Origin of the sequence: Yersinia pekkanenii, from assembly GCF_001152565.1 — a bacterium.
Classification (GTDB): domain Bacteria; phylum Pseudomonadota; class Gammaproteobacteria; order Enterobacterales; family Enterobacteriaceae; genus Yersinia; species Yersinia pekkanenii.
The window spans coordinates 1-57,671 of record NZ_CQAZ01000018.1 but is presented as its reverse complement, the minus strand read 5'-3'; the positions used below and the strand labels follow the sequence as shown (position 1 = coordinate 57,671).

Sequence of the window (57,671 nt, the reverse complement as noted above, 5' to 3'; positions counted from 1 at the left end):
GTACCACCCAGCAGTACCGCGACTTTCTCAGCCATGATGTTCACCATCTTTTATCTGTGGTTGCAATTTAAGCTCAGCCAATTTACGTGCAATTTTACCAATGTTGCCAGCGCCCTGAACCAGAATCAGGTCATCGCCATTCAGCATTTGCGCCAACACCTCAGGTACGGTCTCACTGTCTGAAACCAAAATCGGGTCCAACTTGCCACGGTTACGGATGGTACGGCACAACGAGCGACTATCAGCACCTGGGATCGGCGGTTCACCGGCGGCATACACATCTAACATCAGTAACACATCAACCTGCGATAACACATTGGCAAAATCGTCATACAGATCGCGGGTACGGGTATAACGGTGCGGCTGGAAAACCATCACGATGCGCTTATCCGGCCAACCGGCACGCGCCGCTTTAACCGTGGCATCCACCTCTGTCGGGTGATGACCATAGTCATCAACCAGCATCACACTGCCTTCTTTCCCATTGACCGTGGCCAGCGGGAAGTTGCCGAGGAAATCAAAACGGCGCCCCGTTCCCTGGAACCCCGACAGCGCGCGCAGGATATCATCGTCTTCAATGCCTTCTTCGGTCGCTACAGCAACCGCCGCCGCCGCGTTCAGTGCGTTATGACGCCCCGGTGCATTCAGGATTACCGTCATCAACGGCTTATCCAGGCGTTTGAGCGTGAAGTGCCCCTGCGGACCTTCCTGGCGATAGCTGGCAATCTGCACATCAGCGTCATCACTGAAGCCGTAAGTGGTGATATGACGGCCAACACGCGGTAATAACTCACGCACCACCGGATCATCGATACACATCACCGCACGGCCATAGAATGGCAAGTTGTGCAAAAAGTTAATAAATGTCTGTTTTAAGTTCTCAAAGTCGCCCTGATAGGTATCCATATGGTCGGCTTCGATATTGGTGACAATCGCCACCATCGGTTGCAAATGCAAAAATGAGGCATCGCTTTCATCGGCTTCCGCAATCAGGTACCGGCTGGAACCCAAGCGAGCATGGGTTCCAGCCGCTTTCACCAATCCACCGTTAACAAAGGTTGGGTCCAGACCTGCTTCGGCATAAATACTGGAAACCATCGCTGTCGTGGTGGTTTTGCCGTGCGTGCCAGCAACCGCAATCCCATGGCGAAAGCGCATCAATTCAGCCAGCATCTCAGCGCGGCGGATCACCGGAATACGCGCCTCGCGAGCGGCAACAATCTCTGGATTATCCGCAGAGATTGCGGTTGAAACCACCACCACACTGGCATCCAGTACGTTTTCCGGACGGTGATGGAAATAAATCTGTGCGCCCAATGAAGCCAAATGCTGGGTTACCGGGTTGGGCGCTAAATCTGAACCACTAATCTGATAACCTTCGTTTGCCAACACTTCAGCGATACCACCCATGCCAGCACCACCAATGCCAACAAAGTGAATGTGCCGGACGCGGCGCATCTCGGGCACGATAGTTCGTAGTTTCGCCAGTTGTTGTGTATTCACGTTTCTCATCACTTTTTTGTCTGTTGCCTATTCACAGCTCGCATTAACCTAACTACTCACTGTTCATGATCTGTATTTATTTCACTTACTGGCGGCGACCACTTCGGCGGCCACACGCTCAGTGGCATCCGGGACAGCCACGGTTCTTGCCCGTTCAGCCATAGTCAATAATGTTGCGCGATCCCATTGCGCCAACAAGCCGCTAACCGTTTGCGCTGTAAATTGCGGTTGTTCGATAATTTTCGCTGCACCCGCTTTTTCCAACGGTAATGCATTCCAATATTGTTGCCGGTCTTTATGCTGGAATGGCACAAAAATCGCCGGTAACCCTGCGGCAGCCACTTCGCTTACCGTCAGCGCGCCTGAGCGACAAATCACCACATCAGCCCAGGCATAAGCGGCAGCCATATCGTCGATAAACTCGACAACCTGATGCTTATCACCCTGCCCGGCTTGCTGGTAGGCCTGTAACACCTCCGACAAAGCGCCTTTACCCACCTGATGCCAAACGGTTATCTGCTCACCCAGCGTCGCGGCAACCCGCGGCAGGGTTTGATTCAGCACCCGCGCACCTTGGCTACCACCAATAACTAACACGCGAATCGGCCCTTCACGGCCACTCAAACGTTCAGCCGGTAATGGCAGTGCCAGTACATCGGTACGAACCGGATTACCGACAACATCTGCATTGGGGAATGCGCCGGGGAATGCCTGTAAAACCTTTTTCGCGATCCTGGCCAACCAACGGTTGGTCAACCCCGCAATGCCGTTTTGCTCATGCAATACCACCGGAATGCCACACAGCCAGGCAGCCAAACCACCGGGGCCAGAGACATAACCGCCCATTCCCAGCACCACGTCCGGCTGGTAATCACGCATAATTTTCTTAGCCTGACGCACCGCGCGGTAAATTCGCAGCGGTGCGGTAAGCTGGGCCATCAGCCCCTTGCCGCGCAAACCAGAAATCTGGATGAAATCAATTTCAATGCCATGTTGGGGTACCAATGACGCTTCCATTCGGTCTGCGGTGCCTAACCAACGCACCTGCCAGCCTTGCGCCATCAGATGATGTGCTACGGCCAAGCCTGGGAAGACATGCCCCCCGGTCCCGCCGGCCATCACCATTAAACGCTTGGTCTTGCCACTCATCGGGCACTCCTTACAAACGCCTGGGCTTTGGCCAAACGTGTTTCAAAATCAATACGTAACAACAGCACTATCGCGGTTGACATAATAATCAGGCTCGAACCACCGTAACTTATCAGCGGTAAAGTCAAACCTTTGGTCGGCAACATTCCGGCAGCAGCCCCAACGTTAACCAGTGCCTGAAAGCTAAACCAGATGCCGATCGAACAGGCCAAAAAGCCAGAAAATCGCTGATCTATCTCTAAGGCACGACGCCCGATGGACATAGCACGAAAAGCGACGAAGAATACCATTAACAGTGCCAGAACCACACCGAAATACCCCAGTTCCTCGCCTAAAATCGAGAAAATGAAGTCAGTATGTGCTTCCGGTAAATACTCCAGTTTTTGCACTGAATTCCCTAAGCCCTGCCCCCAGAATTCGCCACGACCAAAAGCCATTAACGACTGGGTTAACTGGTAACCACTGCCGAACGGATCAGCCCACGGGTTCCAGAACGATGTCACGCGGCGCATACGGTAAGGTTCGGCAACAATCAGCAGACAAACCGCAAAGATACCCGAGCCGATGATAGCCAGGAACTGCCACATCTTCGCACCGGCCAAAAATAGCATTGCCAGCGTGGTGACAAACAGCACTACCACGGTACCTAAATCGGGCTGCGCTAGTAGTAATACCGCCAGAATAACCATGACACCCATCGGTTTACAGAAGCCCCAGAAGTTACTACGAACCTCTTCAACCTTGCGCACCAGATAGCTGGCCAGATAACAAAACAATGATAACTTGGATAACTCTGCTGGCTGAATACGTAGCGGCCCCAGTGAAATCCAGCGCGATGCCCCGTTTACCGAGCTACCCACAACCAATACCACTAATAGCATCGCTATGGAAATCAGCAACATAACATTACTGTAGCGTTGCCAAACTGCCATCGGGATACGCAGGGTCACCAGCGACATACCAAATGCCAGCGCCAGATACAACGCATCACGCTTGGCAAACAGGAATGGGTCACTGGCCAGACGCTGACCAATCGGCATTGAGGCTGATGTCACCATCACAAACCCAATAATCGCCAAACCGAATGTCAGCCACAGCAAGGTTCTGTCGTAGAGCACCATGCTGGTGGTGTCGCTCTCCCGCGATCCCATCACAAAATGCTTTGTGGTATTAAACAGCCCCAGCCCCGGCATGCGCATCAGCCCAGTTCCTCTGCCAAACGAGCAAACTCATCACCACGTTGCTCGAAACTGCGGAATTGGTCCAAACTGGCACAGGCAGGTGACAACAACACCATATCGCCCGGTTCCAGCTTGTTCGCCAACAGAATCATGGCCTGTTCCATCGTCTCGGTAAGCTGAGAGACATCAGGACGCAGTTCAGCCAACTGCGCACCGTCGCGGCCAAAACAATAAATCCGGATACGGTCGCGGTGCAAAAAGCGCGTCAGCCCAGAGAAATCGGCAGACTTGCCATCACCACCCAACAACAAATGTAAGGTGCCATCAACCTGTAAACCCTTTAACGCCGCTTCGGTGCTGCCCACGTTGGTGGCTTTAGAATCATTAATCCAGCGCACGCCATTGTGCTCAAATACCAATTGGAAGCGATGTGGTAAGCCGGTAAAGGTGGTCAATGCTTTCAGGCTAGACGTGCGCGGAACACCGACGGCATCCGCCAGCGCCAGTGCGGCCAGTGCATTGGTGTAGTTATGCCGCCCGGTCAATTTCATTTCACGGGTATTTAACACTTTCTCACCACCAGCCCGCAGCCAGATTTCGCCCTGCTGCTTATTCAGATGGTAATCACCGACATCCACCCCAAAGCTGATACAGCGGCTATCAGCACCACGCACCGGCATGGTGAGTGCGTCATCGGCATTCACAACACAAACTTTAGCATTTTCATACACTCGCAGCTTAGCTGCGCGATATTGCTGCAAACCGAACGGGTAACGATCGGTATGATCTTCCGTTACGTTCAGCAGGGTGGCAGCACTGGCGCGCAGGCTGGAGGTGGTTTCCAGTTGGAAGCTGGACAACTCTAATACCACTAATTGGCTTTCTTGTTTCAACAGCGTAAGAGCCGGAACGCCAATGTTGCCACCGACGCCAACCTGCCAGCCAGCCGCTTTCGCCATCTCACCCACCAGAGTGGTTACGGTACTTTTACCGTTAGAACCGGTAATCGCCACCACCGGCGCTAAGTTTTCACGGCAGAACAGCTCAATATCACCGACAATCTCGACACCCGCTTCAGCGGCTTCACTCAACGCCGGATGTGCCAGTGCAATACCGGGGCTGGCGACAATCAAATCAGCATCCAACAGCCACTGTTGATTCAGCTCACCCACATGGCAATCGACATTTTCAGGTAATTTATCCAAGCCCGATGGATTGATACGGGTATCCATAACCCGCGGCGTTACACCGCGCGCCATAAAGAAATCAACACAGGAAAGGCCGGTTAGCCCCAGCCCGATAATGACTACTTTTTTACCCTGATAATCAATCATAATTACCGCACCTTCAGCGTCGCCAGGCCAATCAGCACCAGCATCAGCGAAATAATCCAGAAGCGCACGATCACCCGTGGCTCTGGCCAACCTTTAAGTTCGTAGTGATGATGAATCGGGGCCATGCGGAAAATGCGCTGCCCACGTAATTTAAAGGAGCCAACCTGCAAGATTACCGACAGCGTTTCAACCACGAACACCCCGCCCATAATCACTAATAAGAATTCCTGCCGCAGTAATACCGCGATGGTGCCCAGTGCGCCGCCTAATGCTAACGAACCGACATCACCCATAAAGACCTGTGCCGGATAGGTGTTAAACCAGAGGAAACCCAGCCCGGCACCGACAATTGCGGTACAGACAATCACCAGTTCACCGGCATGGCGCAGATAAGGAATATGCAGGTATGCAGCAAAGTTCACGTTACCGGTCGCCCAGGCCACCAATGCAAAGCCACCTGCGACAAAAACAGTAGGCATAATAGCCAAGCCATCCAGCCCGTCAGTCAGATTGACCGCGTTACTGGTGCCGACAATCACGAAGTAAGCCAGCAGGATATAGAGCAGACCAAGCTGTGGCATGATGTCTTTAAAGAATGGCACCACCAGCTCGGTGGCCGGCGTGTCTTTACCAATACTGTACATAGTGAATGCTGCCGCCAGCGCAATCACCGACTGCCAGAAATATTTCCAGCGAGCAATCAAACCTTTGGTATCTTTACGCACCACTTTGCGGTAGTCGTCAATAAAACCGACGATGCCATAACCGATAAGAATGAACAGTACACACCAGACATACGGGTTAGACGGATAAGCCCACATCAGAACCGAAATGGTGATGGAGAATAGAATCATCAGGCCACCCATGGTTGGGGTGCCGCGCTTGCTAAAATGTGACTCTGGTCCGTCGTTACGCACTACCTGACCAATCTGCAATTTCTGCAAATAGGCAATCAGATGCGGCCCCATCCACAAAGAAATAAACAATGCCGTCAACAGACTGACAATGGCGCGGAACGTCAAATAGGAAAAGACGTTAAAGCCCGAGTAAAATTTTACTAAGTATTCAGCCAACCAAACTAACATGATGCTTTCTCCTGTAACGCACGCACGACATTTTCCATAGCGGCGCTACGTGAACCTTTAATTAAAACGGTGATAACCGGATGTTCGCTCAGCAGTTCGTTTACACGGGCCGTCAATGCGCTCTTATCCTGAAAATGTTCGCCGTTGCCACTCGCATCACTCAGCGCCTGGCTTAATGTGCCCACGCTCAGCACTTTGTCGACCCCCGCCTGTTTAGCGGCCTCACCGACCTGGCGATGACAATCAACCGCGGTGTCACCCAATTCCCCCATATCACCGACCACCATCACGCGGTAGCCAGGCATTTCAGCCAGCACTTGAGCGGCAGCGGTCATAGAACCGACGTTGGCGTTATAGGAATCATCCAGCAGCAATTTACCTACGGCTAATTGAATCGGGAATAAACGGCCCGGTACGGCTTGTAATTGTGCCAACCCTTGACGAACGGCGGATAAATCAGCCCCAACCGACATGGCTAATGCCGCAGCGGCTAACGCATTGGCAATGTTATGTCGCCCCGGCAGTGGCAATTTGATAGCCACCGTGCCAAATGGCGAATGCAGGGTGAAATGTGTCGACTGCGGCGTAATATGTACATCGCTGGCATAGAAATCGATATCTTCTGCCGCATAAGGCGAAAAACGCCAGACCCGTTTGTTATGCAGAGTTTCCTGCCAGTGTGGCCAATCATTGCTGTCAGCATTGATAATGGCGGTGCCATTCGCGGGCAGACCGGCGAAAATCTCGCCTTTGGCTTGCGCGACGCCAGCCAGTGAACCAAAGCCTTCCAGATGAGCAGCGGCCAAATTGTTAACCAGAGCACTTTCCGGGCGGCTTAAATCAGTGGTGTAGGCAATTTCACCGATATGATTGGCACCCAACTCGATGACCGCAAAATCATGCTCAGGCGTTAAGCGCAGTAAGGTCAGCGGTACACCGATATCATTATTGAAGTTACCGGCGGTATACAGCACCTTGCCGCATTGGCGCAAAATGGCGGCAACCATTTCTTTTACCGAGGTTTTACCCGATGAACCGGTTAACGCCACTACCCGAGCGGGGACTTGCTGACGGACCCAGGCAGCAAACTGCCCCAACGCCAGTCGGGTGTCTTTGACCACTAATTGCGCCCCCCCCACCAGTAAGCGTTTACTTACCAGTAAAGCTACGGCACCAGCGGCAACAGCATCTTCTGCAAAGTCATGCCCATCAAAACGTTCGCCTTTCAGTGCCACAAATAAGCACCCCGAAGTGACCTTACGGGTATCGATGGTCACTTCGGTTATTTCGACGTTATCGCCGCCTTTATCACTGGCAATAAGTTCAGCGTTAAGCAGCGTGGACAAAAAATGCAGTGAGATCTTAATCATGCCACCCCCCCCAACAAACGTGCGACGGTGACACGGTCTGAATAATCCAGGCGACGATTACCCACTAATTGGTAATCCTCATGGCCTTTACCGGCAATCAGGACTACATCGTCTTGTTTGGCTTGCATGATGGCACTGGTCACCGCTTCAGCACGACCATGAATAACCAGCGCATGCCCGGCATCCAGAAAACCGCTGAGGATATCAGCGACAATCGCCTGCGGCTCTTCACTGCGCGGGTTATCATCAGTAACGACGACACGGTCAGCCAGTTGTTCCGCGATACCGCCCATGAGTGGGCGCTTACCTTTGTCACGATCACCACCGCAACCAAACACACACCACAGCTTGCCTTTGCAGTGTAAACGGGCCGCCGCCAACGCTTTTTCCAGCGCATCCGGCGTGTGGGCATAATCCACCACTACCGTCGGTTTGCCCGGCGTGTTAAATACTTCCATCCGCCCACAAACGGGTTGCAGATGAGGTGCGACTGCTAATAATTGCGCTAACGGATAGCCCAGCGAGAGCAGCGTTGACAGTGCTACTAATAGGTTACTGACATTGAAAGCCCCCATCAGGCGGCTTTCTAACTGACCTTTGCCCCAGCTTGAATCAAAAACGATGCTGGCACCGTTATCGTGATACTGAACCGTGCTGGCAGATAACCACGGGCCATTCCATCCCGCAGGAACCTTGCCTTCCATACTGACGGCAACCGCTTGCGGCAACTGGCTTAACCAGCGGCGGCCGACTTCATCATCAGCATTAATAATTTTATGTTCGGATTGATGGGTAGAGAACAACAGCCATTTTGCCGCTTCGTAATTGGCCATATTACCGTGATAATCCAGATGATCGCGGCTTAAGTTAGTGAACACGGTGGCGGCAAACGGCAATGCGGCAACACGGTTTTGAATCAGACCATGAGAAGAAACTTCCATCGCCGCAAAGGTCGCGCCCTGGTCAACCAGATTGCGCAATAAATGTTGGATATCAACCGCTGAACCGGTGGTGTTTTCCGTCGGGATGACTTGCCCTAACAGGCCATTGCCAACCGTCCCCATCACCGCACTGGTTTCGCCCAGTGCCTGGCTCCATTGCGCCAATAACTGGGTGGTGGTGGTTTTGCCGTTGGTCCCCGTAACGCCAACCAAACGTAATGCAGCTCCGGGCTGGTGATAGAATTGCCCCGCCAACTGGGATAAGTGCTGATTCAAATTACGCAGATAAATAACAGGAACACCGTGCATCTCAGACACACTGGCATCCGGTGCCACGCCATCGGCTTCAGCCACCACCGCCGCCACACCTTGTGCAATGGCTTGCGGGATATAGCGACGCCCGTCCGCCTGGTGGCCGACAATGGCGACAAACAAATCCCCGGCAGCAGCAATGCGGCTGTCTAATGTCATTTCCCGTAGCGCACGCGCCGGGAGGTCTAGCCCCCAAGGAGCGAGTAAGTCGCGCAAGTTACGATCTGCCACCTGAACCCTCTTTTTTATTAATCACTAATTCGCTTTTATCACCGGTGGGTAACGCATCTGGCTCAATGTTCATGGTGCGCAACACGCCGCCCATGATGGCACCGAACACCGGTGCAGAAACCGCACCACCGTAATATTTCCCTGCCTGCGGGTCATTGATGACCACAACCAGAGCAAATCGAGGATTACTCGCGGGCGCAACGCCGGCGGTGTAAGCGAGGTATCGGTCCATATATTTGCCGTCCGGGCCGACTTTCTTGGCGGTACCGGTTTTAATCGCAATACGGTAGCCTTTGATGGCGGCTTTAGTGCCCCCGCCGCCAGGTAGTGCCACACTTTCCATCATATGAACCACGGTGCGTACCAGCGGTTCAGGGAAGATACGTTCACCCGCCACTGGCGGATCAACTTTGGTTATCGACAGTGGGCGATAAATCCCCATGCTGCCGATGGTTGCATAGACTCGCGCTAGTTGTAACGGTGTTACCATTAGCCCGTAGCCGAAAGAGAAGGTGGCCCTCTCTATGTCAGACCACCGTTGTTTTTTTGGATATAAGCCACTGCTTTCTCCGACCAACCCCAAATTGGTCGCTTTCCCAAACCCAAACCGTGAGTAAGTATCTACTAACGCTGAGGATGGCATCGCTAACGCCAGTTTAGAAACACCGACGTTACTCGACTTCTGCAAGATCCCGGTTACGGACAGCTCTGCGTAACGGGCCACATCTTTAATCTGGTGACCGTTAACAAAGTACGGCAAGGTGTTCAGCACGCTATTTTCTTTCACTACGCCATGCTGCAATGCCGTCATCACTACCATTGGCTTTACTGTCGAGCCGGGTTCAAAAATATCGGTTATTGCCCGGTTACGCATGGCATCTTTCGGCGTTCCGGTCAGGTTATTCGGGTTATAAGACGGGCTATTCGCCATCGCTAATACTTCGCCGGTAGTCACATCCACCAGCACTGCCGTACCGGACTCTGCTTTGTTGAATGCCACTGCATTGCTCAGCTCGCGATACACCAACGCCTGTAACCGCTCATCAACACTCAACACCAGGTTATGTGCCGCCTGGCTATCAACCGAGGAGATATCCTCAATGACACGACCAAAGCGGTCTTTACGTACCGTTCGCTCTCCGGGTTGCCCGGTGAGCCAGCGATCAAAACTTTTTTCTACGCCTTCAATACCTTGGCTATCAATGTTGGTCACACCGATAATGTGCGCCATCACCTGACCTGCCGGATAATAGCGGCGGGATTCCTGACGCAAATAGATGCCGGGTAATTTCAGCTTATGAATATAGTCGCCAATGGCGGGATTAACTTGGCGAGCCAGATAGACGAAGCGCCCTTTCGGGTTAGCATTAATACGGGCAGCTAATTGATCCAGCGGGATTTCCAGCGCATCAGATAGCGCTTTCCAGCGTGTATCCAGCGTAATGCCTCCGCGTTCGATCAGCGCTTTCGGATCGACCCACACCGCATTGACCGGGACACTGACTGCCAGAGGGCGGCCTGAGCGATCACTGATCATGCCACGGGCGGTAGGAACCTCCTGTACCCGCAATGAGCGCATATCACCTTCGCGCACCAGCTTGTCGGGGTTAATCACTTGCAAGTAGGCAGTACGCAACATCAACCCGACTAATGCCAACAAAATACAACCGCATAGCAACGCAAAACGCCAGCTTATAAAGCTGGCTTGTTCTTCCTGCCGTTTTAACTTCCCGGGGCGTACTGCTTTCATGCGTTACCTTGGCAACGTAGAGTCATGGTGGCGACTACTTCCTTTTATTTTTTGGAAAACTTATGGTTTAACCACAATATTTTCTTGTGATGGATCAACATGTTGCATTTTAAGCTTATCAATCGCGATACGTTCAACACGGCTGTGATCACCCAATGCATTCTCTTCCAGAATCAGATTGCGCCACTCAATATCCAGCGCATCCCGCTCCAGCACCAGTTGCTCACGTTCAGCGGTCAGTAAGCGTGTACGGTGGGCGGTGGTCACAACCAAAACAGCAGACACTAACACCGCGATCAGTAGAATTAACGGGATCTTCGCATTGCGGATTAAATCACCGCCGATGACCCCAACTAAACCGTGGCGTTCGTGGCCTATCACTCTTTGATCCTTTCAGCAAAACGTAATACCGAGCTACGTGCTCGTGGGTTTTCGGCCACTTCTGCATCCGGAGGCATCATCTTGCCGACGGATTTCAATGTGCGCCCACCCATGCTGCGTAACTGTGCTTCAGTCAATGGCAACCCCGCTGGAACCTGTGGCCCACGGCTGTGATGACGAATAAAATTTTTCACAATACGGTCTTCAAGCGAGTGGAAGCTAATGACTGATAAGCGGCCTTCAGGTGCCAGAACTTCAAGCGCCCCATCCAGTGCACGCTCAATCTCTTCGAGTTCACTGTTGATATAGATACGGATAGCCTGGAAACTGCGAGTCGCCGGATGCTTGTGTTTATCGCGGAATGGGCTGGCGTTGGCAATCAAATCAGCCAGCTCTTTAGTGCGAGTCATTGGCTGAGTGAGGTTACGCTCGACTATCGCCTTCGCCAGACGCTTGGCAAAACGTTCTTCACCAAAGGTTTTTAGCACCCAGGCGATATCGTCAGCACTGGCTTTCATCAACCACTCCGCCGCTGATAACCCACGGGTTGGGTCCATCCGCATATCTAACGGCCCGTCACGCATGAAAGAAAAACCGCGTTCAGCGTCATCCAGTTGCGGGGATGAAACCCCTAGATCCAGTAATACGCCGTTAATGCGACCGACCAAATCCAATTCCCTCACATAATGAGCCAAATCAGAAAAAGGACCGTGGACGATAGAGAAACGGGGATCGGTAATAGATTTCGCCGCTTCAATCGCCTGTGGATCGCGATCAATGGCTATCAAACGCCCCTCTGGCCCAAGTTGGGACAGAATCAGACGCGAATGGCCACCACGGCCAAAAGTTCCGTCAATATAGATGCCGTTATCACGGATGTTCAGGCCATTAACCGCCTCATCCAGCAATACGCTTGTGTGCTTGTAGTTGTTATCTACAGTTTTGTTGTTATCTACCATGCTTATAGCGATAAGTCCTGTAGCCGCTCAGACAAAGGTTCCTGAGTAGACTGTTCTGCGTCGATGTCATCCTTGACTTGTTGATACCAGGTCTGTTCATCCCACAGCTCAAATTTATTGAACTGCCCAACCAGCATCACTTCTTTGTTTAGCCCGGCATGCTGACGCAAGGTTCCTGCAATCAGTAAGCGCCCGGCACCGTCCATCTGACATTCACTGGCATGCCCTAACAACAAACGCTGAACTCGACGTTCGGCCGGATTCATGCTCGACAGACGAGATAATTTTTGTTCAATGATTTCCCATTCAGGGAGTGGATAAAGCAACAGACATGGTTGGTGAAGGTCTATGGTACAGACCATCTGGCCCTGCGATTCCTCGTTCAGTAAATCCCGATAACGGATAGGTACGGCAAGCCGCCCTTTACTGTCGAGGTTAACCATCGTTGCACCACGAAACATGACTGAGTTACCCCTTCATGACCCAATTCGCCACTTTACCCCACAAATCCCCACATTAAAGAGTTTACGGATGGTATGAAAACCTTGTCAAGCCAGAGCTGATGCGCTTTGACAATATTTATGGGCCGTTTTTGAGATATATCTCGTAGAAGGGGCGACTTTAGTGGTTGGAATAGAAATTAACGTCATGATAAACGGGCTATTTTTCCGCCAGTAATTCCGGCTACTTAGATAAATAATAAATTGTCGATTAATTGTCTCATTATTTCCTTCTGCAAGGAATGTCTCACTTTCAGTATAAAAATTGTACGGTCTGAAATTAAACAGTCTGAGCACAAAACCCGCAGCCGCTGGCGTCTTCTAAGGAAAAACAGCGGTAAACCTACGGCAACACAATAATACCCTTGATAACAACAAGTGTTACTGACGGGATATTTTACTTCAATTATCTGGCAGAGATTAATCTATTTTTAAATAAATTATTGGCGCATATTTTAGGGCATCACTGAAATATGAATGTCTTCATACAGATAAATCTTAAATTAGGAAAATGTCTTATATTAGTTTTTACTTATCGATGATTTGAAATTTGGCTTAGATTGCATAAGTGCTCCCCCCGCTGTTAGTGAAAAATCACAACCCTCTGTTTTTAAAAACAAAACACACGTCATACCATTTTATAAACCACCAAAAGTCTTATTCCTCACCGGATAAAGTATAAAAATCAGACAAATGTTAAAAATAAAAACTTTACGCTATTTATATTGCCACAGATAGCAATGTAAACTATAAAAAAGGCAAATTACCAATATAATAACCTGATATTAAAATAATTATCGATATATAAACCTTGCATTTATTTCATTAATTGGTGTTTTGGCAGATTTTTACCCCAAGCAGGAGTGAACGACAATGTTTTCAACTGGGTCCCGTCTGCGTAGTGCCGCAGCCGATACTTTTGCGCTCGTGGTGTATTGCTTCGTCATCGGCATGATAATTGAGATCGTGATTTCTGGAATGACATTCCAGCAGTCACTCTCTTCCAGATTGGTTTCGATACCGGTCAATGTTCTTATTGCCTGGCCCTATGGTGTGTATCGGGATGCATTCATCCGCTTTGCGCGTCACCATGCCGGTGAGCATTTTTGGGCGAGGAGTCTGGCCGACTTATTGGCCTATGTCAGTTTTCAATCACCGGTTTATGCCATGATTTTGTGGTCGGTTGGAGCTGATTTAGAACAAATCACCACTGCGGTTGCCAGTAATGCATTGGTTTCAATGGCGATGGGTGTGGCCTATGGCTACTTTTTGGAATATTGCCGCCGGTTGTTCCGCGTGGCAGGCTATGTCTAATAAACGAGGATTTATCCAAAAAAAACAATCAGGCCGCATTAAGCGCCCTCAGACTGTCGACAAAGTCAAATGAAGGGGAAACGCGCCGTTGGGGTCGTAGCCGCGTAAGCGACCGGAGCGCCCCTAGGTGCGGTCAACCCTTCACTCACTTTCTTTGCCATTAACCTCAGGCCGCACTAAGCGCCCTGATCCGTTATGAACAACGTGTTACTGGTTACTTGCGGCTTAAACTGCCACGGCGGAATAAGTTACGGCGGATCCGTGTCAGCCCCGGTTTCGGCTTATGAGGCTCATCCAGACTAGCCAATACCAACTCCAGCACGCGCTCGGCAACATCGCGGTGGCGCTGCGCGACCGCCAGCACCGGGCACTCAAGGAAATCCAACAGCTCGTTATCGCCAAAAGTGGCAATCGTCAGATTGCTGGGTAGACGGCCACTTTGTTTTAAAGTGACATCCATAACGCCCTGTAAGAGCTGGAATGAGGTAGTAAACAACGCCTGTGGCATTGGATGGGTCTTCAGCCACTGCGCAAACAGCACGCCAGCAGCGTTGCGCTCGTAGCTATCAGCATACAGGTAATCGACTTCACGTGGATCATCGTTCCACGCCTCACGGAATCCCGCCTCTCGCAGGAAGCTGACTGACAGCTCCGGTAACGCGCCCAGATACAACACCGACTCTGCCGGGAAAGAACGCAGTTCTTGCGCCAACATCTGTGCATCTTCTTGATCCGCACCCACCACGCTGATGAAGTGCTCGCGATCAAGCGCCCGATCCAGTGCAATTATTGGCAACGGATCATTTGCCCAGCGCTGATAAAAAGGGTGCTCTGGTGGTAAAGCGGTTGAAACAATGATGGCATCAACCTGGCGCTGTAACAGGTGTTCGATACAACGCATTTCATTATCTGGCTGGTCTTCAGAACAGGCGATCAGCAACTGATAACCGCGCTGACGGGCCTGACGCTCCAGATAATTTGCAATACGGGTATAGCTGGTATTCTCCAGATCTGGGATCACCAAACCAATGGAGCGGGTTCTGCCCGCGCGCAATCCTGCCGCAACAGCATTTGGGTGATAGTTATGTTCCCTGACAACCGCCATAACTTTGTCTACTGTTTTATCGCTGACCCGGTACTGTTTCGCTTTGCCATTAATGACATAACTGGCCGTGGTGCGCGAAACGCCCGCAAGACGCGCGATTTCATCCAGTTTCACATTAACCCCTTATAAACCCAGTAAAGTGATAAAAGGCAGGATTGTCTGCCAAACCCCAGAGCCTTATCAGTCTTACCTATAGACCTGAGGGTTATAGGCTAGATCTGGATACGTATAGACATAATTTAACTATGGATATAGCCCATGGTAGATCTAACCGCAGAACTCACTATTGAGCAACCGCTTTAACCGCCATATAACTGCATCTAGGTTAAAAAATAAGAAAAAAAAAGCTCAGCACATGAGCTGAGCCTGATTATTAGAGATTAGTCAGTATTAATCACGGTCATTAACGCATGATCTTGTCGCCACGAGACACACCGACAATACCGGAGCGGGCCACTTCAACTATTTCTGCCACTTCTCGTACCGCATTGAGGAATGCATCCAGCTTATCGCTGGTACCAGCAAGCTGGACGGTATAGAGCGTGGCGGTCACATCAACAATCTGCCCACGGAAGATTTCAGCACAACGCTTAACTTCTTCACGCCCGTAGCCGCTGGCCTGCAACTTCACCAGCATGATTTCGCGCTCCACATGTGAGCCAGAAACCAATTCGCTAACCCGCAGTACATCGACCAACTTATGCAGTTGTTTTTCAATCTGTTCCAGAACTTTGGCATCACCCACTGTTTGGATGGTCATTCTGGAAAGTGTCGGGTCATCGGTCGGTGCAACGGTCAAACTCTCGATGTTATAACCGCGCTGAGAAAACAGGCCCACCACTCTTGAGAGGGCACCTGATTCGTTTTCCAGCAGAACTGATAAAATCCGGCGGCGCATAATTATGTCCTCTCCGTTTTGCTAAGCCACATTTCGTCCATGCCACCACCGCGGATCTGCATCGGGTAAACATGCTCCGTTTCATCAACCGTCACATCCACAAAGACCAAACGTTGGGTCTCGGATAATTGTGTCAGGGCATCAGCCAGTTTGCTTTCCAACTCATCCGGAGTGCGAATGGAAACACCAATGTGACCATAGGCTTCAGCCAATTTGACGAAGTCAGGCAGCGAATCCATATAAGACTGTGAGTGGCGGCCGGAATAGATCATATCCTGCCACTGCTTCACCATGCCGAGGTAACGGTTGTTTAGATTCAGCACCAGCACCGGCAAGTTATATTGCAGTGCGGTAGATAATTCCTGAATATTCATCTGGATACTACCATCGCCAGTGACGCAAACTACCGTCTCGTCGGGTAACGCCAGCTTAACGCCAAGTGCGGCCGGTAAACCAAAGCCCATCGTCCCCAGACCACCTGAGTTAATCCAACGGCGTGGTTTATCAAACGGATAGTAAAGTGCGGCGAACATCTGGTGTTGACCGACATCAGAGGTGACATAAGCATCACCTTTAGTCAGGCGATGTAAGGTTTCGATCACCGCCTGCGGCTTGATTTTACCGCTGTCTTTGTTGTAGCTCAGACAATGACGGGCACGCCACTGCTCAATGGATTGCCACCAGTCACGCAAGCTATCACAATCCTGTGCGCAATCTATCTGAGGCAACAGCCCCAGCATCTGTACCAAGACTTGTTTGGCATCACCGACAATTGGAATGTCTGCATTGACGGTTTTAGAAATTGAAGTTGGGTCAATATCAATGTGCACCACAGTGGCATCCGGGCAATATTTTGCCAGATTATTGGTAGTACGGTCATCGAAGCGCACGCCAACGGCAAAAATCAGATCGGTATTGTGCATGGCCATATTGGCCTCAAACGTGCCGTGCATCCCCAACATACCGACACTTTGGCGATGGGTCCCAGGGAAGCTCCCCAACCCCATCAAAGAACTGGTCACCGGTAAGTTCAGTTTTTCAGCCAAAACCAGTAACTCTTCGTGACAGGCAGCATTAATCGCCCCGCCCCCAACATACATGATGGGTCTTTTAGCCGCCAGAATGGTTTGCAGCGCACGTTTGATCTGCCCGCGATGGCCTTGTACTGTTGGATTATAAGAGCGCAAGCTAACCTGATCAGGGTAGGCATAAGGCATTTTGACCGCAGGGCCAACGATATCTTTTGGCAGGTCGACCACTACCGGCCCAGGGCGACCAGTAGAGGCCAAATAGAACGCCTTTTTCAACACAGTTGGAATATCTTCCGTGCGTTTCACCAGAAAACTGTGTTTCACCACTGGGCGGGAGATCCCCACCATGTCACATTCCTGGAAAGCATCGTAACCAATCAACGAGCTAGGCACCTGACCAGAAAGTACCACCATTGGCACTGAATCCATATATGCCGTGGCAATACCAGTAATCGCATTGGTCGCACCTGGGCCAGAAGTGACCAGTACGACGCCGACCTCACCCGTTGCACGTGCATAACCATCGGCCATGTGAACCGCACCTTGTTCATGGCGCACCAGCACGTGATCGATACCGCCGACCGTATGCAGGGCATCGTAGATATCAAGTACGGCCCCGCCGGGATAACCGAATACATGCTTCACGCCCTGATCGATTAACGATCGGACCACCATCTCGGCTCCTGACAACATTTCCATGGGTTTTGCCTCCAGGCTTAGTTTGCTCATTGGATAACGGGAAGCTATTTCCACCGGATCCGGTAGGAAAGGCACAACGCCCCATATTCCTATTCTTTGCTTGTTATTATTTGGATGTTTATTAACGTAACTAACTTATTAACATAACGTCAGAATTTCTGGCAGGCAAACAACAATTCTCTCAACTAAAGGCAATTCTGTCGGTCACACCCTGTATTTACCCTCACCACAAAAACAAAACACTGCCTGATGATTGGTAGACTTGTTTTTAACGTCGCATTAACCGTCGATCATAGCACTAAATCAGGCTGATAAATTTTATCCATCGAATACGGTAAAATGATGAATGCTACATAGAAAGAGGTAGATAATTCAGGGGGGCGTTCAAAAATACAGCAGCGGCAGGTATTATCATCAGATGCATACCCGCCGTAGCCGTTAAAATGTTGATGGGTTAATCACGATACATAGAGTCAATTTCATTCTGATAACGCTGGAGAATGATTTTACGGCGCAATTTCATGGTTGGCGTTAGTTCACCGGTTTCCATGGTGAATGCCTGTGGTAACAACGTAAAGCGCTTAACCTGTTCGAATATCGCCAACTCTTTTTGCATCTCTTTCAGTCTTTGTTCGAACAAACTAACAATATGGCTATGGCGTAATAGCTCTAACCTATCGTGATATTTCAGGTTTATCGAGCGGGCATACTCTTCCAGTGATTCAAAACACGGCACAATCAGTGCCGAAACGAATTTGCGGGTATCAGCAATAATCGCGACCTGCTCGATAAAACGATCCTGACCGAGTGTGCCTTCGATCATTTGCGGCGCGATGTACTTCCCGCCGGAGGTTTTCATCAGATCTTTCAGCCGCTCGGTGATAAACAAATTCCCCTGAGCATCCAATTTCCCAGCATCACCCGTTTTTAACCAGCCATCTTCGGTGAACGACTCTGCCGTCTCTTGTGGCTTATTAAAATAGCCGCGCATCACAATCGGGCCACGTACCTGAATTTCATTCTCTGCGCCCAAACGCACATCAATCTCCGGCAACGGCTTACCGATAGAGCCGAAACGGAAATCTTGCTCTTCCCAACATGAAACGGTGGCACAGGTTTCGGTCATGCCATAGCCGTACTTAATATTGATACCGATGGCCTGGAAAAACAGGATGATATTGTCATCTAACCGAGCACCGGCGGCCGGTAAAAAGCGCACTCGCCCGCCTAATACCCCACGCAATTTACTCAATATCAAGCGATCTGCCAGCTTATACATCTGCCCGGATAACAACGACAATGTTTGCCCACCTTGCAGGCTTTGGAATTTACGTTCCCCGCAGCCGACAGCCCAACGGAACAACATCCGGCGATGCCATTTTGCCAGCGCGACTTTGTCATTGATGGCACTGAACACTTTCTCGTAAAACCGAGGGACAGCACACATCACCGTCGGCTTTACTGCCAGCATCGCTGGTCGTACCCAATCAGTATTGCTGATATACACATTTTGGGCGCCAGTATGCATCACATAGAAGCTCCAGGCCCGCTCAAACACATGGGATAACGGCAGGAAACTAAGAGAGACATCCTCTGCTGTCAGGGTTAAACGCTGATCGTGTAAATAAAGCTGGGCGGCCATATTACGGTAATCCAGCATCACACCTTTCGGTTCACCGGTGGTTCCCGAGGTATAAATCAGTGTGAATAAATCATTTAAGTCGCAGCTATCTATACGTGCAGTGAGTAGATGTTGCTGTACCGCATCAGGCTGCTGCTCAAAATCAGCTAAGTGTTGGGCATATTCACAACCGCGTAAATCAACGGTGGGGTCTAACACAATAATCTGAGCAAGTTGCGGGCACAGTGGCTTTAGCGTTGCGGCTACATCAAATTGCGTTTGTCCGCCGACAAATAAAATGCGCACATCGGCATCATTGAGCACATAGGCTGCTTGAGTCGTCGTATTGGTGGCATACAAGGGAATACTCACGCCCCGCAATTGCAAAATAGCCAAATCCGCCAACGACCAGGCCATGCTGTTATTAGCAAAAATTCCAACTCGCTCTTGGATTGCAACCCCAAGAGATAACAATGCAACGGAAATACCGGTGACATGAGTACCGATCTGTTGCCAGCTTAACTGCTTTTCGCCTTCTGGCGACCATTCACGGAAAGCTATCTGGTCAGGACGGCCGCTGATTTGTTGGTGCAGACGACGCACAAGGTGGTATTGCTCTAATATGTGGCTCATAACATCATCGCTCGCTGATAAATCATTCATTAAAGTGTACTGCAATGTGTTACTCATTAATATTCAGCTTACATGTGTTTACTTTTTCGCGCGCAGTCTACCTGCTCTTCAGGCTATCGCAAATAAAATTCAGCGTAGAAGTGTGAGCTGAAACTGACTTTGATGAAAAATACAGCAGTTAAAGCGATAACTCGGGGAACGAAATGAAGCCATCGTATTTTACTGGCTGGGGTAACCATTAAGAAAAAAACGATGTTGAACTCAGTAACACCCCATGCCTGCTACTGAGAATAATATGACTTCAGCAGCAGGGCTTAACAAAAATGATTACGAAGGAATACTAAGATGCCCGAGTAATTCTTTCATCCACTGATGGCCTTTATCCCTATCAGTAGACTCATGCCAAGTGAGATAACATGGCCGACTTGTCTCTTTCCAAGGTAAAGAAATAAGTTTCAGATTAAGGGCTTCACTGTATGTTTGAACCAACCAGCGAGGAGCAATAGCCACAAAGCAAGTTTGAGATACTATATTAAGCACACTATTCATATCTGTACTTTCATAAACAATAGTTTGAGCACTGACCTCGGACTTATAATAATACTCACTAAAAGAACCTACTTTATCTAATGATACTACTGCATGTGATTCAGAAAGCAGTTGCTCTTGTGTAATAGTATTCTCAATACGAGGATGATCTTTAGAAATCGCCAGTACTGACTCATCGTCAGATAAGGACAAATAATGAAAGTCAGGGCGTTCAAATTTAGTATAACCTATCACAAACTCGGTCTCTTGATACCGTAACTGATGTTCAATATTATGATTCAAATGAGATTTGATAATGAGCTGAACATTGGGTGCTAATTGTTTAACGCATTGTAGTATTCGTGCCGTTAATCTAATATCTAAAGGGCTACAAATAGATAAATTAAATACCCGCCCACTGTTCTTGGCTTCAAAACCCGCACCAGGCAACTCATTTTTAACTAATTGTAGAGCTTGCCTAACCGGACCAAACAGCTGACGAGCTCTGGCAGTAGGCTGAATACCACGGCCATAACGGACAAAAAGCTCATCATTAAACATCACTTTTAAGCGAGCGACTGCGTTACTCACCGCTGGCTGGGACATACCCAACGACTGGGCTGCGCGCGTGACATTATGCATTTGCATCACTGCGTCAAAAACGGTTAATAAATTGAGGTCGACACTTCTTAAGTGAACATCACTACATTCTTTTTTAGTTGCTGGATTGTCGGTTACTAAGTTGTGTTCAGACATACTTTACTCCACTAAGCTTTATGCAGATGGCATGATTAATAACAGGAAATATTGATATTTATCGATATCTCAAAATACTTTTATTCACTTATTATTAACGATTCCAATGTTCTCATCATTACCGTTATTGGGAAAAATGAGTATCATCCTTGTATAATTGTATGTTTACCTCCAAGTTTTAGTCAAAAGCGCCCATAGATAAGTATGTGAATGAGACAATCACATAAAATATCTTATGTAAGCTAACAAACTAATTCATATTGGAAATGCCAATTCATTTAATCATAAATACTAATAATAAGGTTAACGAGGTGATCACATCACAATATGGGATGGTTGACAACTATGCCATTAATAAATAATAAATTCATTATTTGAAACTTATTAATCCTTACTAATTACCACTGACATATTAAATAATTAATTTAATCTCACTCAATTTAAGTATGAATTTACGTCCCAGTCATAACACTTAAAGTAAATAAATAATAGCATTTATTAAAATGATGAGTATTTGTATTCATCAAATATATTCCAGAATGATAATAAGGTTTATTGTGAATTTATCACAATTGATAACTTATAGATTAATCTTACCTATACCCCCTCGTTCCCACGAAATCCAAATATAACATTTCATAACGGTTCCATCCTCACCAAACGGGGGATTCATGTCTTAAAATTTCGCAAAAGCATAATAATCCATATTATTAGCGCCACACCAAACAAAACAAAATCATATGCATTTATTTTTAGATTTAAAATCTTTTAAATTTAATTTTTAGGCGTTTTATGTTGCCACAAGCAATTCATGGCGTGCGTAACCAGCTGAAGTCGCCATTTTAAACAAATGTTGACATCCCCATAGAATTCACGTATCAATTTAGGCAACGCAATATTTTAACCCATGAGAAACTGAAAAATTATGTTCTACTCAACCCGTCTACTAGGCCTACTACTCAACGCATCTCATTTGCGCGGTATGTTGGTGGACGGAAATCAGAACTGATTCAGTCATCAAGATAAACAAGCCCGCGCAAATGCGCGGGTTTTTTTTTACCCGCTAAGCGCAAATGTAAACACGACAAGGAACAACCCATGAGCCAACAAGTCATTATTTTCGATACCACATTGCGTGACGGTGAACAAGCATTGCAAGCCAGCCTGAGTGTTAAAGAGAAACTGCAAATCGCGCTGGCACTGGAAAGAATGGGCGTCGATATCATGGAAGTCGGTTTCCCGGTTTCCTCCCCTGGCGATTTTGAGTCAGTACGCACTATTGCTCAGCAAGTGAAAAATAGTCGGGTTTGTGCTTTAGCACGCTGTGTAGACAAGGATATTGATGTCGCGGCTGAGGCATTACGTATTGCTGAAGCTTTCCGTATTCATGTGTTTTTGGCAACGTCCACCTTACATATCGAATCCAAATTAAAGCGCTCATTTGATGACGTGTTAGCAATGGCTGTTCACTCGGTGAAGCGCGCTCGTAACTATACCGATGATGTGGAATTCTCTTGTGAAGATGCGGGCCGTACCCCAATTGATAACTTGTGCCGTATTGTAGAGGCCGCAATTAATGCCGGTGCCACTACCATTAATATCCCTGATACTGTCGGCTACACTACGCCTTATCAATTCGGTGGAATCATTACCGACTTGTATGAGCGCGTGCCTAATATTGATAAAGCCATTATTTCTGTACATTGCCATGACGATTTGGGTATGTCGGTCGCTAACTCGATCACCGCCGTGCAAGCCGGTGCCCGTCAGGTCGAAGGCACGATTAATGGTTTAGGGGAGCGCGCCGGTAACTGTTCACTGGAAGAAGTGATCATGGCTATCAAAGTGCGTGAAAAGATGTTAGGTGTGCATACCAATATTAATCATCAAGAAATTTACCGTACCAGCCAATTGGTCAGTAAGTTATGTAATATGCCAATACCTGCCAATAAAGCTATTGTCGGCAGTAATGCTTTCGCCCACTCATCCGGTATCCATCAGGATGGTGTGCTGAAAAATCGCGAAAACTACGAAATCATGACCCCAGAATCTATCGGTCTGAAAAGCGTGCAATTGAATCTGACTTCACGCTCTGGTCGTGCGGCAGTAAAACACCGTATGGAAGAGATGGGTTATCAGGATAAAGATTACAATTTAGACTCCTTATACGACGCATTCCTGACGCTGGCGGATAAAAAAGGCCAGGTCTTTGATTACGATTTGGAAGCTTTAGCCTTTATTAATAAGCAGCAGGAAGAACCTGAACATTACCGTTTGGACTATTTCAGCGTTCAATCGGGTTCCAGTGTGATGGCGACGGCATCCGTGAAATTGGCATGTGGCGAAGAAATTAAATCAGAAGCCGCCACCGGTAATGGCCCGGTTGACGCCGTGTATCAAGCCATCAATCGCATTACCGGTTACCCCATTGAACTGGTGAAATATCAACTGTCTGCCAATGGTCAGGGTAAAGACGCCTTGGGGCAAGTAGATATTGTGGTTGACCATAAAGGCCGCCGTTTCCATGGCGTAGGTTTGGCAACTGATATTGTCGAGTCATCAGCCAAGGCGTTGGTTCACGTATTAAATAACATCTGGCGCGCTCATCAGGTAACCATCGAGAAGCAGCGCCTGCAACAAAATAATCAGGAAATGGTGTGAACATGACTAAGACTTATCATATTGCCGTTTTGCCCGGAGACGGTATTGGCCCTGAAGTAATGGCTCAGGCAAATAAAGTATTGGATGCGGTGCGTCAGCGTTTCGATATTAAGATTTCAACCAGCGTTTATGATGTGGGTGGTGCCGCCATCGACCGCCACGGCAGCCCATTACCGGCAGCGACAGTCAACGGATGTGGGCAAGCTGATGCCATCTTATTTGGCTCAGTGGGCGGTCCGAAATGGGAACATTTGCCACCGGCTGAACAGCCAGAACGCGGTGCGTTGTTACCCTTGCGTAAGCACTTCAAATTATTCAGTAACTTGCGCCCAGCGCGCTTGTATCAAGGGTTAGAGGACTTCTGCCCATTACGCAGTGATATTGCCGCCAAAGGCTTCGATATCCTGTGTGTGCGTGAATTAACCGGCGGTATCTACTTCGGTCAACCCAAAGGCCGTGAAGGCCAAGGCCAGCACGAACGTGCGTTTGATACCGAAGTTTATCATCGCTTTGAAATTGAACGTATTGCCCGCATTGCTTTTGAATCGGCCCGTAAACGCCGTGGAAAAGTCACATCTATTGATAAAGCAAACGTGTTGCAAAGTTCTATTCTGTGGCGTGAAGTGGTAACCGCCATTGCGGCCGATTACCCGGATGTCGCGTTGTCCCATATGTATATCGATAACGCCACCATGCAGTTGATCAAAGACCCTTCCCAGTTTGATGTATTGCTGTGCTCCAACTTGTTTGGCGATATTTTGTCAGACGAATGCGCCATGATTACCGGCTCAATGGGCATGTTGCCGTCTGCCAGCCTGAACGAACAAGGTTTTGGTTTGTATGAACCCGCAGGCGGTTCCGCACCGGATATTGCAGGCAAAAACATTGCCAACCCCATCGCACAAATTCTGTCTTTGGCCCTGTTATTGCGTTTCAGTTTGGGTAAAGATGGCGCGGCAGATGCTATCGAAAACGCCATCAATCAGGCATTAGAACAAGGCTATCGCACGGCTGATTTGGCGGGTAATGGCAAAGCAATCGGCACGAATGAAATGGGCGATATCATCGCTAAATTCGTGGCAGAGGGGGTTTAAAATGGGCAAGACGTTATATCAAAAATTGTACGATGCGCACATCGTTTACGAAGCGCCGAATGAAACCCCATTATTGTACATTGACCGCCATCTGGTTCATGAAGTGACCTCTCCGCAGGCTTTTGATGGTTTACGAGCCATGGGCCGTCCAGTGCGTCAACCGGGCAAAACCTTTGCCACCATGGACCACAATGTTTCAACCCAGACTAAAGATATCAATGCCAGCGGTGAGATGGCGCGTATTCAGATGCAAGAGTTGATCAAAAACTGTGCTGAATTCGGTGTGTCATTATATGACTTGAACCACCCATTCCAAGGCATCGTGCATGTGATTGGCCCTGAACAAGGCATGACCTTGCCGGGTATGACTATCGTTTGTGGTGATTCACATACTGCGACTCATGGCGCATTTGGCGCATTGGCATTTGGTATCGGCACCTCAGAAGTTGAACACGTACTGGCAACCCAGACCCTGAAACAGGGCCGTGCTAAAACCATGAGAATTGAAGTGAATGGGGATGTCGGCGCGGGGATTACCGCTAAAGACATCGTGCTGGCAATTATCGGTAAAACCGGTAGCGCTGGCGGCACCGGTCATGTGGTGGAGTTCTGTGGCAGTGCAATTGCAGCGCTGAGCATGGAAGGCCGGATGACATTGTGCAATATGGCGATTGAAATGGGCGCGAAAGCCGGTTTAGTCGCACCGGACGACACCACCTTCGCCTACCTGAAAGGCCGTCAGTTCGCCCCGACCGGCGAGCACTGGGAACAAGGTGTAACTTACTGGCGCACATTGAAATCGGATGCCGATGCCAAGTTCGATACCACGGTCACTCTGGATGCCGCAGATATCGCGCCACAGGTCACCTGGGGCACCAATCCGGGTCAGGTGATTGCGGTTAATGACATTATTCCTGCTCCAGAATCATTCAGTGATCCGGTTGAGCGCGCCTCGGCAGAAAAAGCCTTGGCGTATATGGATTTGCGCCCTGGCATTAAATTAACTGATGTCGCCATTGATAAAGTCTTTATCGGTTCCTGCACCAACTCACGCATTGAAGATTTACGCGCTGCCGCCGCGATTGCACTGGGTCGCAAAGTGGCCAGTGGCGTACAGGCTATCGTGGTACCTGGCTCCGGCCCGGTGAAAGCACAGGCAGAAGCCGAGGGTTTGGATAAGATCTTTATCGAGGCCGGTTTTGAGTGGCGCTTGCCAGGTTGTTCTATGTGTTTGGCGATGAACAACGACCGTCTGGAACCCGGAGAGCGTTGTGCCTCCACCAGCAACCGTAACTTTGAAGGCCGTCAGGGCCGTGGTGGTCGCACGCATTTAGTTAGCCCGGCAATGGCCGCTGCCGCCGCTGTCAGTGGTCATTTTGCTGATGTTCGCGACTTATCCGCCGCCACCCACTAACCGGAGACACCACTATGGCTAAATTTACTCAACACATTGGTTTGGTTGCTCCGTTGGATGCGGCGAACGTCGATACTGACGCGATTATCCCAAAACAGTTTTTACAAAAAGTGACTCGCACTGGCTTTGGTCAACACCTGTTTAACGACTGGCGTTTTCTGGACGATGCAGGCAAAGAGCCAAATCCTGAATTTGTGCTGAACCAACCCCGTTATCAGGGAGCGACCATTTTGCTGGCCCGTGAGAATTTTGGTTGCGGTTCATCACGTGAGCATGCGCCCTGGGCACTGACTGATTTCGGTTTTAACGTGGTTATCGCCCCCAGCTTTGCCGATATCTTTTACGGTAACGCGTTTAATAATCAGTTATTACCGGTGACATTAAACGAAGCTGATATCGATACGTTATTCCAGTTAGTTAACGATAATGAAGGTATTAAGTTTGTTGTCGATTTGGCAGAACAAACGGTTAATGCCGGTGGTAACGTTTATTCTTTCGAAATCGATAATTTCCGTCGCCATTGCATGATTAACGGTTTAGACAGTATTGGTCTGACGTTACAACATGAAAGTAATATTTCAGCCTACGAAAAACAACAGCCAGCATTTTTACGTTAATTATAGCTAAGCGCCCTGCGGGGCGCTAAGCCTCCCGCACCCGCGAGCAAATAATCAGCGCCAGAGTCGCTAACCCCATCGCCACAACATATACCGAATTATGCCCCCAGGTTTCGGTCAATACCCCTTGCAGTACTCCGGCCAGAATAACACCGGTGGAGATGCTATTGGTAAACAGGGTAGTGGCCGCTCCTGCTCTACCCGGCATGAGATCCTGAAAATAGAGCATGCCGATACCAGCGACAATACCGATAAATATGGCATTGAAAATCTGTAACAGCATCAGCGCAGTTTTGAATTTAAACAGCACCAAACCGGTATAAAACAGCACCCCCGCCAGTACCGCAAACAACATGATTTTGCGCTTACCAAAATACCTAACCAAGTAACCCGCCAGCAACATAATAGGGATTTCCAGCCCAGCGGCAGTCCCCATCAATAACCCCGCCAACCGTTCAGGCAACCCTAAATTGGCCGTGATATACAGCGGCATATCAATGATATACATGGTATTACACGTCCACATCAACATTGAGGCGATAAACAGCAGCCGCACATTTTTATCAGCGAACAAGCTGCCCTGCGCCATTACCGGCGCATCCGCATCCACCACCGGCTCCGCTCGCGGTACCGATGGCAGAATAAACCACACCACCAGTGCGCTCAGCACAAAAATACCGGCGGCAATACTGAACATCAGGGTAAAGCCGTAATTCAACGCTAACATAAAGGATAGCGGAGGCCCGATAACCCAAGCCAATGAGAGCTGCGCACGCATAATGGAGCTAAACATCACCACTTCACGCGCCGAGTTATCGGCATATTCACGCGCTAATGCGAAAATTTGCGGCATGGCCGTGTTGGCAACCGACGCTAACAGAACACCGGCGGTAATCAATGTCAGATAGTCACGATTAAAAGCAAATAATAGGCAGTTCCCCACCGCCATCAGGTAACAGACCATAATGAGCTTACGGCGATCGCCACGTGAGTCTGAGCGTTTGGCCAACACAAAACTGACGGTGATCCCGGCAATAGCATTGACGGTATAAAACAAACCAACCCACAGCGGGCGCACTTTAACCTCAGTGCTTAAGAACAGACTTAAGGTCGGAGCCTGCAAAGCGCCAGCAATACCAGAGAGAAAAGCCACCACAAAGAAAGCGAGAAAAACCGGATTGATACGACGCGAAAAGGTTAATGCAGATTTCATTCCAGGCTCCAACGCCAGAAATAACAATTAAACGCTATGCTACAGAAGCGTGTAGATTTATATAGAGATAAATATAAAAGCAGCATAAATTTCACATCCAACTAATTGATGCAGCTAATCGTGTTTCGACCTCAAGGACGCAGAATAAAAAAAGCCAGCAGACGACTAATCTACTGGCTGGTGAAAGTCACCATTACTCAGAAATTTTGGGTACTCGGTAAAACAAGACTACATTACAAGGTATGCTCAGTACGGGCGATAATATCGTCCTGTGCATCCGGCGACAGCGCAGTGAAGAATGCCGAGTAACCGGCCACTCTGACCACTAAATCACGGTAACGATCAGGATGCCGCTTGGCTTTCAGCATTGTCTCGCGCGAGACAATGTTGTACTGCACATGCCAGCCCAGATATTCTTCAAAGAAGGTGCGCAGCAGCAGCATCAACTTTTCACGATCACGCGGGTTATCCAACGTCGATGGGTTCAGTTTCTGATTAAGTAACACGCCGCCCAGAATAGAGGCCGTGGGTAATTTCGACAGCGAGCTAAACACCGCAGTTGGCCCCAAATGGTCCGTACCGGAGGCCGGGCTTGCCCCTTCCGCCAGCGGGCTGTGAGCCTTACGACCATCCGGTGTTGCCATGGTCGCCGCACCAAATGGCACATTAGCCGAAATGGAGGATGTCCCGGCATAATAGGTGCCGCCGATAGGCCCGCGACCAAAACGGGTATTATGATATTGTTTCAGTTCATCAATGTAGGTCTGATAAGCCCGTACCAGCAGTTGGTCAACATCATCAACGTCATTGCCGTATTTCGGGGCTGAATTAATCAAATGCTGGCGGAGTTGCTCACCGCTTAAGCCAATAAAGTCATTGGTCAGTGCCGTTGCCAGTTGCTGTTGGCTAATAAGCTGTTGCTCAAACACCAACTTGCGCACCGCCGCCAGGCTGTTACCCAAATTGGCAATCCCGACTTGCAAACCAGAAACCCAGTCATAACGCGCACCACCTTGTTTGATGCTTTTACCGCGCTCAATGCAATCATCCACCAGCGCCGAGCAAACGATATCGTGGGCATTCTCTTCCAGCACGGTATCTACCACACACTCAATTTCGATGGATTTACGGGTGTAGTAACGGATCTGCTGATCCCATTGCGCCATCACTTGTGAGAAATCGACAAAATTACCCTTCGACAGCCCTTGCTCTTGCGGCAAGAATACCTGACCGGAAGTTGCATCACGCCCTTGATCCAGCGCTGCCAGCATCACTCGGGCAAAGTTAATAAAACTCATGCCAGTACAACGATAACCCCACTTGCCACCGACCGCCGTTTCAATACAGCCAATCGCCGCATAATCGTAGGCGTCCTGTGGCTCTACACCCAGTTTGATAAATTCAGGAATAACAATTTCATCATTGTTAAATGCTGGCATACCAAAACCGCAGCGGATCACCTGCACGCAAGCATCGAGGAAATCATCACTGATACCAGCATGGTAGCGAACACTGAGGTTCGGTTGTGTTGAACGTAACCGCCCACATGATTCCAGCACCACATAAGAGAGTGGGTTAACGGCATCGATAGCGTTACCCTGCACCAGTTTTTGCCCGCCAATAGTGACGTTTTGATAGAGCGGGCTACCCGCAGAGGCTTTAGAGTGAGATCCGGAGCGGATCTTGTTCACTTCCAGTAATTTCAGCCAGCAGCTATGCAGCATTTCAATGGCTTTTTCGCGGCTAAGGGTGTTTTCCAGCTCGACATCGCGACGATACCAAGGGTACAGATATTGATCGAGGCGACCAAAAGAGACCGAATGACCATTAGACTCAATTTGCAGCATCAACTGGATGAAATAGCACAACTGCAAGGCTTGCCAGAAGGTCTGCGGTGGCTGATGAGCAATCAGCTCACAGTTTTCGGCGATAGTTTGCAACTCGATACGCCGCCATACACGGGTTTCCTCATCCGCCATTTGCCGTGCAACTGCGGCATAACGCTTAATGTGCTCGCTCAGCGCGACCAATGAAATATCAATCGCTTTCAAGAACTGCTCTTTATGCAAATCACTCCAGTCAGTCAGTTGCAGGCGTTCACGACGACTGGCAACTTTACTGCGCAGGCCATCCAACCCTTTTTCCAGCAATAACGGGAAATTAACGGCCAGATGCGCATCACCGGAGGTCATATTACCTTCGGCTTTTATAATGCCGGTCGCCAGCAACGCTTTTTGCTCATCGGTAAACATGCCATAGCAGCGATCTTGCACTGTCTGGCCGCGCCACCACGGGCAAATACGGTGCAATACCGCTTTATCGGCCTCACTGACTGAGAAACCGGCACCGGGGCGATCGGCTAATTCATCAATCTCATTTGAGATCCAACCGACGGTGTATTCAGGGAAAATCGGCGCAGCCCGCAGTTGACTGGCCTGATTACCGATAATCAGCTCATCATTTTTAATCCAGACCGTACGTTGTTGTAGGTGATGAGCCAGCGCCAACGCACGCCTTACCGGTAGCGGTTTATCCTGATGCTGCTGATAAGCCTCGGTATAATGCAATGCCCGCTCGGTGCATACCGGTGGTTTTTCAATGTGAATAAGCGCGTTTTTATGCTGTTTTGTTCGTTCGCTTAAAGTTACCAAATCGAGAGTAGTCATTGCGTCATCCTCTTAACATTGCGGTAAGGCCCTTGTCGCGGGCATAACTTTCCGCAAAGGCCAACAGGGAAGGAGAGTCCAAAGGGGTACTTGCCGCCCGATACTTTTCACCCAGCAGCGAATATTTGTTGATGCCCAGCGTGTGGTAAGGCAAAAAATGAATCTCTTTCACCCCAATCTCGTCAGCAGCAAAATCGACGATCCCTTGCACCGAGTGGCGATCAGCATTGAAACCCGGGATCAGTGGCACCCGCACGGTGATATGGGTCCCTGCCGCAGCCAGACGGCGGAAGTTATCCATCACCCGTTTGGCCGAACCGCCGGTCCACTGGCGAAAACGGCACTCATCGGTGTGTTTCAGATCTGCCAGCATCAAATCCAGCCACGGCAAAGAAGGGGCGATATAACGCCATGGCGTGTGCAAACAAGATTCAACGGCGGTATGGATGCCAAGTTGATGGCAGCGCTGCAATAATTCAGCAGCCACATCAGGTTGCATAAAAGGTTCGCCGCCGGATAACGTCACCCCGCCGCCACTGCGCCGATAAAACGGCAAGTCTCGCAACAGCGTCGCCATGGTGGCCTCGATATCAATCGGGTTGCCGCACACCGTCAACGCCCCACTAGGGCAGCGAACGGTCAGTGCCTGAATATCGTTTTCTGCCAACATTTGGCGCTGAATAACAATTTGATCATCAATACGTTGGATGGCTTGCGGGCAAGTTTGATGGCACAAATCACAACCAGATAAACAGAGACGTGGGTCAAATAGCACCTCCGGCTGGCGCGAACGACTTTCCGGGTTTTGGCACCAGCGGCAACTGAGCGAACAGCCTTTGAGGAACACCACGCTACGAATGCCGGGGCCATCATGAGTGGAATAGCGTTGTAAGTTGAAAATCATCTTATTCCCCTTTTTGGCTGTGATTGCACCGGCATCGCCGCAATAATCCGCTTTCATTGGCAACCAGTATCGGCGTAATATAGGGAAAGAAAAATTGATGAGATTTGCCGTGGAGTTCCTCTTTTATGTCTGCCTCACGTCTGCAACAACAGTTTATTCGCCTCTGGCAACGTTTTAACGGCCTGCCAACCGAAACCACTTTGCAAGAGCTGGCAGATGTACTCAGTTGTTCACGCCGCCATGTACGGTCCTTACTGGGCAGCATGCAGCAAGAGGGCTGGCTGAGCTGGCAGGCTGAGGCGGGTCGCGGTAAACGCTCACAACTGACCTTCCTCTATTCCGGGCTGGCACTGCAACAACAGCGGGCTGAAGAGTTGCTGGAACAGGACCATATTGATCAGTTGGTGCAATTGGTTGGCGATAAAAAAGCGGTGCGACAAATGCTGCTATCCCAACTGGGGCGCTGCTTTCGTCAAGGGAAACACATTCTGCGCGTCCTCTATTACCGCCCGTTACAGAACCTGTTACCCGGCACGGCCCTGCGTCGCTCCGAAACCCATATGGTTCGGCAGATTTTTAATGGCCTGACGCGGATAAATGAGGAAAACGGGGAACTGGAGCCGGACTTATCTCATCACTGGCAAGCTATCAGCCCGTTGCATTGGCGTTTTTATTTACGCCCCGCGATTCATTTTCACCATGGCCGTGAACTGGAAATGAGTGATATCACCACCAGCCTGACTCGGTTGATCCCTCAACCGCTGTTTTCGCATATCACGGCAGTGCGTTCGCCAACCCCTTATGTGATTGATATCCATCTCAGCAGTCCAGATAACTGGCTACCCTGGTTATTGGGCTGCGTGCATGCCATGATTTTGCCGCAAGAGTGGGAAAACCAACCCGACTTCCACCGCCATCCCATTGGCACCGGCCCTTATTCCGTGATCCGCAATCATCGCAGCCAGTTGAAAATTCAGGCGTTCGACAACTATTTTGGTTTCCGGGCACTTATTGATGAGGTCAATATCTGGGTGCTACCGGAGCTGTCCGAGGAGTTGGTTTATTCCGGTGTGCAATTGCAGGCTGACGATACCAGTAAAAATGAACTGGAAAGTCGGCTGGAGGAAGGCTGCTATTTTTTGCTGTTTGACCAGCGATCCCCTCAGACCAGTAACCCAGAGATCCGCCGCTGGTTATGTGAACTGATAACGCCGGTGGCGCTGCTGAGCCATGCTGATCCTTTCTATCAACGCTATTGGTCACCGGCTTACGGCATGTTGCCGCGCTGGCATCACAACCGGTTGAGCACACTCCCGCCCAAGCCGGAAGGCCTAACCGAACTGACGCTTACCTTTTACAGCGAACACTCCGAGTTTGATGCCATTAGCCAGACGCTGAGCACCTTGCTGGCAGCACACGGCGTCACACTCGTGATTCAGGTATTGGATTATGCCCGTTGGTATCAGGGCGATGCACAAAGTGATATCTGGCTTGGCAGCGCAAACTTCTATCTGCCGCTGGAGTTTTCACTGTTTGCGACGCTATATGAACTGCCACTGCTGCAATATTGTTCGGATGAAAAACTGCATCAGGATGCAAAGCTATGGCGAAATAATGCCCTACCCATGGCGGAATGGAGCCAGCGCTTGGTCAGCCAGAATCAATTTCACCCACTGTTCCATCACTGGCTAGAATTGTATGGGCAGCACAGTATGCGCGGGGTGCGGATGAATACGCTCGGCTGGTTTGACTTCAAATCAGCCTGGTTTACGCCGCCAGAGGGTTAAACCCACTTTCACCCGCCCAAATTAAACTCTACAATAGCGCAGTCTCAACGGGGTGCCAGATTGCAATAAAACTGCAATTTAGCTGAGAGTAAACCCGTCGAACCTGATCCGGTTAACACCGGCGGAGGGATTTGAGAAAAATAACGCCGCATTATCATAATATCGATGTTATTTACCGCCTCAGATACCTTTGCCACCTTTATCTTTAAGGAGTGCAAAGTGTTCAAACGCATTATTCCCTGCTTGTTTTTGCTGTCTGCGGCCGCTGTTGCTGCCGATAAACCGACGCTAACAGTTTATACCTATGATTCCTTTGCTGCCGACTGGGGGCCGGGGCCGGCGATTAAAAAAGCCTTTGAAGCCGAATGCGATTGCCAGCTTAAATTTGTGGCGCTGGAAGACGGCGTTTCTCTGCTCAATCGCCTGCGGATGGAAGGGAAAAATAGTCAGGCCGATGTGATTTTAGGCCTGGATAACAATCTGGTACAGGCGGCTGAGCAAACTGGGTTATTTGCCCCAAGCCAGGTGGATACCCACCATTTAACCTTACCGGAAAAGTGGCAAAATAAGATCTTTGTCCCTTACGATTATGGCTACTTTGCCTTTGTGTATAACAAAGACAAACTGAAAAACCCGCCGAAAAGCCTGCAAGAGCTGGTGAGTAGTAAAGAACCGTGGAAGATAATTTATCAAGACCCGCGCACCAGTACACCGGGCCTTGGCTTAATGCTGTGGATGCAAAAAGTGTACGGTGATAAAGCGCCGCAAGCATGGCAGCAATTGGCAAAGAAAACCGTCACTGTCACCAAGGGTTGGAGCGAAGCTTATGGCCTGTTCCTCAAAGGTGAAGGGGATATGGTGCTGAGCTACACCACCTCTCCGGCTTACCATCTGATTGAAGAGAAGAAAAGTAACTATGCCGCCGCCGATTTCAGCGAAGGCCACTATCTGCAAGTGGAGGTCGCCGGTCAAGTCGCTTCCAGCAAACAACCGGAACTGGCGCAGCGCTTTATGCAGTTTATCGTGACACCGGCGTTTCAGGAAAATATCCCGACCGGCAACTGGATGTATCCAGTGATCAAAATGGATTTACCCGCCGGATTTGAGACCCTAACCGTGCCACAAAAAGCCTTGCAGTTTGATGCTAAAGACGTGGCTGATAACCGTGGCAAATGGATTCAGGCATGGCAATCCGCCGTCAGCCGTTAATCGCTCCGTGGTTGTGGCCGGGGCTACTGGCAGCCTTGCTGATCGTCGGTGTCGCCATACTGGCGTTCAGCGCTCTCTGGCGTCACGCGCCCGCCGCAGACTGGCAAAGCATCTGGCATGACAGCTATCTGTGGCATGTGATTCGCTTTACCTTCTGGCAGGCATTTTTATCCGCTTTGCTGTCGGTGACGCCTGCTATTTTCCTGGCCCGCGCTTTGTATCGCCGCCGCTTTCCCGGCCGCCAACTGATGCTGCGTTTATGTGCCATGACACTAGTGCTGCCGGTGTTAGTCGCACTGTTTGGTATCTTGACAGTTTATGGTCGGCAAGGCTGGCTAGCGGCACTGTTCGGCTGGTTGGGGGAGGATTACCGCTTCTCGCCTTATGGTTTACAAGGCATTTTGCTGGCCCATATTTTCTTTAATATGCCGCTGGCGACCCGCTTGCTATTGCAGTCACTGGGAAGCATCGCCGTTGAACAACGCCAGTTAGCGGCACAACTGGGGATGAACGGCTGGCAGCATTTCCGCTGGGTCGAGTGGCCCTATCTGCGTCGCCAAATCCTGCCCACCGCCGCACTGATTTTCATGCTGTGCTTCGCCAGTTTTGCCACCGTGTTGTCACTCGGGGGCGGGCCACAAGCCACTACCATCGAACTGGCCATTTATCAGGCGCTAAGCTATGACTATGATTTGTCACGCGCAGCATTACTGGCACTGATTCAACTGAGCTGTTGCCTTGGTTTAGTGATATTCAGCCAACGGCTAAACACGGTATTGGCGGTAGGCAATACCCATGGGCAAACCTGGCGCAGCCAGCAGGATAGCTACTGGTCGCGCATCAGCGATACGCTGTTAATCGGTGCCGCCTTGCTGTTAATGGTGCCGCCGTTACTGGCGGTCGTGATTGATGGCAGTAATCAAACAATACTGACCGTATTGCAACAACCCGCGCTATGGCAAGCCTTCTTTACCTCATTGACCATTGCCATCGGGGCCGGATTGCTGTGTGTGATCTTAACCATGATGTTACTGTGGAGCAGCCGTGAGCTGAAGCTCCGCCAGCGGGTGGCTTACGGGCAGGTATTGGAAGTCAGTGGCATGGTGATCCTGGCCATGCCGGGTATTGTATTGGCGACCGGTTTTTTCTTATTGCTAAACGATACTCTGGGCTTACCGCAATCCCCTTATGCGCTGGTGATCCTGACCAATGCACTGATGGCGGTACCCTATGCATTGAAAGTATTGGATAACCCGATGCGGGATCTGGCCGAGCGCTATACGTCACTATGTTTATCGCTGGATATCCGTGGCTGGCACCGTTTGCGCCATATTGAGTTAAGCGCCCTTAAACGCCCACTGGCTCAGGCATTGGCCTTTGCCAGTGTGCTTTCCATCGGGGATTTTGGTGTGGTGGCACTATTTGGTAATGAACACTTTCGCACTTTGCCATTTTATCTTTATCAGCAGATAGGTTCTTATCGCAGCAACGATGGCGCAGTGACCGCCTTGCTGCTGCTGCTGCTCTGTTTTCTGCTATTTACTCTTATTGAACGACTGCCGAGCCGCCATGCTAAACCTTGAGAAAATCACCTATTTATATGACCACTTACCGATGCGTTTTGATTTACGTATTCAACCTGGTGAGCGGGTGGCGATCCTTGGCCCAAGCGGTGCGGGCAAAAGTACCCTACTAAGCCTGATTGCTGGTTTTTTAGCGCCAGCCAGTGGCCGCATGCTCCTGAATAATCAGGACCACACCACGACACCGCCTGCTCAAAGGCCGGTATCGATGCTGTTTCAGGAGAATAATTTGTTCTCGCACTTGAGTGTCGAACAGAACATCGGGCTAGGTCTACATCCGGGGCTGAAACTCAGTGATAAGCAAAAGCTGTCGCTACAACAGATTGCCCAACAAGTCGGATTAGCAGAGTGTTTGAGGAGGTTGCCTGCGCAACTTTCTGGCGGCCAGCGCCAGCGGGCAGCCCTGGCGCGCTGTTTGGTCCGTAGTCAGCCGATCCTGTTACTGGATGAGCCTTTTTCCGCGCTGGACCCGGCACTGCGTAACGAAATGCTGCAATTAGTCGATCAAGTGTGCTCCAGCCGCCAACTGACGTTGTTGATGGTATCGCACAATCTGGATGATGCCGCCCGCATTGCCGATCGTACTTTGTTGGTGGTCGATGGCCGTATTTACTACGACGGCCCAGTACAAGCACTGGTCAACGGCACCGCCCCAGAAGCCAGTGTGCTGGGTATCACTGTCTCGTAAATTATCCGGCTAGCACTTTCCACAACAGATGACGATAAAGCGGCATTATCGGCTGCATATGTAGCCAGACAAAGCTCGCTATTGCCACCACAATGGACAACACCGTTACCCAGCGCAAGCGGGTAAGCGGTAGCCACTGACTCAGTTTGTCCGGGCTGCGCTTGCCAAAACGCCACCAGCGCCATGATAGCCACAATGCCAACCAAATCAGAACGACCACCACAAACAACAACCACTTAAACATAAAGCTGTTGGCACTCTGCGGGATATCAATCGCCACGCCAGCCAATATGCCGGGGAATAAATAGACTGGCGGCCAGGTCAGGCAACCAATGACATTCGGCAACGCAAATTTTACCGGCGGCAGATTTAGCATCCCCGCGACCATAGGAACAATAGGCCGCGCCGGGCCGATAAAGCGCCCTAGTAGTACCGTTGCCATGCTGTGGTTATGCAGCGCATGTTCGGTTTTCTTTAGCATCGATTTATGTTTTTTCAGAAAAGACCAGCGATGCAGCGGCTCTTTAAAGCGGCGGCCAATAAAGTACGAGATCCAATCCCCCAGCAAGCAGCCGACGGTGGCTGCGGCCCAGGCCGTATAGAATCCCACTTCGCCACTGCCGATCAATGCGCCCACACTGGTCATCATTACCGTGCCGGGCAGTAACATCCCTACCAATGCTAAAGATTCGAGAAAAGTGACTAACATGACGACAAATAGCGTGAAAGCCAGCGATTGCGTCAGTAAATGTAATAAATAGGATTCCATAAGTTTGTCCGTTGGTTAACACCCAAAGCTAAGGCGCGGGGGATTGTCCGGTGCGCCACAAAATGAGTCAATCAACGATTTGTATGAATTAAGGGTAAGCAACCATTGAATAGACAATTACTGTATAAATACCCATACTAAGGAAACTTAATATCCAAGCGTGATTCATTCATTTCCTTATTAAAGGTTAGCATTGTGGGGCAAACCCGTCAGGGCTTCCTGCTAACCCGCCACTGGCGGGACACGCAGGCAGGCACCGAAGTAGAATTCTGGTTAGCCACCGACGAAGGGCCGCAGCAGGTCAGGCTGCCACCTCAGCCATCAGTGGCATTTATCCCGGCCGAACAACGGCAACGGGCTGAAACCGTGCTGCATAATGAACGCCGCTGGCAATTACGCCCCTTGGCGCTGACTGACTTCCATCAACGCCCGGTTCTGGGCTTGTATTGTACCCAACATCGCCAGTTAATCCGCCTGGAAAAACTGCTCAGAGAAAGTGGCGTAAATGTTTACGAAGGTGACATTCGCCCGCCAGAACGTTTTCTGATGGAACGGTTCATTACCGCGCCGGTCTGGTTCAGCGGTGAAAATAATGGCAACGGCCCGCTGCTCAATACACAAATGAAACCGGCTGATGATTATCGTCCGGTACTGAAGCTGCTGTCACTGGATATCGAAACCAGTGAACACGGCGAGCTTTATTGTATTGGTCTGGAAGGATGTGGCCAGCGTCAGGTCTACATGCTGGGGCCGCCCAATGGCCCGGTTGCCGATGAAACCGCGCTGGATTTCAAGCTGGAATATGTCGCCAGCCGCCCATTGTTGCTGGAAAAACTGAATCAGTGGCTGGAGCGACACAATCCTGATGCCATCATCGGCTGGAATCTGGTGCAATTCGATTTACGCGTCCTGCAAAAGCATGCTGACCGTTATCAAATCCCGCTGCGCTTTGGCCGTGGTGGCAACCTATTGGAATGGCGTGAACACGGCTTTAAGCAAGGGCATTTTTTTGCCTCGGCAGCCGGGCGATTAATTATCGATGGCATCGAAGCGCTGAAATCCGCCACCTGGAACTTCCCGTCATTTAGTCTGGAATTTGTCTCACAGAGCTTGCTTGGTGAGGGTAAATCCAGCAATAGTCCTTATCAACGCATGGATGAAATCAATCAACGTTTCGCCAATGATAAACCGGCACTGGCCCGATATAACTTAAAAGATTGTGAGTTGGTAACACGGATTTTTGCCAAAACCGAGTTGCTCAGTTTTTTACTTGAGCGCTCAACCGTTACCGGACTGGCAGCCGATCGCAGTGGCGGTTCGGTCGCCGCGTTTACCCATCTTTATCTGCCGCGTATGCACCGGATTGGCTATGTTGCACCCAACTTAGGTGAGTTACCGGAAGAGCATAGCCCCGGCGGCTTTGTGATGGATTCTCAGCCCGGCTTGTATGATTCGGTACTGGTACTTGACTATAAAAGCCTGTATCCCTCGATTATCCGCACTTTTTTAATTGATCCCGTCGGGTTAGTCGCAGGTATGCAGCACCCTGATGAACTGCATTCGGTCCCAGGTTTTCGCGGTGCCTGGTTCGCGCGCGAGAAGCATTGCCTGCCAGCCATCGTCAACCAAATCTGGCAGGGGCGGGAAGCCGCCAAGCGTCAGCAAAACAAGCCGTTATCGCAAGCACTGAAAATCATTATGAATGCCTTTTATGGCGTACTGGGCTCCAGTGGCTGCCGATTTTTTGATCCAAGGCTGGCATCTTCAATTACCCTGCGTGGCCATGACATCATGCGACAAACCCGCGAATTGATTGAGGCACAGGGCTATCAGGTCATTTATGGCGATACCGACTCAACCTTTGTCTGGCTGAAAAGTGCCCATAGCGAAGAACAGGCATCACGTATTGGTCACGAATTGGTACGGCAGGTGAATCAATGGTGGCAAAACCATATCCGACAAACCTTTGACCTGCCCTGTGCGCTGGAATTGGAATTTGAAACTCACTATCGGCGCTTTTTGATGCCAACCATCCGGGGCGCGGAGCAAGGCAGTAAAAAACGCTATGCCGGACTGATTTCAACGCCGACGGGTGATCAGATGATCTACAAAGGGCTGGAAACCGTTCGCACCGACTGGACCCCCTTAGCCCAGCAATTCCAGCGGGAGCTGTATCTGCGTATTTTCCAGCAGCAGCCCTACCAGGATTATGTGCGGGATTACGTGGCCCGAACCCTCAATGGCGAGCTGGATGAACAACTGATTTACCGCAAGCGCCTACGCCGACGGCTGGATGATTATCAGCGTAATGTGCCGCCACATGCCAGAGCAGCACGTCTGGCGGATGAGTTTAACCGCAAGCTTGGCCGCCCGCTGCAATATCAAAATGGCGGCTGGATAAGCTATGTTATAACCACCGCTGGCCCAGAGCCATTAGAAACCCGACAATCCCCTATCGATTACGATCACTACCTGACACGCCAGTTACAACCGGTTGCAGACGCTATACTTCCTTTTATACATGATGACTTCACCGCCCTGATAACCGGGCAAATGGGGTTATTTTAATCGTAATATACCTGTTTACAGGTGACGCCGCGCTCGCCTTCCATTACCATAGCGCCCTTGCCAAAATTCGCATCAATCGCACTGACAAGCACTTTTCTACCCATAACTGTCCCACAAAAAAATCGAGCCGATAATTTATGCCTTTTACACTTGGTCAACGCTGGATCAGCGACACAGAAAGCGAACTTGGATTAGGTACTGTCGTTGCCATTGACGTACGCATGGTCACCTTACTGTTTCCCGCAACCGGTGAAAACCGCCTTTACGCTAGAAATGACTCGCCAATCACCCGGGTAATGTTCAATCCGGGCGATACCATCACTCACCACGAAGGCTGGCAGCTGACCGTGGACGAAGTGACTCATGAGGATGGGCTGATTACCTATATCGGTACCCGTTTGGATACTGAGGAAAGCGGCGTCTCAATGCGTGAAGTTTTGCTCGATAGCAAACTGACGTTTAGCAAACCGCAGGATCGGTTATTTGCCGGTCAGATCGATCGTATGGATCGTTTTGCCCTGCGTTTTCGTGCCCGTAAGTATCAAAGTGAGCAATTCCGCCTGCCATGGAGCGGTCTACGCGGCATCCGTGCCAGCCTGATCCCACATCAATTACATATCGCTTATGAAGTGGGCCAGCGCCATGCTCCAAGGGTATTACTGGCCGATGAAGTGGGCCTGGGTAAAACTATCGAAGCCGGGATGATAATCAATCAACAGCTATTGGCGGGTCGCGCTGAACGGGTGCTGATTGTGGTACCGGAAAGCCTGCAACATCAGTGGTTAGTCGAAATGTTACGCCGCTTCAATCTGCGTTTCTCGCTGTTTGATGACAGCCGTTATTCCGAAGCCCTGCTTGACAGCACTAACCCGTTTGAAACCGAACAAATGGTTATCTGCTCACTGGATTTTGTGCGCCGTAATAAACAACGCCTGGAACAACTGGCTGATGCATCCTGGGATCTGCTGGTGGTGGATGAGGCACATCATCTGGCCTGGAGCGAAGAGGCACCCAGCCGCGAATATCAAGTCATTGAACAATTGGCTGAACATATTCCCGGCGTGTTGCTGTTGACAGCAACTCCTGAACAATTAGGCCAACAGAGTCACTTTGCTCGCTTGCGCTTGCTGGATCCCGATCGCTTCCATGATTACAAAGAGTTCGTTAATGAGCAGCAAAAATATCGCCCAATTGCCGATGCAGTGACCCTGCTGTTGGGTGGCGAGCGCTTGACTGACGATAAGCTGAATTTGTTAGGTGAACTGATTGCTGAGCAAGATATCGAACCACTGCTAAAAGCAGCCAACAGCCAAAGTGAAGACAGCGAAGCCGCCCGTCATGAACTGGTCACCATGCTAATGGACCGGCATGGTACCAGCCGGATCTTGTTCCGTAACACCCGTAATGGGGTGAAAGGTTTCCCGCACCGCGTTCTGCATCAGATCAAGCTGCCGTTACCGACCCAATATCAGACCGCGATTAAAGTGTCAGGCATCATGGGCGCGAAGAAAACGCTGGAAGCCCGTGCCAAAGACATGCTTTATCCCGAACAAATCTATCAGGAATTTGAAGGCGAGAATGCCACCTGGTGGAACTTTGATCCCCGGGTTGAATGGCTACTTAACTATCTGATTGCTAACCGTAATGAGAAAGTACTGGTTATTTGCGCCCAGGCTGCCACCGCGCTGCAACTTGAACAAGTATTACGTGAGCGCGAAGCTATCCGTTCCGCAGTGTTCCATGAAGGGCTATCACTGATTGAACGTGACCGTGCGGCGGCCTATTTTGCCTCTGAAGAAGATGGCGCACAGGTGTTGCTGTGTTCTGAAATCGGCTCCGAAGGGCGTAACTTTCAGTTTGCCTGCCAATTGGTGATGTTTGACCTGCCCTTTAACCCAGACTTGCTAGAACAACGTATAGGTCGCCTGGACAGGATTGGTCAGAACCGTGAAATCCAGATCATGGTGCCTTATCTGGAAAATACTGCGCAGGCCATATTAGTCCGTTGGTATCACGAAGGTTTGGATGCTTTTGAGCATACCTGCCCGACCGGTCGCACCATTTATGACAGCGGCTATCAAGAGTTGATTGGTTATCTGGCAACGCCGAGTGAGCAAGCAGGGCTGGATGAATTTATTCATACTTGCCGCCAACAGCATGAGGAACTGAAACTCCAACTGGAACAGGGCCGTGACCGTCTACTGGAAATGCATTCCAACGGTGGCGAGCATGGGCAAGAACTGGCACAGACCATTGCCGATCAAGATAATGATGTCAATTTGGTCAGTTTCGCCCTGAATCTGTTCGATATTGTTGGAATCAATCAAGAAGATCGCAGTGATAACTTGATAGTGCTAACCCCCTCTGACCATATGCTGGTACCGGACTTCCCAGGGTTGCCGCAAGATGGTTGTACCGTGACGTTTGATCGTGAGCAGGCTCTATCACGGGAAGATGCCCAGTTTGTCAGTTGGGAACATCCGATCATCCGTAATGGTTTGGATTTGATCTTGTCCGGTGATACCGGTAGCTGTGCTGTTTCATTATTGAAAAACAAAGCGTTACCAGTAGGCACACTGTTGGCTGAATTGGTTTATGTAGTCGAAGCACAAGCGCCAAAACACCTGCAATTGACCCGTTTCTTACCACCGACCCCAGTGCGGATGCTGATGGACAAGAACGGCACTAATCTGGCCGCACAGGTTGAATTTGAAAGCTTCAACCGCCAACTGAATGCAATAAATCGCCATACCTCTAGCAAGTTGGTCAACGCCGTGCAGCAAGAAGTTCATGCCATGTTGCAGCAGGCCGAGGCACTGGTTAAAGAGCAGGCACAGTTGTTGATTGAAGCGGCGAAGCATGAAGCTGATGATAAGCTAAGCACTGAACTGGCACGTTTGGAAGCCCTGAAAGCGGTTAACCCAAATATTCGTGATGACGAAATAGAAGCACTGGAACATAACCGTAAAATGGTACTGGAAAACCTAAATCAGGCAAGCTGGCGTTTAGATGCTATCCGGCTGGTTGTGGTCACACACCAGTAATATCTTGAGGTAAACTGGGACACTGTGCCCAGTTTTACCTCAAACGAACGATTTACCTGTTTGTTCCCGAAGTGATAATGGAACCCTATCCCCCCCACGCGACCCCTGGCTGCATATCCGCTATTAACACCATAATAGGGTTGATAATTAAAGGCTTTATTTGATAAAGACATAAGACCTTAATTTTGGCCTATATTTAATTAACCATCTGATTTTAAATCTTTATTAATTCTAATCTAGGCGACCGGAGTCGTATTCCATTTACACTATACCACCCTGAACAATAACTTATGATTATCACCGCTGTAATGCTTAGATACCATCGACATCAATTCTAACCGGCCTCTAAGAATGGTTTAAAACACACATCTAATAATAAAATATTAAATATAATTCAATGCAGGAAGATTCCTACGTCAAGTTCTCTTGCATTCCGATATATAAAATATGTTAAATAATATTTAATAGCCCATAAAATTTGTAACTTAAATTAACTCATGGTGTCACAAATGTATCTCTTGTAATCTATTCCAGAAAAATTGGATGTTGCAATAAATTGCTGTAACAGCAATGCAGTAAGTGTTTGTTTTATTAGTAAATAAGTGATCAGATTAATCATATTACCTCTTGAGTATTAAGTTGTTAATACCGACGAGCCTTAATATGACTACTTTTATCTCTTGCCAATACGTATTCACTCGCAGACGTCAGTCACAACAACAATTTCACCATTTTATGGCGGACCTTCCGTATTTTATATATCGGAGTAATGCCACTTAATTCATAAATAAAAATACAAATAAACGTATTTTATTATTAATCATTGATTTATAGAGTATAAGTAAGTATGAACCTGCATCGCATATCATCGCTACATCAAACCAAACCGTTAAATAAAACCCGAATTTCAAAATCAGTAATCTGGGCAAATATTGTAATCCAAGCCATATTTCCTTTGAGTATTGCTTTTACTCCTGCGGTAATGGCGGCTGAAACCGCTGTAGTCTCAGATGAGAAGCAGCGCTCGGCCTCACAGGCTGAGCAGTCTACTGCCAATGCAGCAACACGTTTGGCATCAATATTGGCAGAGGGTGACTCAACCAAACAAGCTAGCTCCATTGCGCGCGGCACCGCCGCCAGTGCCGGTAATGAAGCATTGCAACAGTGGTTTAATCAATTTGGTAGTGCAAAAGTACAACTTAATCTAGATGAAAAATTGAGCCTTAAAGGTAGCCAACTAGATGTGTTGCTGCCACTAACCGATAGCCCAGAGTTGCTCACCTTTACTCAGTTGGGTACTCGCTATATTGATGACCGCGTGACATTGAATTTTGGTTTGGGCCAGCGCCATTTCTTTGCACAGCAAATGCTGGGCTACAACCTGTTTGTTGATCATGATGCAAGCTATAGCCATACCCGTATTGGTGCCGGTGCTGAATATGGTAGTGATTTTATTAATCTGGCCGCTAACGGTTACGTTGGTGTCAGTGGTTGGAAAAATTCGCCAGATCTTGATAAGTATGATGAAAAAGTCGCAAACGGCTTTGATTTACGCAGTGAAGCTTATTTGCCAACCTTGCCACAATTGGGGGGGAAGCTGATATATGAACAATATTTTGGTGATGAAGTCGGCTTGTTTGGTGTGGATAACCGTCAGAAAAACCCTATTGCGGTCACTATGGGGGTGAATTATACCCCAATTCCTTTATTTACTGTTGGTGTCGACCATAAGATGGGGCGCGCAGGAATAAATGACACCCGGGTTAATCTTGGTGTTAACTACGCATTTGGTACTCCTCTGGCGCATCAACTCGATTCTGATGCCGTCGCCATTAAACGTAGCTTAATTGGTAGCCGTTATAATCTGGTCGATCGTAATAATCAGATTGTTATGCAATACCGTCAGCAGAATTTGGTTACCCTAGAGTTACCAGTACGTGTTAATGGTGCGGCAAGACAAACTATGCCATTAGTGGCAAATGCCACAGCACAACAAGGTATTGATCGTATTGAATGGCAAGCCAGTGCCTTAACGCTAGCGGGTGGAAAAATGACCGGCAGCGGCAATAATTGGCAGATAACATTACCAAGCTATCTGTCTGGTGGTGAGGGTAATAACACTTATCGTATTAGTGCTATCGCTTACGACACCCTTGGTAATGCTTCTCCCGTTGCTTACAGCGATATCGTGGTAGATAACCATGGTGTGAATACTGAAACCTCAGGCTTGGTTGCTACGCCAGAAATTCTGCCGGCAAATGCGAGTGCAAGCAGTGTTATTGAATTCAATATTAAGGATAATGCTCACCAACCCATCACCGGGATTGCCAATGAACTGACGTTTTCTCTCGAACTGGTAGAATTACCTGAAGAACTGGCTAAGGCTAAAGCACGCTCAGTTCCATTAAAGAGTGTGTCTCATACTCTAACGGAGATTACTGAATCTGCTCCGGGTCTCTATCAGGCAACGCTCACATCCGGAAGTAAGCCACAACTGATTAATATTACAACCCAAATTAATGGGGTGCCATTAGCCGATGTGCGAACCAAGGTGACTTTGATTGCTGATGAAAGTACTGCAACGTTGCAAACGAGCAGCCTGCAAATCATCACCAATGGTAGCCTGGCAGATGATACTGCTGCTAACCAGATATACGCCGTGGTGGTTGATGCTTATGGCAATAAATTGTCTGGTGTTCCAGTCAATTTCACTGTTGGTAATAATGCCAAAATTACAAAAACCACCTTGAGCGACAAACAAGGGGTAGCAACAGCAACAATCACCAGTGCCAAAGCGGATACATATACGGTCACGGCCGAACTTAATGGGGTAACACAACAGATCGATGTTAACTTTATCCCAGATGCTGGTACTGCAACGCTGGATGGCAGTGATGAGTATAAATTGCAGTGGGTCACTAATGGTCAGGTAGCCGATGGTGTAAGCGCCAATAAAGTTCAACTGACGGTAATCGATAAATTTGGTAACACCGTACCTAATGTGAATGTAGCTTTTACCACAGATAGCGGGGCGATAATTAGTGAAGTCACCCCAACAGATGCTAATGGTGTTGCAACAGCAAAAATCATCAGTAGTCAGGCTAAAAGCTATACGGTGAAAGCAACTCTCAACGACAAGGAACAAACCGTAGAAATTAACTTTATTGCAGATACTGCCACGGCAGAAATTACGGCTAATAACTTTACGGTAGAAGTGGATGGTCAAGTCGCAGGAAGCGGAACTAACCAAGTACAAGCCCTTGTTGTGGACAAAAAGGGAAATCCTGTTGCTAATATGACCGTGACGTTTACCGCCACTAACGGCGTGACAGTAAAGACAGCTTCAGCCAAAACAGATGATAACGGTAAAGTAACCACCGACCTCTCTATGACCAATGTTGGTGGTACTGTCAGCACGGTGACGGCAGCAATGAGTAACTCAGCGAACGTGACGAGTACACAAGATAAACCGGTAACTTTCTATCCAGATTTCACTAAAGCCACATTGAATACGCCAGCGAATACGTATAGTGGCTTTAATATTAATAGTGGTTTCCCGACCACCGGATTTAAAAATACTCATTTCCAATTATCGCCACATGGTATTACCGACGCTAACAGTGACTATGATTGGGTAAGTAGTAATCCTAACGTAAGTGTCAGTAACACGGGTGCCATTACACTCCAGGATAATCCGGGTGGGAAAGTGACCATTACGGCAACCTGGAAACAAGACAGTAGCAAAGTATTCACTTATGACTTTACGCTAAATTATTGGATAAGCCTCATTGACTCAGCTGAACTGAGCTGGGCGCAGGCTAATACATCATGTATCAACGCAGGAATGAGATTGCCGACCAATAGCGAAGTATCGGCTGGTCAAGATGTTCGTGGCGTAGGTTCGTTATTCGGTGAATGGGGTAACTTAAGTGCCTACCCAAGTTTCCCCACGTTCCCAACCAATCAGATCATTTGGACGTCAATAGATACTAATGATTTCCATATCGATACTGGCCTTACTCACTCGGCCTCTAATACAACTCTTTCTTACATGTGTGTAAAATAAAATAGTGGTTCCCCCATCCTAATCCTGAACGGGGTTAGGATGGTTCTCGCGCATTGAAGTGAACCCCAAGAGTTGGCGGGAATCAACATATGAAAGGGCGCACGAGGTTAAGCCTAGGGCAAATTCATAGGCTGAGCACAGCTCACGAAGAAGTATCCCCGCCAATATGTTAGCACCACGTTGAATTACTGCCATCACAATGTCGATTACCTCTTTTCTTGTGATATCCTTCGTTATCTTTTCAGCGATGTTATCGACAACATCTTTAGTCAGAATACGGCGCACAGCTTCTTATCCCGCTTTCTTTCCTGTTCAGGGAATAATTTTACCCTCTTTCCCATGACGGTCTTCAATACGCTGGGTCAGGTAAAATTCAACCTAATCGCTGACAGTAAAGACCGCTTGTTGCATAGCCATTTCGACTTAATGCTTTTGTTGTTTTTCCGCTTTGATTTCAGTTGCAGGGCCGTGCCCTTCATTCTTAACTTGCTTTAGGTCTTGGAGTTTAGCTCTCGCTTGTGCAAGGGTGATGTCGGGAAAGTGCCCTATCTTAATTTGGGTGAGCTTGTGAGTTAGAGGGTGGGTATAACCATAGAAGAGGGTTTTGAGACAACAAGATACGTTAAATTAAAAACACATAAAATCAAACGAATACACAATAAAACTTTATTAATAACAGGTAGAAATAGATGGATTTGATAGTTTTGTATCAGGATGAGCACATCATGGTAGTCAATAAACCGAGTGGGTTGCTTTCCGTACCCGGCCGTGCACCTGAGAATAAAGACAGTGTGATGACCCGTGTTCAGGCTGATTTCCCAGCGGCAGAATCCGTACATCGGCTGGATATGGCGACCAGTGGTGTGATTGTGGTTGCGTTGACCAAAGCGGCTGAACGTGAGCTTAAGCGTCAATTTCGTGAACGCGAACCGAAAAAGTCTTATATCGCACGCGTATGGGGGCATCTGGCACAAGATGAAGGTCTGATTGATCTGCCTCTAATCTGCGACTGGCCGAACCGGCCAAAACAGAAAGTCTGCTATGAAACCGGTAAGTCTGCACAAACCGAGTATCAGGTACTTTCACGCGATGCTGATGGCAGTACTCGAGTGAAGTTATCCCCGATCACCGGCCGTTCACATCAATTACGGGTTCATATGCTGGCAATGGGTCATCCGATCCTTGGCGATGGCTTCTATGCCCATCCAGAGGCCAAAGCGATGGCATCCCGGTTGCAGTTACATGCACAGGAGCTATGTATTACTCATCCGGAGTTTGGGACAGCGATGCATTTTAAATGTGAGGTCAGTTTTTAATAGTTATTAATCGATATGAGACTTGACAGATTTTTTCACGCCTAAATTAGGATGGAGTCTCATTAAATATAAAAAATTCTGAGAATTAATATAAACTTTTAAAACCACAAATAAACGTCAAAACAACAGACCAAGTAATAATATCACTTCAATTACAGGTAAATGAAGGAATGTTATTATGCCGAATGTAGTGTCTTGTAGTGACAAATCTGACGACTCAATGACCAATGAAGGAAATAAGATAAGAAGTCATATCCATAGATTTGATCAAAATAGTGTAAAAGCATTATCAGGATATTCAGTCAGCATGAATACCAACACACAAAATTGGCATGCTAAAAGTAACACCCAGCAAGCAGAAAGAAAAAGAGAGATTTCCAACGCCTTAGAATTGAAGAATATCATCATCCAGCCCAAAAATGGATCCCATGAAACCGATAATGATATAACTTTTTATTTACCTAAAGAGAAAGGGAATTATCGCTCTGAAATATCTAATTTTAGACCGATCAGAATAGATACCAAATCAACATACTCATTTGACTTTAAGCCCACATCCCTGCCTAAGGATCTTATTCTATTTCAGGTAAGAGAACTGCATGGTAGCATGAAGACATTGGGTGGCGACCGCCCTCCCTTCTCGTTGCACATAAAACAAGATGGTATGTTAGTGGTAACAATAAATACCGTTAATCAACATTCAGTCACTGCTGAATATAATGGTAAGACTTATCAGAATGAGAATATAGCGCTAAATAAAATTGAATTAGGCCAATATCATCATGTCACTATCGAAATGGTAATGCATAGAGATCACCCATCGATTAAAATCTCTGTTGATAATGAAATGATATATGAACGTAATACTCACTTTGGTGCTGCAGATTCGATGACCTTTTATAGCAAGCTTGGCGCTTATGTTCCACAACAGAAGAATAAACACGGGGATAATGACTCTGAAATCAGTTTTGATAATATTAAAGAACTACATTACCAATATTCATCTTCACTCATAACGGAAGGAGAAAATAGTTGCCTGACAGCCTCAGAAAGTAATAATTCATTATCTGAGGCTATTGCGACTTTCAAAACTGATCAACATGATCGGGTAAATGTAGAGTTACCCAGTATTGGCAAACTCTTAGTTATACTTGAAACAGCAACAATCATTGCTTCTCCGATATTTTAATATCGTGTTTAGTTTTTAAAAAAGATGAAAGATGCCTGTCGGCAGGCATCTTTTATATTAAATCACGAAGGTTTACTTAAATCCCTTCTCACGCTTAATCAAATCATAAGCGGCTTGAATCTCTTGGGCTTTCTGTTTTGCCATCTCCATCATTTCTGGCGGCAAACCTTTTGCCACCAATTTATCCGGATGATGCTCCCCCATTAGCTTACGATAAGCACGCTTGATGGACACACTGTCATCAGTACTGTTAATCCCCAAGACCTTGCAGGCATCCTCTAATGTCGGGCCATTAGACGCTTGCTGGTAGCCACCCTGAGAGTACCCACCTTGCTGGCCCTGCCAACCGCCGTGCCCACCAAACTGACGCCCCCCTTCAATCATACTCAGGAATTGATCAAACTGACCGCGGGAAATCCCCAGTTCTTCAGCAATGACATACAACACCTGCCGCTCGTTAGGATGCAACGAACCATCGGCAAATGCCGCCTGTAACTGAATTTCCAGAAACATCCTAATTAAATCAAAACGACCAAAACAAACGCCGCGCAGCTCCTGCAATCTTTCACGCAACGGGAACCCGCTCTCTTTCCCCTCGCGGAACGCTTGCTGTGCCGCTATTCGGGCCTCACCGTGCAATTGCATTCTATCCATCAATTGACTGGCAAGTTGAATATCAACCTCCGTAACCCGCCCTTTAGCCTTGGTTAAATGCCCCATAACCTGAAAAGTGGCTCGGAAAAAAATTAATTGTCGTGTTTGTTGATCGGCAAAAAAGCCGCGGCGCTTCGTGCTTCGCACCCTGTCCACCATATGGCCGACAAGCAACCCCAGTACCGCACCCAAGAAACCGGCACCGGACATTAAGCCCAATACCAGACCGAGCAGTTTTCCCCAATACTGCATATACTCCTCAATTCATTATGCCGTCAGTCAAAATTTGCATTATCATACTCGGCATTGAGCCCAGCGCCTAACAACGAGACGCGTAAACGGCCGGATTTAACACTAGCGCAACTGTGATGAGTAATATAGTCTCAGACCGTTTGCCGGCATGATGCCCCCCGATGACGGAACACCAAAACCGCGTATGAAAAAAAGATTCCCAACACTGCTGGCCACATTGGTATGGACGGCACTATATAGCCAGCAATCGCTGGCTGGTCTCGCTGAGCAATGTATGCTTGGTGTGCCGACCTATGACCAACCATTGGTCACCGGTGATCCCAATCAGCTACCGGTCCGTATCAATGCGGATAAAACCGAAGCCAATTACCCGGATAATGCCCTGTTCACGGGTAATGTCATTGTCCAGCAAGGTAACCGCACCCTAACGGCTAATCAGGTTGAGCTGACACAGACCGGTGAAGCTATCCCGGTGCGTACGGTGACGGCCACTGGTGACGTTAATTATGACGATCCACAAATCAAGCTGAAAGGCCCGAAAGGCTGGTCAAACCTGAATACCAAAGACACTGATATGGATAAAGGCAAATATCAGATGGTCGGTCGTCAGGGGCGTGGTGATGCAGATTTGATGAAATTACGGGGTGAGAACCGCTATACCATTTTAGAAAACGGGACCTTTACCTCCTGTCTACCGGGTGATAATAGCTGGAGTGTCGTGGGTTCAGAAGTTATCCATGACCGTGAAGAGCAAGTGGCAGAGATCTGGAATGCCCGCTTTAAGATTGGCAACGTGCCGGTGTTCTATAGCCCTTATATGCAATTACCGATCGGTGATAAACGCCGTTCAGGCTTCCTGATCCCCAATGCTAAATTCACCAGTAATAACGGCATCGAATTTATGTTGCCGTACTACTGGAATATTGCGCCAAACTTTGATGCCACCATTACACCTCACTATATGGAAAGACGTGGCTTGCAGTGGCAAAATGAGTTCCGCTACCTGCTCGCTCCTGGCTCCGGTACTATGGCGTTAGATTGGCTACCGAGTGATCGCTTATACCATGGCACCGATGGCGCGGATAAAGACACCACCCGCTGGTTGTACTACTGGAACCATTCCGGTGTGATGAATAAAGTCTGGCGTTTCAACGTCAACTATACCCGTGTTAGTGACCCCGATTACTTTACCGATTTAACATCGCAATATGGTTCAACCACTGATGGCTATGCGACACAGATATTCAGTGTCGGCTATGCTGATCAAAACTGGAATGCCACTTTGGCCTCCAAGCAATTCCAGGTGTTTACTGACGTCGGTAATAGTAATGCTTACCGTGCCCAGCCACAGCTAGACATGAACTACTATAAAAACGACGTTGGCCCGTTTGATCTGCATGTCTATGGTCAGGCGGCCAAATTCACCAGCGTCAATCCAGAGAACCCAGAAGCCAGCCGTTTCCATATCGAGCCGTCAATTAACCTGCCATTGGCCAACAACTGGGGCAGCCTGAATACCGAAGCTAAATTGCTGGCCACCCATTACCAGCAAGATATCCCCACTGGGTTTGCCAATAACTATAAAAGCCAGAATGGCCAGAACGCGATAGTTCCTGACCTGAAAGACTCAGTCAATAGAGTGATGCCGCAATTTAAAGTTGATGGCAAAGTGGTATTTGACCGACCAATGGATTGGAGCGAAGGCTACACCCAAACACTGGAACCACGCGCGCAGTACCTCTATGTTCCGTACCGGAATCAGGATGATATCTATATTTACGACACCACGTTGATGCAGTCAGATTACTCTGGTCTGTTCCGTGATCGCACCTACAGTGGCCTAGACCGCATAGCCTCTGCGAATCAGGTATCCACCGGTTTGACCTCACGCATATATGATGATGCGCTGGTTGAACGTTTTAATGTTTCTGTGGGTCAAATCTATTACTTCAGCCGTTCGCGCACCGGTAATCGCGAAACTATTGATAACAGTGATGAGACTGGTAGCCTTGTTTGGGCTGGCGATACATTCTGGCGGATCAGCGATCAAGTGGGGCTAAAAGGCGGCGCGCAGTATGATACCCGGCTGGGGAGTTTGACCCTCGGTAATGCGCTAATGGAGTATAGGAAAGACTCAGAGCGTATGATCCAATTGAATTATCGCTATGCCAGCCCGGAATATATTCAGGCGGCCGTGTCCAATGTGAAAAGTCCTGGTTATCAACAAGGTATCTCTCAGATTGGTACTACCGCCAGTTGGCCGATTGCCGATCGTTGGGCGTTGGTCGGCTCTTATTACTACGATACCAAAGCCAATCAGCCTGCCAGCCAGTTAGTAGGCTTACAATACAACACCTGCTGTTGGGCGATAAACTTGGGTTATGAGCGTAAGATTACGGGCTGGAATTCACAAAGTAAAACCAGTAAGTATGACAACAAGATTGGCTTTAACATCGAATTACGTGGTTTGAGCAGCGACCACAGCCTGGGTACTGCACAAATGCTGCGCTCGGGTATTCTGCCTTATCAAAGCGCATTCTGATACTGTGTAACACACTGAATACAGTGAACTTTAACCCGCAATAGCGGATTACATAAATGGAAAAGGTATGAAGAACTGGAGAACGCTTATTCTCGGATTGGTTGTCTGTGCCAATACCGCGTTCGCAGCACCACAAGAAGTTGATAAAGTTGCCGCCGTGGTCGATAACGGCGTAGTGCTGCAAAGTGATGTCGATGGCCTGTTACAATCAGTGAAACTGAATGCACAGCAGTCCGGGCAACAAGTTCCTGATGATGCAACGTTGCGCCATCAGATTCTTGAACGCCTGATCATGGATAATATCCAGTTGCAGATGGCTAAAAAAATGGGCATTACTGTCAGTGACGAAGCGCTGGATAAAGCTATTGCTGATATTGCCGCGCAAAACCACATGACATCAGCTCAGATGCGCAGCCGTTTGGCCGCTGATGGCCTCAATTACGACACTTACCGCGAGCAAATCCGCAAGGAAATGCTGACGTCTGAAGTGCGTAATAATGAAGTGCGCCGCCGGATAACCATCCTGCCACAGGAAGTTGAATCTCTGGCCAAACAAATTGGTAGCCAAACCAGCGGTGATACTGAGCTGAACCTCAGCCATATCCTGATCCCCTTACCGGAAAACCCATCTCAGCAGCAAGTTGATCAGGCTGAAGATTTGGCTAAAAAGTTAGTCTCCGACATTAAAGGTGGTGCTGATTTTGGTAAATTGGCTATCGCCAACTCCGCTGACTCTCAGGCGCTGAAAGGCGGCCAAATGGGTTGGGGTAAATTGCAGGAGCTGCCTTCTCTGTTTGCTGAGAGTTTGCAATCTGCCAACAAAGGTGATGTTGTTGGCCCCATCCGTTCTGGTGTCGGCTTCCACATTCTGAAAGTGAATGATATCCGTGGTGCGGATAAAACCGTTTCGGTTACTGAAGTTCACGCACGCCACATCTTGCTGAAACCTTCACCGGTAATGACCGACGATCAGGCTCGTGTCAAATTAACGGCCGCAGCAGCAGATATTAAGAGTGGTAAATCCAGCTTCGCTACGATTGCCAAAGAGATCTCTCAGGACCCAGGTTCTGCGATGCAAGGAGGTGACCTGGGTTGGGCATCACCAGACATCTATGACCCAGCGTTCCGTGATGCCTTGATGAAACTGCAAAAAGGTGAAATCAGCGCACCGGTTCATTCTTCTTTCGGCTGGCATTTAATTCAGGTTGTTGATACCCGTCAGGTAGACAAAACTGATGCAGCGCAGAAAGATCGGGCGTACCGTATGCTCTTTAGCCGTAAGTTTGCTGAAGAAGCTCAAACTTGGATGCAAGAGCAGCGTGCTGCTGCTTATGTAAAAATTCTTGATGGTAGTAATGCACAACCACAATAATCGTATTGTCATTACCCCCGGCGAACCTGCCGGGGTTGGCCCCGATTTAGTCGTTGCCCTGGCTCAACAGGATTGGCCGGTTGAGTTAGTGGTGTGCGCTGATCCAGTGTTGTTATTTGCACGAGCCGCTCAGCTTAGCTTGCCCCTAAAATTGCGCGAGTATCAGCCAGATCAGCCTGCAATAGCACAACAAGCCGGCTCACTCACCATTTTACCGGTTAAAACCGCCGTTGAAGTGACACCAGGCAAGCTTGATGTCAAAAACAGCCACTATGTAGTGGAAACATTGGACAAGGCTTGTGATGGCGCGATAAGCGGCGAATTTGCAGCCTTGGTTACCGGCCCGGTACAGAAAAGCATTATCAATGATGCCGGTATCCCTTTTATCGGGCACACCGAATTCTTTGCCGATCGTAGTCACTGCTCGCGGGTAGTGATGATGCTGGCAACTGAAGAGCTGCGTGTCGCTCTGGCGACCACGCATCTGCCTTTGTTGGCGGTACCGGGAGCCATCACTCAGGCTAGCTTGCATGAAGTGATCACTATTCTTGATAATGATCTGAAAACCAAATTTGGCATTAGCCAGCCGCAAATCTATGTCTGTGGGCTTAATCCCCATGCCGGTGAAGGTGGCCATATGGGCCATGAAGAAATCGATACCATCATTCCTGCGTTGGATGCACTGCGCCAGCAAGGGATAAATCTTATCGGCCCACTCCCCGCAGACACACTATTTCAGCCCAAATATCTGCAACATGCAGATGCGGTTCTGGCGATGTACCATGATCAAGGGCTGCCAGTGCTGAAATATCAAGGGTTTGGTCGGGCAGTAAATATCACTCTCGGTTTGCCTTTTATCCGCACTTCTGTGGATCACGGCACCGCTTTAGAACTCGCCGCAACCGGTTCTGCAGATGTCGGCAGTTTCATTACGGCATTAAACTTAGCCATTAAAATGATAAATAACAGCAATGAATAATAGAGTCCACCAAGGGCATTTTGCCCGCAAACGTTTTGGACAAAACTTTTTAAACGATCAGTTTGTCATCGACAGTATTGTCTCCGCCATTCACCCTGTCCCCGGTGAAGCGGTGGTTGAGATTGGCCCCGGTTTAGGCGCATTAACCGAACCGGTAGCCGCGCGTATGGATCACATGACAGTGATCGAGCTGGATCGCGATCTGGCCGCTCGTCTGGCCAACCATCCTCAACTAAAAGACAAATTGACCATCCATCAACAAGATGCGATGAAAGTCAATTTTTCTGAATTAGCGGAGCTTGCAGGCCAGCCATTACGGGTGTTTGGTAACTTGCCTTACAACATTTCCACCCCGCTGATGTTCCATCTTTTCAGCTATAATACGGCTATCCGTGACATGCATTTCATGTTGCAAAAAGAGGTGGTTAACCGCCTGGTGGCGGGGCCTAACAGTAAAGCGTATGGCCGCCTGACGGTAATGGCGCAATATTATTGCAACGTTATCCCGGTACTAGAAGTACCGCCAACTGCGTTTACCCCAGCGCCGAAAGTTGATTCCGCCGTGGTACGTCTTATTCCACATGTGAATATGCCAAATCCGGTGGGTGATGTTCGTATGCTTACCCGCATTACTACGCAAGCATTCAACCAGCGCAGAAAAACGGTCCGTAACAGCTTAGGTGATCTATTCACATCAGATCAGTTAATAGAATTAGGTATTGACCCGATACTGCGGGCAGAGAATATTTCTGTCGCGCAATACTGTAAGCTGGCTAACTGGCTTTCAGCTCAATCAACACCGCAAGAATAAGCAGGAGCACATAATGATTGAACAGCCCCGAGTTTGTGTACAGGTGCAAAGTATCTATGTGGAAACTCAGTCGATACCCGATGAAGAGCGTTTTGTCTTCGCCTATACCGTGACGATTCGCAATTTGGGCCGTTCAAATGTGCAACTGATTGGTCGCTATTGGTTAATCACTAATAGTAATGGCCGACAGACTGAAGTTCAGGGCGAAGGGGTTATCGGCGAACAGCCGCTGATCCTGCCAGGTAATGAGTTTCAATATACCAGCGGCGCCGTTCTGGAAACTCCGCTGGGCACTATGGAAGGGCATTATGAGATGGTTGATCACCTTGGTCAGGCCTTCCGTACTGCAATTCCGGTGTTCCGCTTAGCGATCCCAGCATTGATCCATTAACCTGACCTCAACTATGTCTACTTATCTTATTGGCGATGTTCATGGCTGTCTTGATGAATTGCTTGCGCTGTTAGCGCAGGTGGATTTTTGTCCACAGCAAGATACTTTGTGGCTAACCGGTGATTTAGTGGCCCGTGGCCCGGCTTCACTGGATGTTTTACGTTATGTCCGCTCGTTAGGGTCAGCGCTTCGTATGGTGCTAGGCAACCATGACCTACATTTACTGGCGGTGTATGCGGGTATTAGCCGCAATAAACCCAAAGATCGTATCACTCCGCTACTGGAGGCACCTGATGCAGACTCGCTGATCAATTGGCTCCGTCGCCAACCGGTTTTACAGGTTGATAACGAGCTAAAATTGATCATGGCTCATGCAGGGATCACGCCTCAATGGGATATCGAAACCGCCCAAATGTGCGCGCGTGAAGTGGAGGCGGTATTAAGCAGTGACAGTTACCCGCTATTCCTTGATGCAATGTACGGTGATATGCCTAACAACTGGTCGGCAGAACTCTCAGGGCTGGCTCGCTTGCGTTTTAGCACCAATGCACTGACCCGCATGCGCTTTTGCTTCCCCAATGGGCAGTTGGATATGATCTGT

At 48.8% G+C, this 57,671-nt stretch carries 43 protein-coding genes, 1 pseudogene and 1 riboswitch (1 of these 45 running past the window's edge); of the genes and pseudogenes, 20 read left to right on the top strand and 24 right to left on the bottom strand.

What is annotated here, in order from left to right; translation table 11 throughout:
• From AEP37_RS10945 to mraZ, 12 genes are all read right to left on the bottom strand, one after another.
• Positions 1 to 35, bottom strand: partial view of a D-alanine--D-alanine ligase gene (locus tag AEP37_RS10945; RefSeq protein WP_049613243.1) — the start only. It extends 886 nt beyond the left edge of the window; only the first 35 of its 921 coding nucleotides appear in the window; it begins with the start codon at positions 33 to 35; its stop codon lies beyond the left edge, outside the window.
• Positions 28 to 1,503: a UDP-N-acetylmuramate--L-alanine ligase gene (murC, locus tag AEP37_RS10940; RefSeq protein WP_049613241.1), complete on the bottom strand. Its 1,476-nt coding sequence runs from the start codon at positions 1,501 to 1,503 to the stop codon at positions 28 to 30. Before murC ends, AEP37_RS10945 begins: the two co-directional genes overlap by 8 nt.
• 81 nt (positions 1,504 to 1,584) lie before the next feature.
• Complete coding sequence (gene murG, locus AEP37_RS10935) at positions 1,585 to 2,652, bottom strand: undecaprenyldiphospho-muramoylpentapeptide beta-N-acetylglucosaminyltransferase (protein WP_049613239.1); 1,068 nt, start codon at positions 2,650 to 2,652, stop codon at positions 1,585 to 1,587.
• Entirely contained in the window at positions 2,649 to 3,851 is a 1,203-nt protein-coding gene (gene ftsW / locus AEP37_RS10930) for a cell division protein FtsW (RefSeq protein WP_049613237.1), read from the bottom strand. The genes murG and ftsW overlap by 4 nt, the downstream gene beginning before the upstream one ends.
• On the bottom strand, positions 3,851 to 5,167 hold the full coding sequence (gene murD / locus AEP37_RS10925; protein WP_049613236.1) for a UDP-N-acetylmuramoyl-L-alanine--D-glutamate ligase: 1,317 nt from the start codon (positions 5,165 to 5,167) through the stop codon (positions 3,851 to 3,853). The genes ftsW and murD overlap by 1 nt, the downstream gene beginning before the upstream one ends.
• 2 nt (positions 5,168 to 5,169) lie before the next feature.
• Positions 5,170 to 6,252 (bottom strand): phospho-N-acetylmuramoyl-pentapeptide-transferase, encoded by a 1,083-nt coding sequence (gene mraY, locus AEP37_RS10920; RefSeq protein ID WP_049613234.1) that lies wholly within the window; start codon positions 6,250 to 6,252, stop codon positions 5,170 to 5,172.
• Entirely contained in the window at positions 6,246 to 7,622 is a 1,377-nt protein-coding gene (gene murF, locus AEP37_RS10915; protein WP_049613232.1) for a UDP-N-acetylmuramoyl-tripeptide--D-alanyl-D-alanine ligase, read from the bottom strand. Before murF ends, mraY begins: the two co-directional genes overlap by 7 nt.
• Entirely contained in the window at positions 7,619 to 9,106 is a 1,488-nt protein-coding gene (murE, locus tag AEP37_RS10910) for a UDP-N-acetylmuramoyl-L-alanyl-D-glutamate--2,6-diaminopimelate ligase (RefSeq protein WP_049613230.1), read from the bottom strand. Before murE ends, murF begins: the two co-directional genes overlap by 4 nt.
• On the bottom strand, positions 9,093 to 10,856 hold the full coding sequence (locus AEP37_RS10905; protein WP_049613228.1) for a peptidoglycan glycosyltransferase FtsI: 1,764 nt from the start codon (positions 10,854 to 10,856) through the stop codon (positions 9,093 to 9,095). Before AEP37_RS10905 ends, murE begins: the two co-directional genes overlap by 14 nt.
• Before the next feature lie 60 nt (positions 10,857 to 10,916).
• Positions 10,917 to 11,237 (bottom strand): cell division protein FtsL, encoded by a 321-nt coding sequence (gene ftsL, locus AEP37_RS10900; RefSeq protein WP_049613226.1) that lies wholly within the window; start codon positions 11,235 to 11,237, stop codon positions 10,917 to 10,919.
• On the bottom strand, positions 11,234 to 12,196 hold the full coding sequence (rsmH, locus tag AEP37_RS10895) for a 16S rRNA (cytosine(1402)-N(4))-methyltransferase RsmH (RefSeq protein ID WP_049613224.1): 963 nt from the start codon (positions 12,194 to 12,196) through the stop codon (positions 11,234 to 11,236). Before rsmH ends, ftsL begins: the two co-directional genes overlap by 4 nt.
• 2 nt (positions 12,197 to 12,198) lie before the next feature.
• Positions 12,199 to 12,657 carry a division/cell wall cluster transcriptional repressor MraZ gene (gene mraZ / locus AEP37_RS10890; RefSeq protein WP_049613222.1) on the bottom strand — a complete coding sequence of 153 codons (459 nt, stop codon included), beginning with the start codon at positions 12,655 to 12,657 and terminating at the stop codon, positions 12,199 to 12,201.
• A gap of 912 nt (positions 12,658 to 13,569) precedes the next feature.
• Here mraZ and AEP37_RS10885 point away from each other — a divergent pair.
• Positions 13,570 to 14,010, top strand: coding sequence for an L-alanine exporter AlaE (locus AEP37_RS10885; RefSeq protein ID WP_049613220.1), 441 nt, complete (start codon positions 13,570 to 13,572; stop codon positions 14,008 to 14,010).
• Positions 14,011 to 14,224: 214 nt separating this feature from the next.
• Here AEP37_RS10885 and cra read toward each other — a convergent pair whose 3' ends face one another.
• The 5 genes from cra to leuO form a co-directional block, all read right to left on the bottom strand.
• Positions 14,225 to 15,229: a catabolite repressor/activator gene (gene cra, locus AEP37_RS10880; protein ID WP_049613219.1), complete on the bottom strand. Its 1,005-nt coding sequence runs from the start codon at positions 15,227 to 15,229 to the stop codon at positions 14,225 to 14,227.
• A gap of 289 nt (positions 15,230 to 15,518) precedes the next feature.
• Positions 15,519 to 16,013, bottom strand: a complete 495-nt coding sequence (gene ilvN, locus AEP37_RS10875) for an acetolactate synthase small subunit (protein WP_004388986.1) — start codon at positions 16,011 to 16,013, stop codon at positions 15,519 to 15,521.
• Between the two features lie 2 nt (positions 16,014 to 16,015).
• A complete protein-coding gene (ilvI, locus tag AEP37_RS10870; protein ID WP_049613216.1) occupies positions 16,016 to 17,743 on the bottom strand; it encodes an acetolactate synthase 3 large subunit in 1,728 nt (575 codons plus the stop codon).
• Positions 17,744 to 18,197: 454 nt separating this feature from the next.
• Positions 18,198 to 19,997, bottom strand: coding sequence for an AMP-dependent synthetase/ligase (locus tag AEP37_RS10865; RefSeq protein WP_049613317.1), 1,800 nt, complete (start codon positions 19,995 to 19,997; stop codon positions 18,198 to 18,200).
• Positions 19,998 to 20,324: 327 nt separating this feature from the next.
• Complete coding sequence (leuO, locus tag AEP37_RS10860) at positions 20,325 to 21,281, bottom strand: transcriptional regulator LeuO (RefSeq protein ID WP_049613215.1); 957 nt, start codon at positions 21,279 to 21,281, stop codon at positions 20,325 to 20,327.
• 1,098 nt (positions 21,282 to 22,379) lie between these two features.
• Here leuO and leuA point away from each other — a divergent pair.
• The 4 genes from leuA to leuD are packed head-to-tail and all read left to right on the top strand — an operon-like array spanning position 22,380 to position 27,067.
• Entirely contained in the window at positions 22,380 to 23,942 is a 1,563-nt protein-coding gene (gene leuA / locus AEP37_RS10855) for a 2-isopropylmalate synthase (protein WP_049613213.1), read from the top strand.
• A 2-nt stretch (positions 23,943 to 23,944) separates the two neighbouring features.
• Positions 23,945 to 25,036 (top strand): 3-isopropylmalate dehydrogenase, encoded by a 1,092-nt coding sequence (gene leuB, locus AEP37_RS10850; protein ID WP_049613211.1) that lies wholly within the window; start codon positions 23,945 to 23,947, stop codon positions 25,034 to 25,036.
• Position 25,037: 1 nt separating this feature from the next.
• Positions 25,038 to 26,450: a 3-isopropylmalate dehydratase large subunit gene (gene leuC / locus AEP37_RS10845; RefSeq protein ID WP_049613209.1), complete on the top strand. Its 1,413-nt coding sequence runs from the start codon at positions 25,038 to 25,040 to the stop codon at positions 26,448 to 26,450.
• A gap of 14 nt (positions 26,451 to 26,464) precedes the next feature.
• Positions 26,465 to 27,067: a 3-isopropylmalate dehydratase small subunit gene (gene leuD / locus AEP37_RS10840; protein ID WP_049613208.1), complete on the top strand. Its 603-nt coding sequence runs from the start codon at positions 26,465 to 26,467 to the stop codon at positions 27,065 to 27,067.
• Between the two features lie 25 nt (positions 27,068 to 27,092).
• Here leuD and AEP37_RS10835 read toward each other — a convergent pair whose 3' ends face one another.
• The 3 genes from AEP37_RS10835 to AEP37_RS10825 all read right to left on the bottom strand — a co-directional run bounded on the left by AEP37_RS10835 (position 27,093) and on the right by AEP37_RS10825 (position 31,850).
• Positions 27,093 to 28,280, bottom strand: a complete 1,188-nt coding sequence (locus tag AEP37_RS10835; RefSeq protein WP_049613206.1) for a sugar efflux transporter — start codon at positions 28,278 to 28,280, stop codon at positions 27,093 to 27,095.
• A gap of 233 nt (positions 28,281 to 28,513) precedes the next feature.
• Positions 28,514 to 30,946 carry a formate C-acetyltransferase/glycerol dehydratase family glycyl radical enzyme gene (locus tag AEP37_RS10830; RefSeq protein WP_049613204.1) on the bottom strand — a complete coding sequence of 811 codons (2,433 nt, stop codon included), beginning with the start codon at positions 30,944 to 30,946 and terminating at the stop codon, positions 28,514 to 28,516.
• A 4-nt stretch (positions 30,947 to 30,950) separates the two neighbouring features.
• Positions 30,951 to 31,850 (bottom strand): glycyl-radical enzyme activating protein, encoded by a 900-nt coding sequence (locus tag AEP37_RS10825; RefSeq protein ID WP_049613315.1) that lies wholly within the window; start codon positions 31,848 to 31,850, stop codon positions 30,951 to 30,953.
• Between the two features lie 125 nt (positions 31,851 to 31,975).
• On the opposite strand from AEP37_RS10825, the gene sgrR reads away from it, so the two are divergent.
• From sgrR to thiQ, 4 genes are all read left to right on the top strand, one after another.
• Positions 31,976 to 33,637, top strand: a complete 1,662-nt coding sequence (gene sgrR / locus AEP37_RS10820; protein ID WP_049613202.1) for an HTH-type transcriptional regulator SgrR — start codon at positions 31,976 to 31,978, stop codon at positions 33,635 to 33,637.
• Positions 33,638 to 33,675: 38 nt separating this feature from the next.
• A riboswitch (TPP riboswitch) is annotated at positions 33,676 to 33,785 on the top strand.
• 71 nt (positions 33,786 to 33,856) lie between these two features.
• Positions 33,857 to 34,846 (top strand): thiamine ABC transporter substrate binding subunit, encoded by a 990-nt coding sequence (thiB, locus tag AEP37_RS10810; RefSeq protein WP_049613200.1) that lies wholly within the window; start codon positions 33,857 to 33,859, stop codon positions 34,844 to 34,846.
• Positions 34,822 to 36,429, top strand: a complete 1,608-nt coding sequence (gene thiP / locus AEP37_RS10805; RefSeq protein WP_049613199.1) for a thiamine/thiamine pyrophosphate ABC transporter permease ThiP — start codon at positions 34,822 to 34,824, stop codon at positions 36,427 to 36,429. The genes thiB and thiP overlap by 25 nt, the downstream gene beginning before the upstream one ends.
• Positions 36,416 to 37,117 carry a thiamine ABC transporter ATP-binding protein ThiQ gene (gene thiQ / locus AEP37_RS10800; protein WP_049613198.1) on the top strand — a complete coding sequence of 234 codons (702 nt, stop codon included), beginning with the start codon at positions 36,416 to 36,418 and terminating at the stop codon, positions 37,115 to 37,117. Before thiP ends, thiQ begins: the two co-directional genes overlap by 14 nt.
• Before the next feature lies 1 nt (position 37,118).
• Here thiQ and AEP37_RS10795 read toward each other — a convergent pair whose 3' ends face one another.
• Positions 37,119 to 37,886, bottom strand: a complete 768-nt coding sequence (locus AEP37_RS10795; protein WP_049613196.1) for a DedA family protein — start codon at positions 37,884 to 37,886, stop codon at positions 37,119 to 37,121.
• A 195-nt stretch (positions 37,887 to 38,081) separates the two neighbouring features.
• On the opposite strand from AEP37_RS10795, the gene AEP37_RS10790 reads away from it, so the two are divergent.
• From AEP37_RS10790 to AEP37_RS10780, 3 genes are all read left to right on the top strand, one after another.
• Positions 38,082 to 40,454, top strand: a complete 2,373-nt coding sequence (locus AEP37_RS10790) for a DNA polymerase II (protein ID WP_049613194.1) — start codon at positions 38,082 to 38,084, stop codon at positions 40,452 to 40,454.
• A gap of 137 nt (positions 40,455 to 40,591) precedes the next feature.
• Positions 40,592 to 43,498, top strand: a complete 2,907-nt coding sequence (rapA, locus tag AEP37_RS10785; RefSeq protein ID WP_049613192.1) for an RNA polymerase-associated protein RapA — start codon at positions 40,592 to 40,594, stop codon at positions 43,496 to 43,498.
• Positions 43,499 to 44,345: 847 nt separating this feature from the next.
• Complete coding sequence (locus AEP37_RS10780) at positions 44,346 to 47,564, top strand: inverse autotransporter beta domain-containing protein (RefSeq protein ID WP_082170770.1); 3,219 nt, start codon at positions 44,346 to 44,348, stop codon at positions 47,562 to 47,564.
• Between the two features lie 18 nt (positions 47,565 to 47,582).
• Here the strand turns inward: AEP37_RS10780 and AEP37_RS10775 are convergent, their stop codons facing one another.
• A complete protein-coding gene (locus AEP37_RS10775; RefSeq protein WP_049613190.1) occupies positions 47,583 to 47,849 on the bottom strand; it encodes a hypothetical protein in 267 nt (88 codons plus the stop codon).
• Positions 47,850 to 47,987: 138 nt separating this feature from the next.
• Positions 47,988 to 48,158, bottom strand: a pseudogene (locus tag AEP37_RS27880) (integrase arm-type DNA-binding domain-containing protein); the annotation flags it as partial.
• Between the two features lie 101 nt (positions 48,159 to 48,259).
• Between AEP37_RS27880 and rluA the strand changes: the two are divergent.
• Both rluA and AEP37_RS10765 read left to right on the top strand, forming a co-directional pair.
• The gene (gene rluA / locus AEP37_RS10770) at positions 48,260 to 48,880 is read left to right on the top strand and encodes a bifunctional tRNA pseudouridine(32) synthase/23S rRNA pseudouridine(746) synthase RluA (RefSeq protein ID WP_049613311.1); all 621 of its coding nucleotides are present in this window, start codon (positions 48,260 to 48,262) and stop codon (positions 48,878 to 48,880) included.
• A gap of 178 nt (positions 48,881 to 49,058) precedes the next feature.
• Positions 49,059 to 50,069: a heparin lyase I family protein gene (locus AEP37_RS10765; RefSeq protein WP_049613188.1), complete on the top strand. Its 1,011-nt coding sequence runs from the start codon at positions 49,059 to 49,061 to the stop codon at positions 50,067 to 50,069.
• Positions 50,070 to 50,141: 72 nt separating this feature from the next.
• Here the strand turns inward: AEP37_RS10765 and djlA are convergent, their stop codons facing one another.
• Positions 50,142 to 50,975 carry a co-chaperone DjlA gene (djlA, locus tag AEP37_RS10760; protein ID WP_049613186.1) on the bottom strand — a complete coding sequence of 278 codons (834 nt, stop codon included), beginning with the start codon at positions 50,973 to 50,975 and terminating at the stop codon, positions 50,142 to 50,144.
• A 184-nt stretch (positions 50,976 to 51,159) separates the two neighbouring features.
• Here djlA and lptD point away from each other — a divergent pair, with 184 nt between their 5' ends.
• The 6 genes from lptD to apaH form a co-directional block, all read left to right on the top strand.
• Positions 51,160 to 53,517, top strand: coding sequence for an LPS assembly protein LptD (gene lptD / locus AEP37_RS10755; RefSeq protein ID WP_049613183.1), 2,358 nt, complete (start codon positions 51,160 to 51,162; stop codon positions 53,515 to 53,517).
• A 67-nt stretch (positions 53,518 to 53,584) separates the two neighbouring features.
• Entirely contained in the window at positions 53,585 to 54,889 is a 1,305-nt protein-coding gene (gene surA / locus AEP37_RS10750) for a peptidylprolyl isomerase SurA (RefSeq protein WP_049613181.1), read from the top strand.
• Entirely contained in the window at positions 54,873 to 55,868 is a 996-nt protein-coding gene (pdxA, locus tag AEP37_RS10745; RefSeq protein WP_049613179.1) for a 4-hydroxythreonine-4-phosphate dehydrogenase PdxA, read from the top strand. The genes surA and pdxA overlap by 17 nt, the downstream gene beginning before the upstream one ends.
• Positions 55,861 to 56,679, top strand: a complete 819-nt coding sequence (gene rsmA, locus AEP37_RS10740; protein WP_049613177.1) for a 16S rRNA (adenine(1518)-N(6)/adenine(1519)-N(6))-dimethyltransferase RsmA — start codon at positions 55,861 to 55,863, stop codon at positions 56,677 to 56,679. The genes pdxA and rsmA overlap by 8 nt, the downstream gene beginning before the upstream one ends.
• A gap of 13 nt (positions 56,680 to 56,692) precedes the next feature.
• Entirely contained in the window at positions 56,693 to 57,070 is a 378-nt protein-coding gene (gene apaG / locus AEP37_RS10735) for a Co2+/Mg2+ efflux protein ApaG (protein ID WP_005193008.1), read from the top strand.
• A 13-nt stretch (positions 57,071 to 57,083) separates the two neighbouring features.
• Positions 57,084 to 57,671: bis(5'-nucleosyl)-tetraphosphatase (symmetrical) ApaH (gene apaH, locus AEP37_RS10730; RefSeq protein ID WP_049613174.1), on the top strand; the 588-nt coding region annotated here is incomplete at its 3' end.

Coding starts and splice junctions, on each gene's coding strand:
- murG (WP_049613239.1), bottom strand. CDS start 2,652: ATGAGTGGCAAGACCAAGCGTTTAATGGTGATGGCCGGCGGGACCGGG.
- ftsW (WP_049613237.1), bottom strand. CDS start 3,851: ATGCGCATGCCGGGGCTGGGGCTGTTTAATACCACAAAGCATTTTGTG.
- murD (WP_049613236.1), bottom strand. CDS start 5,167: ATGATTGATTATCAGGGTAAAAAAGTAGTCATTATCGGGCTGGGGCTA.
- mraY (WP_049613234.1), bottom strand. CDS start 6,252: ATGTTAGTTTGGTTGGCTGAATACTTAGTAAAATTTTACTCGGGCTTT.
- murF (WP_049613232.1), bottom strand. CDS start 7,622: ATGATTAAGATCTCACTGCATTTTTTGTCCACGCTGCTTAACGCTGAA.
- AEP37_RS10905 (WP_049613228.1), bottom strand. CDS start 10,856: ATGAAAGCAGTACGCCCCGGGAAGTTAAAACGGCAGGAAGAACAAGCC.
- rsmH (WP_049613224.1), bottom strand. CDS start 12,196: ATGGTAGATAACAACAAAACTGTAGATAACAACTACAAGCACACAAGC.
- mraZ (WP_049613222.1), bottom strand. CDS start 12,657: ATGTTTCGTGGTGCAACGATGGTTAACCTCGACAGTAAAGGGCGGCTT.
- AEP37_RS10885 (WP_049613220.1), top strand. CDS start 13,570: ATGTTTTCAACTGGGTCCCGTCTGCGTAGTGCCGCAGCCGATACTTTT.
- ilvN (WP_004388986.1), bottom strand. CDS start 16,013: ATGCGCCGCCGGATTTTATCAGTTCTGCTGGAAAACGAATCAGGTGCC.
- ilvI (WP_049613216.1), bottom strand. CDS start 17,743: ATGGAAATGTTGTCAGGAGCCGAGATGGTGGTCCGATCGTTAATCGAT.
- AEP37_RS10865 (WP_049613317.1), bottom strand. CDS start 19,997: ATGAGCCACATATTAGAGCAATACCACCTTGTGCGTCGTCTGCACCAA.
- leuO (WP_049613215.1), bottom strand. CDS start 21,281: ATGTCTGAACACAACTTAGTAACCGACAATCCAGCAACTAAAAAAGAA.
- leuA (WP_049613213.1), top strand. CDS start 22,380: ATGAGCCAACAAGTCATTATTTTCGATACCACATTGCGTGACGGTGAA.
- leuB (WP_049613211.1), top strand. CDS start 23,945: ATGACTAAGACTTATCATATTGCCGTTTTGCCCGGAGACGGTATTGGC.
- leuC (WP_049613209.1), top strand. CDS start 25,038: ATGGGCAAGACGTTATATCAAAAATTGTACGATGCGCACATCGTTTAC.
- leuD (WP_049613208.1), top strand. CDS start 26,465: ATGGCTAAATTTACTCAACACATTGGTTTGGTTGCTCCGTTGGATGCG.
- AEP37_RS10835 (WP_049613206.1), bottom strand. CDS start 28,280: ATGAAATCTGCATTAACCTTTTCGCGTCGTATCAATCCGGTTTTTCTC.
- AEP37_RS10830 (WP_049613204.1), bottom strand. CDS start 30,946: ATGACTACTCTCGATTTGGTAACTTTAAGCGAACGAACAAAACAGCAT.
- AEP37_RS10825 (WP_049613315.1), bottom strand. CDS start 31,850: ATGATTTTCAACTTACAACGCTATTCCACTCATGATGGCCCCGGCATT.
- sgrR (WP_049613202.1), top strand. CDS start 31,976: ATGTCTGCCTCACGTCTGCAACAACAGTTTATTCGCCTCTGGCAACGT.
- thiP (WP_049613199.1), top strand. CDS start 34,822: ATGGCAATCCGCCGTCAGCCGTTAATCGCTCCGTGGTTGTGGCCGGGG.
- thiQ (WP_049613198.1), top strand. CDS start 36,416: ATGCTAAACCTTGAGAAAATCACCTATTTATATGACCACTTACCGATG.
- AEP37_RS10795 (WP_049613196.1), bottom strand. CDS start 37,886: ATGGAATCCTATTTATTACATTTACTGACGCAATCGCTGGCTTTCACG.
- rapA (WP_049613192.1), top strand. CDS start 40,592: ATGCCTTTTACACTTGGTCAACGCTGGATCAGCGACACAGAAAGCGAA.
- AEP37_RS10780 (WP_082170770.1), top strand. CDS start 44,346: ATGAACCTGCATCGCATATCATCGCTACATCAAACCAAACCGTTAAAT.
- AEP37_RS10765 (WP_049613188.1), top strand. CDS start 49,059: ATGCCGAATGTAGTGTCTTGTAGTGACAAATCTGACGACTCAATGACC.
- djlA (WP_049613186.1), bottom strand. CDS start 50,975: ATGCAGTATTGGGGAAAACTGCTCGGTCTGGTATTGGGCTTAATGTCC.
- lptD (WP_049613183.1), top strand. CDS start 51,160: ATGAAAAAAAGATTCCCAACACTGCTGGCCACATTGGTATGGACGGCA.
- surA (WP_049613181.1), top strand. CDS start 53,585: ATGAAGAACTGGAGAACGCTTATTCTCGGATTGGTTGTCTGTGCCAAT.
- pdxA (WP_049613179.1), top strand. CDS start 54,873: ATGCACAACCACAATAATCGTATTGTCATTACCCCCGGCGAACCTGCC.
- rsmA (WP_049613177.1), top strand. CDS start 55,861: ATGAATAATAGAGTCCACCAAGGGCATTTTGCCCGCAAACGTTTTGGA.
- apaG (WP_005193008.1), top strand. CDS start 56,693: ATGATTGAACAGCCCCGAGTTTGTGTACAGGTGCAAAGTATCTATGTG.